The organism is Corallococcus sp. AB018 (assembly GCF_003986945.1).
Lineage (GTDB): Bacteria > Myxococcota > Myxococcia > Myxococcales > Myxococcaceae > Corallococcus > Corallococcus exiguus.
The window spans coordinates 1-57,671 of record NZ_RAWR01000020.1 but is presented as its reverse complement, the minus strand read 5'-3'; the positions used below and the strand labels follow the sequence as shown (position 1 = coordinate 57,671).

Sequence of the window (57,671 nt, the reverse complement as noted above, 5' to 3'; positions counted from 1 at the left end):
CTCCAAGGTCGGTGTGCACATCCTCGACGGGGACCACTTCATCTTCGAGAAGGTGCTGGGCGTCGCGGGGGTGAAGGGCTTCGGGGGCGGCTTCGGCAACGCGACGTTGCAGGCGTTCGGCGAGGGCCAGACGAAGTCCTTCGTGCAGGAGGCCGTCACCGAGTCGCTCAAGCTGGAGGCGGCGCTCAGCCACCTGGACACGCCCAAGAAGGTCGTGATCATGCACTACGCCCCCATCCCGGACACGCTGGAGGGGGAGAACATCGAGATCCGCCCCTTCCTGGGGACGAGCCGTCTGTCGATGCCCATCGACCACTACGGCGCGGCCTACGTCTTCCACGGCCACGCGCACCACGGCGCGCTCGAGGGCAAGACGAAGAGCGGCATCCCGGTGTTCAACGTCGCCATGCCGCTGCTCACCAAGTTCACGCCCGAGCAGCGCTTCGCCTTGATGGAAGTGTAGTGCCGCCTCAGGGCGCGGGAGGTCCGCCGTCCGAAGCTTCGGGCGGCGCCTCCTGGAGGTCCGCGGCGCGCATGGGCAGGTCCGCCACCGCGCTCATGGACACCTCCACCAGGTCCGGACCGGAGCCCCGTGCGTAGAGTCGGTCCTCCGTGTCCGGCACGGCGTCACCCAGCCACAGCCGCGCCAACTCGCGCCCGGCCGCGTCGCGCAGCACGACGCCCCGCGACGTGTCGCTGATGCCGTAGCGATCCCAGTGCTTCACCTTCGCTTCGCCGAACGCCGCGGCCTTCAGCGCCTCCAGCCGGCCCAGCAGCTTCACCACGCGGAAGTGCAGGGCTCGCCCACCGCCGGGACCTTCCACCTGCCACGCGTCGCTGTTGCCCGCGCCGCGCGTCACCACCACGGGGGCGGCCTTGCCTCCGGGGAGGAACTCCATGCGCCGCACGTCGTCGCGTGCGAACGACAGCACACGGCGGTCCTTCAACTCCTGCACGCCCACGTCCAGCGTCGTCAGCGCGCGGGGTTCGACCTCCGCCAGCGTGGACCGCGAACCCTGTTCGCGCAGCGCATGAACGACGGTCGCGCCGTCGCGAGTCACCTGCGCCAGCCTGACGCGGATGGCCTCACCGGAGGCAGGCACGAAGCGCGCGTCCACGACGGGCGTGTCCAGGCCCAGAGCCTTCCGGTTGGCGGCGGTGTCCTGCGGGAAGGACAGGGCCTGATGGGCCTCGAACGCCTTGAGGAGGTCCGTCAGCCGGCTGGCGTTCGCGCGGGTGGGCTCTGGCTTCTCCATCCTCCACGACTTGCCGTCCGCTTCGCGCGTCAGTGTGTACGCGTGGTCCTTCGCTTTGACTTCGATGGACTGGAGCGACGCGAGGTCCAGCGGCCCCAGGAACTCCTTGGCGCGCAGCTCGAACGGGCCCTTGTCCAGCGAGTACCGCACGGCACCATCGGCCGCGTACACGGTCGCGTCACCTTCACGGCGCACGTAGACGGAGCCATCGAAGGGGTTCTCATCTCCACCGGCCAGCGTCACGGTGCGCTGGCGGGACGGATTTTCCGCACCTTCGCCGTTGGCATCCGGGAGGAAGGCCCGCGCCGTCACGGTGAACGCCGGGGACATGAGCCCGTACTTCTTCAGGTCCGCGTCCGTCGGCGACGCGTTCACGGTGGACTTGAACTTCGCCGAGGTGAGCTGCTGCACCAGGGCCTCCACCGCGTACGGATCCGCCTTCGCCTCCACGGGAGACACAAGCCGCCAGCCCTCTGGCGTCCGCTCCAGCTCCGTGGTGGCGCCGCGAGCCTTTACCGTCAGGTGCGTGAAGACGGGCGTCGGGTCCGGAGTCGAGCCACGGGGTAGCTCGGCGGGCTCCGTCGCGAAGAGCTTCGGAGGAGCAGGGGGCTTCTCCGCGTCGCGCGAACAGCCCACGCTCAAAAGCCCCAGCATCAAGACGGTGGAAGTCCTCACCGGTTCCTCCGTGACAACCAGACCGCGAGTCCCACGCCCAGCAGCGACAGGGGCAGCAGGTCGGTGGATACGAAGCGCAGGGTCCGCATCTGGTCCTCGCCCAGCTCAAGCGTGGACGTCTCACGGTCGGGAGGGCGCAGGGTGATCTTCTCCGCCTGATGGGACGCCCATCCCAGGGAGTTCATCACCAGGTTGCGGTTTGCCTCGTAGCCCCAGTTCGGATCCAGCAGCAGCTCCGAGTCTCCCACGGCCACCAGCCGCGCCTCGTCGGAGCGCTTGTGCTCCGCGGTGCGCGTGTCCCGGGACGCGGCGGCCACCAGCGTGAGCTGCCCCATCTTCTCGCCGCTGGACGGGGTGGTGTCCTCCAGGGGCCGCGACTCCACCCACGCATACGGTGAACTCAGCAGCACGGGCTCCACCGTCACGCCGGGCAGCAGGAAGCCCTCGCGGACAAGCGTGAAGCTGCGCGGCGTGGGCAGCTGGATGTTGAAGCCGCGCTCTTGCAACGGGCGCGTGATGGGGTGCTTGCCGTAGAAGTTCGACAAGAGGACGAACGGGTTGCCCGAGTTGAACTGCGGGTCCGCCGCCACGCCCTCGTCCACCTGCACGCCGTAGTCCGCGAGGAACAGGCCCAGCCCGTCGTCCGTGTTCGCGTCGGTGAAGTAGAGCAGCCGGCCGCCTTCGCCCAGATAGGTGCGCAACACCGCCACCTCCGGCGCCGTATACGCCTGCTTCGCGCCTGCGATGATCAACAGGCCCGCGTCGCGAGGCACTTCCTTCCGGCCCAGGAGGTTGAGCGGTTCGGGGCGATAGCCCTCGCGCAGCAGTTGGCGCCGCAGCTCCGTCAGCCCCTCACCGGCCGCCTCCAGCGACCACTCGCCATGTCCTTCGAGGACGTACACCTTCTGCGCGCCCGTCGCGCTCAGCTGGAGCAGGGCGTTGGTCAGCTCCTGCTCGGTGGGGACGGGCAGGGTGGTGTGGGGCGCGGCATCTCCTTCGCCGCGGGAGACGACGACCAGCGTCTGCTTGTCCTTGAGCTGGTACTTCGCGGCCAGGGTCGGCTCGCGGCGCGGATCCACGAAGGCGTAGTCGAAGGCCTCCGGTGCCGCCTCGTGGTAGCGCCGGAACAGCTCCTCCAGCTCGCCATAGGACGGATGCGTGGGCGGGACGAGCGCCAACGCGTGCGCCTTCTCCTTCAACCCCGCCAGCGTCTGCACTGTCTGTGGCGCGAGCGAGAAGATGCGCTCCTGCGTCAAATCCCACCGCTGGTTCTTGCGGAACGCGAGCACGTTGAGCGCCACCAGCACGCCCAGCGCCGCCAGCGTGGTGAGCACGGAGGACGCGAGGAACCGCCCCGTGCGGCGGGTGCCCGCGCGCCCCAGTTCCTGCCGGTGCGTGACGACGTAGGCCGTGAGCATCGCCGCGCCCAGCACCGCCTTGCCCGCGGCGAGCGCCACGCTGCCGGAGGTGAGGAACAGCGTGAAGGGACTGGACGCGAGGATCAGCAGGCCGAAGGCCCCCAGCACCCGGGTGACGTGGGTCGCTCTCATGGTCATGCGTAGCGCTGCGCTTCCACCGCGCGGTGGGTGAGCAGCAGCGAGAACAGGATGACGGACGCGAAGAACACCAGCGCCTGGACCTCCAGGACGCCTTGGATCATCCCCTGCAACTGCGTGTCGAAGGACAGGTAGTTCAGGAACGAGCGCAGCGGCTCCGCGGTGGACTGGGCCACGCCGCGCAGGAGCATCCACGGCAGCAGCACGGTGAAGGTGAGGAACGCCGCCAGCATCTGGCTCTCCGTCAGCGCGGAGATGAACATCCCCACGGCCATGCACGTCGCGCCCCACAGCAGCACCGCGCCGTAGCCCAGCAGCACCGTGGGCCACTCCAGCGCGGAGCCGGACGGGCCCGTGCCCACCACCGACAGCAGCACCGGGAACACCAGCGTCAGCCCCAGCGTGACGAAGATGAGGCCCAGGCCGCCCAGGTACTTGCCCAGCACGATGTCCACCGGCCGCACCGGCGTCGTGAGCAGCAGCGCGAACGTCTTCTGGCGCTTCTCCTCCGCGAACAGCCGCATGGACAAAAAGGGCGCGACGAAGAGCGTGAGGATCAACACCACGCCCCACAGCTGCACCACCACGCCGTCCGTGAGGTTGCGGTAGACGATGGAGTCCGGCGGCAGCTTGCTCCAGCCGTGCTCTCGCGCCAGGGACTGCACCTGCTGGAACTGCTCCAGCAGGCTGACGAAGAAGAACGACGAGAGCGCCGCCATCGCCGTGAACACGGCATAGGCCCACGGGGTGGTGAAGGCGACGGCCAGCTCCTTGCGGGCAATGGCCAGGGCGGTGCGCATGCGCGGTGGGTTCCTGTTCAGGCGGCGGTCAGCTTGATGAAGACTTCTTCCAACGACGCGTGCTCGGCCTGGCCATGCGCCTTCGCCAACTGGTCGATGGCGTCATGGGCCACCACGCGGCCCTGGTGGAGGATGAGGACGTTCTCGCACGTCACCGTGACCTCCGGGAGGATGTGCGTGGACAACAACACCGTGTGCTTCCCCTTGAGGCTCCGGATCAACGCGCGCAGGTCCGCGCGTTGCGCGGGGTCCAGGCCTTCGGTGGGCTCGTCCAGGATGAGCACCGGCGGCGAACCGATGAGCGCCTGCGCGATGCCCACGCGCTGCTGGTAGCCCTTGGACAGGTTCTGGAGCACGCGGCCCATCACGTCGTCGATGCCCGTGAGCCCCGCCACCCGCGCCACCTCCGCCTTCACCGCGCGGCCGGGCACCTGCTTGAGCGCCGCGACGAACGCCAGGTAGCCGTGCACCGTCAGCTCCGGATACAGCGGCGGTGTCTCCGGCAGGTAGCCGATGCGCCGTTTGACCTCCATGGGGTGCGTGGACACGTCGAAGCCCGCCACCTTCGCGCTGCCCTCGGAGGGGGGCAGGAATCCGGTGAGGATCTTCATCGTGGTGGACTTGCCCGCGCCGTTGGGGCCCAGGAAGCCAAGCAGCTCGCCCTCACCGACCGTGAAGGACAGGTCGTCGATGGCCACGCGATCGCGGTAGCGCCGGGTGAGGTTGCGCACCTCGATGATGGGCTTCTCGGTGATTGGCATGCGCGGGGGCGAACTCTACACTGCCCCGGAAGCGAGGCGTGGATGCCAATCGTGGTGCAGAAGTACGGCGGCTCATCGGTCGCTGACGCGGAGAAGCTCGGCAAGGTCGCGCGGCGCGTGAAGCAGAAGCGGGACGCGGGCTATCAGGTCGTCGTCGTCGTGAGCGCCATGGGCGACACCACGGATGACCTGCTGTCGCTGGCCAAGAGCGTGTCCCAGGACCCGCCCCGGCGCGAACTGGACATGCTCCTCACCTGCGGCGAGCGCATCTCCATGGCGCTGTTGTCCATGGCGCTCCAGGAACAGGGCGTCCCGGCCATCAGCTTCACCGGCAGCCAGAGCGGCATCATCACCAACGACGCGCACGCCCAGGCCCGCATCGTGGAGGTGCGGCCCTACCGCATCCAGGACGAGCTGGCGCACGGCAAGGTCGTCATCGTCGCGGGCTACCAGGGCGTCTCCTACAAGAAGGAAGTGACGACTCTGGGACGCGGCGGCTCCGACACCACCGCGGTCGCGCTGGCAGCGGCGCTGGACGCGGAGGCGTGTGAAATCTATTCGGACGTGGACGGCGTCTTCAGCGCGGATCCGCGCGTGGTGCCGGACGCACGCAAGCTGGAGTCGCTGAGCTACGACGAGATGCAGGAGCTGGCGAGCGCCGGCGCCAAGGTGCTCAACGCGCAGGCCGTGGAGTGGGCGAAGGCGCGAGGCATCACCATCCTCGCGCGCACCGCGCACGGCCAGGGCACCGGCACCAGCGTGCAGGAACTCGCCGTGCCCACCGACAGCCGCGTGAAGGGCGTGACGGCGGACGCGGAGATGGCCGTGCTCGTCGCGCACGCCAGCGTGCCCCTCCAGGAGCTGCTGGAGTTCCTGGACGCGCGCGCCGTCCGAGGCCGCACGCTTGCCCACGATGGACTGCCGGGCGCGCCGGGACGCACGTACCTGGCGGTTCCACTCGCGGACATTCACGGCCCGGAGGCGCTCCAGCGTGAGCTGGCCACTCGCTTTGGCGCGGGAGTCGACTGGCAGGACGGCTGGGGCACGGTCACCTGTGTGGGCGTGGGCCTCAACGCGGACTGGGTGCCGCTGCGCAAGGCCCTCTCCGCCGCCGAGGCCCTCTCCGCGCGGGTCCATGCGGTAAGCACCTCGCCCCTGCAGGTGACCCTCCTGGTGGACAAGACGCATCTGAAGACCCTCACGGCCCGGCTGCACCGCGAACTGCTCGGTAGCTGACACGCATCACGCCCGCGCGACCTCCGTTGATCCGAGGGCTTGCGGGTTGTCCCTGGGGACGAGGAGACATCGTCTGTCGAACTTCCTTTCCTATTGGGGGCAGAGCGCTTCCCTCTGAGAAGTCGATGCCTACCCTCCTCCCCGAACACCTTGGAGGGTTGGGCCATGGGTCAGGGGCGTCGCTGGATGGGACTGGGGGTGGTGCTGGCGCTCCTGGTGACGGGGGCCTCGGGCTGCAAGGACTCCGGTCCGGCACCCGGCACGCCTCCCCCTGGCGACCGCCATGATGAGCCGCCGCTGAGCAACGACGACGCGGGCGTCATCGGTCCGGACGGCGGCATCATCGTTCCCGAATACGACGCGGGCACTCCGGACGACGAGCCGGACGCGGGCACGCTGCCCGACGGCGGCAGCGCACTTCCCGAGCGCGACCCGGACGCCGTCTACAAGGAGAACCAGAAGAAGGGCACCACGGGCTGGCGCATCGACAAGAACGCCAACAGCCGTGAGATTGAAGGCTACCCGCTCAAGGCCACGCTGACGCAGGGCGAGTCGCTGCGCGTGGCGGTGTCCCTGTCCGAGGAGCGCAAGTTCAGCTGGTTCGTCTACCGCCTGGGCTACTACGGCGGCGTGGGGGCCCGGGAGGTCGCGCGCGGCGGCCCGGTGCAGGGCACGCGGCAGGCGGACTGTCCGGCGGATCCCTCCACGGGCATCATCGCCTGTTCCTGGTCGCCCACGCTGGAGATCCCCATCGGCGAGAACTGGGTGCGCGGCGTGTACGTGGTGAAGCTCGTGCGCGACGACCGGCCTTCGCGCTACGTGCCCTTCTACGTGCGGGACGCCAACCCTCGCTCGGAGGTCGCGGTGCTCATCCCGACCGCGAACTGGGCGGCGTACAACACCTGGGGTGGCACCAGCCTCTACGATGATCAGAAGGGCGTGATGAAGGCGCACGGCGTCTCGCGTGCCTTCCAGTCCTCCTACGACCGGCCCTACTACCGGGGCCAGGGCTCCGGGCACCTGATGACGGACGACCTGAGTCTGGTGACGTGGCTGGAGTCGCAAGACCTGGACGTGGGCTACTTCACCGACGAGGACATGGACGAAAGCTACGACTTCTTCCGTGGCGCGAAGGTGTTCTTCATGTCCGGCCACGACGAGTACTGGTCCTCCAAGCAGCGCGACCACGCGGACCGCGCGCTGTCTGAAGGGCGCTCCATCATCAACCTGGGCTCGAACAACGCCTACTGGCAGGTGCGCTTCGAGCCCGCCGCCGACGGCCGTCAGCGCCGCGTCGTGACCTGCTACAAGGGCGCGTCCGAGGATCCGTACAAGGACCAGCGCAGGACGGTGAAGTTCCGCGACCTGCCCGCGCCCCGTCCGGAGAACGCGCTGCTGGGCGTGCAGTTCGCCGCGCGCTGGCACCAGTGGCCCTTCCCGACCGTCATCACCAACCCGGAGCACTGGGCCTTCAACGGCACGGGCCTGAAGGCCGGTGACACGCTGTGGATGGCGAACGGCTACGAAGTGGATCAACTGGTGTCCAACGGCCGCCAGCCCTCCGGCGTGGAGGTGCTCGCGGAGTCGCCGTCGCTGTCGCTCCAGGGAGGCTTCGGCTTCGCGCACATGGTGGTGCGCAAGCAGGGGGAGGCGTACGTCTTCTCCTCGGGCGGCATCGACTTCGTGCAGAAGCTGGCCGGGGTAGGGGACCGCGTGGCGGATCCGCGCGCGGGCCGCATCGTGGCCAACGTGCTCTACAAGGCGCTGGGCCGGAAGCTGCCGGGCGACCTGGTGAAGTTCCAGCCTCCAGCGGCACCCGCGCCGATGGGGCCGTTCGCCGCGTCCGTGACGACGGTGGCGGGGCAGCCCGGCAAGCGCTGCCACTCGGGCGCGAAGGTGGGGCCGGACGAACTGGGCGCGCCACTCGCGGTCGCCGTGCTGCCGGATGGGGGCTGGGCGGTGGCGGACTCGCTGGGCAACACCGTGAAGCGCGTGTCGCCGGACGGGAAGATCCGCACGGTGCTCACCGGCCTCTACGGCCCCATGGGCATTGCCTCGGACGCGCTGGGTAACATCTACGTGTCCGACACGGAGAACGCGCTCATCCGCCGCATCACCCCGGACGGAAAGGCGCAGGTCTTCGCGGGCACCTCGTTCGGCTACCAGGACGGCCCCGCGCTGTCGGCGGCCTTCAACCAGCCCGCGGGCCTGTCCTTCACGCCGGACGGCACGGCGCTGCTCGTGGCGGACCTCAACAACAGCGTCATCCGCCGCATCGACATGGTGACGCCCGGCAACCCGGTGACGACGCTCCAGGGCGACTGGCTCTACCGTCCCTCCGCGGTGGCCCAGACGGTGGACGGCACCACCTACGTCGTGGAGAGCGGCATGGCGCGCGTGGTGCGCATGCGCGACGGCGTCACCACCGTGGTGGCGGGCTCCACGCCCGGCTTCCGCGACGGGGACCCCAAGGAGGGACAGCTGCTGCCGTACCTGGGCCTGGCGCTGCTGCCGGACGGCTCGCTCGCCATCTCAGACCCCGGCAACTACCGCGTGCGCCGGCTGACCTTCAACGCGTCGGGTGAACCGGAGAAGCTGACCACTCTCGCGGGCAGTGGCCGCCATGGCGCGGACGACGGCTCGGGCAGGGAGGCCCAGCTGGTGCTGCCCGCCGGGCTCGCGGTGGGGCCGGATGGCACCCTCTACGTGGCGGACGCGGGCAACTCGCTGGTGCGCGCCATCAAGCGCTGATTACCGGCCCGGGTTGCGCATGCCACCCATGGGCGGCGGCGCGTCCATCTCCTGCCGCGTGCGCCGCCGGTCCGGGGTGTCGCGCGGCAGCTCCACGAAGGTGCACATCTCGCAGAGGCGGCTGTAGATGCGCTCGCCCACGCGCTCGCGCAGGAGCTCCGCGTCCTTCATGGCGGAGCGGGCGTCGTCCGTGGTGCGGTAGCCCGAAGGCGCGCTGCTCCGCGCGCCCTTGCGCTCCGGCTCCAGCGAGTAGTTCGTGGCGAAGAGCGTCGTGCGCCCCGCGTTGTAGCGCCGGGCGATCAGCTCATCGAGCGTCTCCATCTCGAAGGGACTGCCGCGCCCCTTGCCCAGCTCGTCGATGGCGAGGACCTCCACCTCCGACAGGGGCCCGATGATCTCTCCGCCGCTCTTGCCGTCCTGGAAGCCGCGCCGGATGGTCGCGTACAGGAGCGAGATTTCGACGTAGCGGGTCTTCACGCCCATCTCCAGCACCAGGTGCCCGAGCGTCGCCGCCATGAGGTGCGTCTTGCCCGTGCCCACCGGCCCGCTCAGCACGAAGCCCTTGTTGGTGGCGCCCTTCACGTACTGATTGGCGAAGTGCATCGCCACGCCGCGGCCGCGGTCCTGCGCCTCGTTGAAGGGCCGGTAGTTGTCGAACGACGCGTGCGCCATGACGCCCGGCATCTGCACGTCGTTGTAGAGCGCCACACGCGTGCGCCGGAGCGTGCACACGCACGGCTCCAGGACCTCATACATCCGGGGGCCCACCTTCGCGCTGAAGGTGCCTTCCTTCTGCACCAGCCTGTGCCCGCGTCCACCGCACATCGGGCAGTCCACCGAGCACGTACACACCCGAGCGGTCGCGAGCTCTCCGCGCCGCTCGATGACGTACGTCCGCCCGCCGCACAGCCCACACGCCTCGCCGTTCGCCTTGGCAGCCATCACGCCCAGCCATAACACCGTCCCCCCTGGCCGTCAGCCTGCTGAACTTTCGTTCAGGCTCTCGGTGGGAGGACAACCCTTCAGGTTTCCTTCATGTCCAGCCGCCGTCTGACGGCCGCCTGGAGCCGGAAGCGCCGGGACACACGCCGCGCGCGGGCGGTCATCAGCTGTTGTTCACCGGTGCGCGCATCTCGCCACACCGTGCGTCGCTCCGAGAAGGGCAGGGCGCGCAGCAGCACCAGCAGCGCCCAGGCCTCCTGCTGATCCATGGCCGCGGGCTCGCGAGGCACGCACGCGAGCACCGTGTCCAGCAGCCGGTGCACCCGCGGCGCCATCGCGGCTTCGCGCTCCGTCAGCGCCCGCAGCGCCGCGCACAACCGCGCGTGCCGCACCTCTTCCCACGAACGGGCAGGGCGCTTCTTCGAGGAGGCCGCAGGCGCCTCTTCTCCCTGGCCCGCGGACAGGTCGCGGTACTTGCGGATCTCCGTCTCCACCTGGCGCCGGCACGCGCGCAGCGAACGCAGCACCGGCTCTCCGGGCCGCGCGTCCCACAGCGCCTTCTCCGCCGAACGCGAGATGCCGCGCGCCACGACCTCGAAGGGCACGCCCTCCCGGGCCCACGCGATGACGAGCTCGGTGTCCAGCGCGGACAACATCAGGCCCGCGCCGCGCACCGCGAGGAAGTAGTCCTGCACCAGCTCTTCGAAGCTGGCGCTCTCCGGCAGAAGACTCATGATCCGACAACCACTCCAGGCAGGGCGACCAGACGAACAGCCGCCAGCCTCCCATACCCGTTGGGGCAGCCGGTGCAACCTTCCTGTCGCTGTCTGGAGCGGTGATCGCGCACAGCGAAATTGAAGTTTTCCCGCTTGCTATCCAACGGACCGGACGTCCCGTCGTCTGGGTTGACCCGCCTTGCGCAAACCGCGCATAGTACGAGTCCCCTCATGGAAATTCCCGAAGATTCCCGGACACTTGCCAAGCAAGCAGGCATCCGTGGACACCGGTCACCCGCTCCTAGGAAGACCATGCGCCGCTCGCTACTCGTTTGCCTCGTTCTCCTGACTTCCATGGCTTCGGCCCAGGAGAAGAAAGCACTGCGCGACGCTGACCTGGGCAAGAAGTCCACCACCACCGTGGACAAGTCCCTCGCAGGCGACATCACGCGCCCGAAGGAAGCCCAGCAGGCCGCTCCCGCGCTTCAATATGATCAGTTCCGCCTGGGCGTGGAAGTGCAGGTCGCTTCCAAGCGCCGCGAACAGATCGAATCGCTGAGGAAGATCATCTCGCTGTCTCCTGATCAGAAGGAGGCCCCCAGCCTGCTGTTCCGCCTGGGCGAGCTCTACTGGGAGGAGTCGAAGTTCTTCTTCTTCGAAGCCAACCGGAAGGACGACGAGCTCATCGTCGCCATGAACCGCAACGACGCCGCGGCCCAGCAGAAGGCCAAGGCGGAGAAGGCGGAGTTGATGGCGAAGGTGAAGGAGAACGGCAAGTACGCCGTCGAGCAGTACACGAAGATCGTCCAGGAGTACCCGAAGTTCGAGCGCACGGACGAAGTGCTCTTCTTCCTCGGCCAGTACCTGATGGAGGACGGCCAGGACAAGAAGGCGCTCGTCGCGTTCAAGCGCCTGATTGAGAAGCACCCCACGTCCAAGTACATCCCGGACGCGTACTTCGCCTTCGGCGAGTACTACTTCAACAACTCCAAGGGCAAGCGCCCGGAGCTGGAGAAGGCGCTCGCCGCGTACAAGAAGGCCGCCGAGTTCCCGGAGAACCAGGTCTACGCCTTCGCCCTCTACAAGCAGGGCTGGTGCTACTTCAACATGGGCGAGTACGAGTCCGCGAAGGACAAGTACAAGACCGTGGTCCTCTACGGTGAGCTGGCTGGCGCCGCCGCCGTGGAGAAGGACGGCAAGTCCAAGGCGAAGGGCTCGCTGGTGCGTGAAGCGCGCGCCGACTACGTGCGCGCCTTCGCCCGCGAGGGTGACGTGACGCAGGCCCGCGCGGACTTCGGCAAGGTCGCCACCAATCCGGAAGACCGCTTCGCGATGATGAAGCAGCTCGCGAACCTGTACTACGGCGACGGCAAGGACCGCGAAGCGGCCATCACCTACAACTCGCTGATCAAGGAGAAGCCGCTGTCTCCGGAGGCCCCTGGCTTCCAGGGCAAGATCGTCGACTGCATCCTGCGCATGGGCAACAAGGAGCGCACCGTGGCCCAGGTGCGCCGGCTCGTGAAGATCATGAAGGACGTCGAGTCCTCCGGCGTCATCAAGGACGACAAGGACAAGAAGGCGCTCGCGGAGGCGAAGGAGCTGTCCGAGCGCACGCTCTCCAACCTCGCCGTCACCTGGCACAACGAGGGCAAGAAGACGCGCAGCGAGGAGACCTTCAAGTACGCGGACGCCGTGTACAGCGACTACCTCACGCTCTTCCCGGAGAACCCCAAGGCGTACGACCTGCGCTTCTTCTGGGCGGAGCTCCTCAACGACAACCTCCAGAACTTCGACAAGGCCGCCGCCAACTACACGCTCGTCGTCCTCCAGGACGCCAAGGTGCTGGAGGCCAAGGACGACAAGGGCAAGCCCAAGCCGGGCAAGCCGGGCAAGTGGCTGACCAACGCATCCTACAACGCGGTGCTCGCCTACGACGAAGTCGTGAAGGCCGCTGAAGCGCGCGGTGAGGCCAAGTCCGAGTCCGCCGGCACGGACATCCAGAAGAAGATCGCCATCCCCACGCTGAAGAAGTCGCTGCTGGACGCGTGCGAGCGCTACCTCAAGTACGTCCCCAAGGGCGACAAGCGCGTGGAGATCGCCTTCAAGGCGGCGAACATCTACTACCGCCACAACCACTTCGACGAAGCGGTGCTGCGCTTCTCCGAAATCGCGCTCGGCTACCCCGAGTACAAGTTCGAGGACGGGCAGCGCGCCGCTGAAATCGCCGCCAACCTCATCCTCGACTCGTACAACCTGCTGGGCGACTTCGCGAAGGTCAACGAGTGGGCCCGCCGCTTCTACTCCAACGACAAGCTGGCCACCGGCAAGTTCCGCGACGACCTGGCGAAGCTCATCGAGCAGTCGTCGTTCAAGCTGGTCAGCCAGCTGGAGGAGAAGAAGGAGTTCTCCAAGGCGGCCGAGGCGTACCTGAACTTCGTCCACGACTTCCCGCAGACGGAGATCGCGGACCTGGCGCTCTACAACGCGTCCGTCGACTACTACAAGGCGAAGAGCCTGGATAAGGCCATCGAGGTCCGCAAGCGCCTGTTCGCGGAGTACCCCCGGTCCAAGTACGTGCCGGACTCCATCTACGCGAACGCGGAGGCGCTGGAGGCCATCGGTGACTTCGAGGAGGCCGCGGGCACCTACGAGCTCTACGTGCGCGGCTACGAGCGCAACCTGAACGAGAAGGGCGGCGCGCCGGCCGCGAAGGCCAAGGCGAAGAGCAAGGCCAAGGGCCGCGCGAAGCAGGCCTCCAACGACGACGGCCCCGCGAAGCCCGCGGTGGTGCAGAAGTGGGACGAGTCCAAGGCGCAGATCGCCCTGTTCAACGCGGCCACCTACCGCGAGGGACTGGGCCAGCTGAAGGCCGCGCTCAAGAACCGCGAGCACTACATCGAGCTGTGGCCCAAGTCGAAGGACGCGGAGGCCGCCTTCCTGTCCGTCGTGGACCTGTACGTGAAGCAGGGCGCGTACATGAAGGCCATCAAGCTCCTGGAGGAGTACGAGCGCGACAACATGCGCAGCCAGAGCAAGTTCCTCATGGCCGAGGGCCGCATCACCGACATCTACGCGAAGATGCGGAAGACGAACGACGTGCGCCGCATGAACAAGCGCATCTTCGAGTACTTCGACCAGCTGCCCCGCCGTCAGCAGACCGCGCTGGAGAAGCCCGCGCTGGCCGCCGCCGCGCAGGCGAACCTGCTGGCCATCGAGCCGGACTGGAACGAGTTCAAGCGCCTGAAGCTGTACTGGGGTGTGCCGCCGTCTCCGGAGCGCTTCAAGGGCTCGCTGGCCGACAAGGGCCGCGCGCTGGAGGTCGTCCAGAAGAAGTACGTGCAGACCGTGGCCCTGGGCGCCCCGGAGCCGGCCATCTGCGCCCTGCAGCGCATTGGCCTCGCGTATGACCACATGGCGGAGCTCGTCGTGAACGCGCCCATGCCGCGCGGCCTGGATGAGGAGTCGCAGCAGGCCCTGCGCGACGAGTTCGCCAACCAGGCCCAGCCGCTCAAGGACAAGGCCACGGAGGCCTTCTCCGGCGCGGTGGCCAAGAGCCGCGAGCTGGGCGTGTTCAACGACTGCGCCGCGGCGAGCCTGAAGATCCTCCGCACCACCTACGCGCCGGACCGCTACCCGGAGGTGCTGGAGGAGAAGCTCGCGCTGAAGAACAAGGAGCTGGTGCTGGGCGGCGACCTGCTGGCCGCCGTGCAGGACATCCCGCCCCCGGTCTCCAAGTCCGAGCCGGAGAAGATGGCCAAGAGCGAGGCGCTCAACGAGGACCTGTCCGCGCTGACGAACGCGCTTCGCCAGCAGACCGAGTCCGAGGTCGCCAAGCCCGCCGCCGCGTCCAAGGACGGCGCCCCCAAGAAGACCGTTGATGATCAGGAGCCGGAGGACTTCCTCTAATGAATCGCCGCATGCACCCGTTCCGCCCCCTCCTGCTGGCCACGCTGGCGCTGACCGCCGTCGGTTGTTCCACCACGCAGACCAACACCCCGGCGGCTGTCGCCAAGCCGGTGGCCGCCCCCACGGGCCCGGTGTCCATCTCCAACCGCGCCATGCTGCTGTTCGATGACGCGGTGAAGTCCTTCGACGCGCAGAAGAAGGCGAAGGCCTTCGACTACCCGTCGCTGGAGCGCAAGTTCAAGGCCGCCCTGGAGGCGGACCAGAACCTGGCGGAGGCCGAGTACAACCTGGGCGTCATCGCCGAGCGCATGGGCAAGGGCGACGAGGCCAAGGCCCGCTACGCGTCCGCGCTCACCAAGAAGCCGTCCCTGCGCCAGGCGTCCGACAACCTGGCCATCATGAAGCAGAACGGCGGCGACGTGGCCGGCGCCGTGGCGCTCTACCAGGACGTGCTCACGCGCTACCCGGATGACGCGGGCTCGCGCGCCCGGCTCGCGGAGATCTACCGGCAGAACAACGACCACGACAAGGCGATGGAGCTGTCTCGCGCCGCGCTCATGCGCGACCCGATGAACACCAACGCCCTCAAGGTCATGATCCGCAGCTACCTGGATCGCAAGCAGCTGGCCATGGCGAAGCTCGTCGCGCTGCGCGCGGTGAAGCTGGACGGCACGGACCCCGAGCTGCACCAGGCCGTGGGCCTCATCCTCCTGAAGGAGGGCGACACCGAGGGCGCGCGCCTGCAGTTCAAGAGCGCCCTGGAGGCGAAGGCGGACTACGTGCCCGCGCACGTGGAGCTGGCCCAACTGGCGCTCAACGCGGAGGACTTCCCCGGCGCGGAGGAGCACCTGCGCCGCATCCTGCAGTCGGACGGCAAGAACGCCGCCGCGCACGTGGACCTGGGCATCGCGCTCAAGGGCCAGGGCCAGTACGACAAGGCCATGCAGGAGTACGACGAGGCGGAGAAGCTCAACCCCGACCTGGGCGCCACGTACCTCAACCGCGGCATCATCCTGCACAAGGTGAAGGACGCCCCCGAGCGCGCGGTGGAGCTCTACAAGAAGTACGTCGCGCTCGCCGGCGGCGAGGTCGCGATCAACGCGGAGGCGCCTGTCTTCGGCCTCATGCGCGAGGCGGAGAGCATCGTGCAGGCCAAGCGCGAGGCGTCCGCCGCGGAGGCCCAGGCCAAGCAGATGGAGGCGCTCCAGGCGCAGCAGCAGGCCGCGATGAAGGCGGAAGAGGCGAAGCAGAAGGGCCAGCCGCCTCCGGGTGGAGCGACGCCCGCGTCCGGCAACGGCACCGCTCCGCAGGCCACGCCGGCCTCGGGCACGGGGGCGCAGCAGCCGGCCGCCACTCCGGCGGGTGGCACGCAGACGGCCCCTGCCCAGAAGAATGCAGCACCGGCGGACTCCGACGAGCCCACCGACGACCTGCTGTGATGTGGGAGACGCCCGCCAGTGGCTTCACGCTGGCGGCGCGGCTCGGGAAGATGCGAACCTTGTGGGCCCCTCGCTTTTCGAGGCGGGGGCCCACCATGCGGAAACACCAGTGGGCCTTGGGAAGGCCCCACGTGGAGGCAGGATGCGGAAGTGGCTGATGCTGTTGGTGACGCTGTCGGTGGCCCCGGCCTTCGCCCAGGACGAGGGCGGCAAGGCGGCGGGTGAGGGTGGCGGCGCCAGGATGCAGAAGACGACCAGCGTCGACTTCGAGGACGACACCATTGAAGGTGACCTCACGAAGCCGGATGGCGAGTACGTCGAGGCGCGCAAGACCGTGAAGCACTCGAACCTCATCCGCATCCGCGAAGACTTCGAGGACAAGGTGATGCAGTCCGTGGGCGAGCTGTAATCCCCCCACCACGGATTGAATCGACGGCGGGAACCTTCCGCCGGCACCGTTGTCCAAGAGCGCCAAAGCCTACCGGGAGCCCTCCATGGCCGTACCCCTGACACTCAAGGTCTTCAAGGGCGACACGTTGGTCGCCTCCAAGGACTACGAGCGCGACATCATCAAGATTGGTCGTCTTTCCTCCGCGCACCTGTGCCTTGAGGACGACAAGGTCAGCCGCATCCACTCCGTCATCGAAGTTGCCGCCGACGGCTCCATGTCCATCATCGACATGGGCAGCGTCGAAGGCACCTACGTCAACGGCAAGCGCGTCAACAAGGGGCAGGTCTCCTTCGGTGACGAGGTCCGCGTGGGTGGCACCACCATCCGCCTGGAGAACCCGGCCGCTGTCGCCGCGGTGAACCTGGCCGCCGCCGTCGCCCAGGCGGACGCGCCCACGGACAAGAACCCCACGGTCGCGCCGGTGGCCCCCGCCGCCGCCATCGCGCAGGCCGTTGCCGGGCCCGCTCCGGTGGTCGCGACGCCCGCGCCCGCCGCGACGCCGGCTCCGGCTCCCGTCGCCGCGCTGGATTCCTCCGTCGCGCCCACGCAGAAGAACGCCGTGGCTCCCGCGCGGGCTCCCAAGGCCCCCAAGGCTCCGGAGTCGGACGACGCGCACGAGGAGCAGGAAGCCGCGCCGCGCGTGCGCACCGTGCGCAAGACGAAGTCCAACGGCCCGCAGGGCGTGTCGCTGCGCCTGCTCTGGGGTGACCAGCGCGTGGGCGAGTTCTTCGTGCCCCCCGGCGCGAAGAAGGCCTTCACGGTCGGCAGCGCCAAGGGCGTGGACTTCGTGATGGGCGACGCCAAGCTGGGCGCCCCCACCTTCGAGGTGCTGCGCACCGACGGCCAGTCCTTCACCGTGCGCTTCGCGCGCAAGATGAAGGGCGAGCTCACCCGCAAGGGCGAGACGCTGGACCTGGAAGCGGTGATGGAGTCCGGCAAGGCCTCCCAGGACGGCGACGCCTACGGCCTCACGCTGGAAGCGGACGACTTCGTCTGGGTGGACCTGGGCGGCCTCACGCTGGAGGCGCAGTTCCAGCCGGTGCCCAAGCGCGTCGCCGTGCCGGTGGGCGAGAACATCGACTACACGGCGCTCAACATCTTCCTGGTGATGTTCTTCATCGGCACCGCGTTCGTCATCCACTCCATGAACCAGAGTGGGGAAGGGGACGAGTACGCGGATGAGCTCGCGGGCAACGACGCGCGCATCGCGAAGCTGATCATCAAGGCTCCGGAGACCCAGAAGAACAAGTTCCTGGAGAAGCTGAACCAGCAGAAGGAGAAGAAGTCGGGCGAGATGGCCCAGAAGCAGCGCAACGACGAAGGTCAGATGGGCAAGAAGGACGCGCCCAAGACCAACAACCGCGCTGCGCCCAAGGGCGACCCGAACAAGAAGGACGAGGCGCGCGCCCTCACCGCGAAGATCTTCGGCGGTGGCAAGGGCGGCATCTCCACCATCTTCGGCAAGTCGGGCCTGGGCGGTGAGCTCAAGAGCGCCATGGGCAACATGTTCGGCGCCAAGGCGGGCGACGCGGGCGGCTTCGGCGGCATGGGTCTGCGCGGCAGCGGCGGCGGTGGCGGCGGCACCGGTGACAGCATCGGCATCGGCGGCATCGGCACCAAGGGCCGTGGCGGCGGCAGCGGCAGCTACGGCACCGGCGTGGGCACGCTCGGCGGCAAGCAGAGCGTGGACGTGGGCATCACCTCGTCGGATCCGGAAGTGATGGGCTCGTTGGACAAGGAGCTCATCCGCCAGGTCATCCAGCGCAACCGCGGGCAGATCCGCTACTGCTACGAGAGCCTGCTCAACCGCTTCCCCAAGCTGGGCGGCAAGGTCTCCGTGAAGTTCGTCATCAGCGCCAACGGCTCGGTGGCCACGTCCAACGTCGCGCAGTCCACGGCGGGCAACTCGGACCTGGAGACCTGCGTGGCTGGCCGCGTGCGCACCTGGAAGTTCCCGGAGCCCAAGGGTGGAGGCTCCGTGATCGTCACCTACCCGTTCATCTTCAAGCAGGCCGGTGACTGACGTAGAATCAACACATCCGTTTCCCGCGCGGGCGGTCCTGTTCTCAGGGCTGCCCGCTTCTTCACTTCAACCTCCCGCCCCCGCGGGAGGACTGCCCCCCACCAGGCCGCCCTCCATGCAGAAAGTCCTTGCTCCTCTTGCCCTGAGCGCCGCGCTCCTCATTCCCGCGATGGCGGGCGCCCAGGACACCCCCAGCGCCGGTTCCGCGATGCAGGACCGGCCCGCGGTGACCTTCAACGAGGTCGAGCGCGGTGTGTACTTCGGCGTGTACGGCGGTCCGTCGTGGATCACCAACCCGCCCGCGGACTCCGGCCCGCGGCCCTTCTCCTCTGGCCAGATGGCCCAGGTGGAGCTGGGCGTGGACCTGGGTGAGCGCCTGTCCCTGGGCGTCTTCTTCATGGGCTCCGCCAACCGCGCGGGCGCCGAATACGTCGGCTATTCGCAGGGCGCCGCGTCCGGTGACTTCACCATGCTGGTTCCTGGCGCCGTGCTGCGCGCCCGCCTGGTGGGCTTCGCCGACAGCCAGGAGGTCAAGCGCACCTGGATCTACGCCCGTGCCGGCGTGGGCTACGCGATGTTCTCTCCCAAGAAGCTCCTCCCGGATTCCGACATTCTTGTGTTTGCCGGGCCCGGAGTGGAGTACTACACGCGGCTGCGCCACTTCTCGGTGGGGCTGGAGGTCGTGGGGAACTACCTCGCCTCCAAGGGCGCCTTCGGGTTCGCGGTGGCGCCCAACATTCGCTACGCGTTCTAGCGGGAGATTCACGTGGCTCAGGAGAATGGAAGCGGTGGATCGCGTCCGGGTGGACGCGGTCCGAACGGGGGCGCGCCGGGCCAGGGGCCCCGTCGTGACGGACCGGGAGGCTTCGGAGGTCGTGGCGGTCCTGGCGGTGGCCGGGGTGAAGGGCGCGGCCGGGGTGAAGGCCGTGGCCGTGATCGCGACGCGGGCCCGGTGGGGCCTGGCCAGCGTGTCATCGCCGAGCTGAGCGTCCTGGAGAAGGCTCTCTCCAAGAACGACTTCACGGCGGAGAAGGGTCCGCTGGAGGCCATTGTCCGCTCGCTGCGGACCATGAACCTCAAGTCGCTGGAGGACCTGGACCTCAACACGCGTGGCCGCCTCATCACCACGCTCCTGCGCGTGCAGCGCCAGTCCAAGCCGGCCCTGCCGGAAGCGGGCGCGGAAGCCGCGTCGCCGGAAGCGGGCGCCACCACCGAAGCAGCGCCCCCGGAGGCTCCGGCCGCCGAGGCTGTTGCTCCGGCCGAGGGTGCCGAGCCGGCCGAGGGGGCCGAGCCGGCCGAAGGGAGCGCGCCCGCCGAGGCCGCCCCGTCGAAGCCGGCCGTGGACCCCGCGAAGGAGAAGTTCGACGGCTGGGTGGACGTGATGTCGCTGGTGGGCCGTGTCTGGCGCGCCGCGGGCGACGCGGACCGTTCCCAGGCGGCCTTCACGCTCAGCGGCCGTGAGCCGACGGCGGAGCCTTCGGCCCCGGCCCGTGAGGAGCGCGCCGAGCGTCCTCCTCGCGGTGACCGTCCGGAGCGCGGCGAGCGCCGGGACCGGGGTGAGCGCGGTGAGCGTCCTCCTCGTGGCGAGCGTCCGGAGCGCGGCGCGGCCGGTGAGCGGCGCGAGCGTCCTCCCCGGGCCGAGCGCCCCGAGCGTGGCGAGCGTCCTCCGCGCGGTGAGCGCCCCGAGCGCGCGCCGATGCCGGAGCTGACGGGCGACTGGAAGGAGCAGGCGACCCAGCTGGAAGGCATGGGCCGCACGCGCGACGCGGCGCGCCTGCACGAGCGCAACAACGGCTTCGCGGATGCCACCCGGCTGTTCGAGGCGGGCGGTGACCTGAAGAGCGCGCTGCGCACGGCGCTGTCCGGGCAGGACAACGACGCGGCCCGCCGCCTCGTGAGCACGCTGCCCGCGGAGCAGATTGGCCCCACGCTGGAGAAGGCTGGCGCGTACGAACTGCTCATGGAGCACTACGTCGCCAAGGCCGACTTCGAGAACGTCGCACGCCTCTACGAGCGCGCGCGGCAGTTCGATCAGGCGGGCCTCGCGTACGAGCGCGCGAACAAGCTGACCCTGGCGCGCAAGGCGTACGAGCGCGCCCGGGACCTGGTCGGCGCCAACCGCATCCGGGGCCTGGAGGTGAAGGCCCTGGTGGAGCGCGGCGACCGTCTGGGCGCGGCGACCCTGCTGGTGGCCGTGGGGCAGCGGCGCGAGGCGGTGGAGGTGCTGAGCCCCCTGCCTCCTCCGAAGGCGTTCCACTTCATGCAGCGGCTCACCCTGGAGGACGAGGCCAAGGAACTCGCGAAGCGCGAGCTGGCCCGCGCCGAACAGGAGCAGAAGCCCGCCGGCCGCGCCCGGTGGCTGGAGCTGCTGGGTGACATCGCCGCCGCCGCGGAGACGTGGACGCAGGCGGGCCGCAAGGACAAGGCGCTGCCCCTCTACGAGAAGCTCGGTGGGGAGCACCTGCCCCGCGCCGCGCAGCTCGCGGAGGAGCTGCAGCAGCGTGACAAGGCCGTCGCCCTGTACACGCAGCTCAACGACAGCGCCGGCGTGGAGCGCGCGAAGGCCCTCCCCGAGGCCCCCGCGACGCCCCCCGCGGGCAGCCAGCCGGAAGCCGGTGACGACGCTGATTCCGCAGCGTCGCCGACGGAAAATGCTTCCTCGGCTGGCGAGCAAGAAAGCCAATAATTCCCGCCGGTTGACGGGTTTTGCATGATTGCCCGGGGGCGCCCGCGGCCGGTACACTCCGGTCGCTGGCGCCCTCGTTTCATTCCCCCTTTGGCCAACGAGCATCATGGAACAGCCTTCCACCCCTGCGCGTCCCACGCTGCGTGTGACCGATGACCGCTCCTTCGTTGAAACCGAAGCGGCCCTGGAGAAGACGGGCCGGGTCGAGGAGCTGATCCGCCTGTACGAGGGGCGCTCGCGGGACGTTCCGACGGAGGAGGCGGCGCGCCTCTTGTGCCGCGCGGCGGAGCTGGCACACGAGCGTCAGCGCAACGCGCCGCGCGCGGAGGATCTGCTCAAGCGCGCGCTGCTGGTCGCGAAGGACCCGATGCCCGCGCTGCGCGGTCTCAAGCGACTGCATGAGATCCGGCAGGATTCGTCGTCGTTGGTGGACGTGTTGGAGCGGCTGGGCGCCGCGACGCAGGGCGAGGAGAGCGCGGGCCACTACCTGAAGGCCGCGGACCTCTACGAGCAGAAGCTCTTCCGGCGCGACCGCGCGGTGCTGTGCCTGCAGCGCGCGGCGCGAGTGAAGCCGGACCGCGCGACATTCCGGCGCGTGCGCCAGCTGCTGCTGTCCGAGGAGCGTTTCCAGCCGGCGTTCGAGGCGCTGCAGCGCGAGCGTGCGGCGCTGGGCGACGCGGGCATGGCGGAGGAGTACGCCGCGCTCGCGGAGCGGCTGGTGGACGACCCCACCGAGCACGCGCTGGCGCAGCAGGTGTTGGACGTGGCGCGTGAGCTGGATCCGCAGAACGCGCGCGCGGACAAGGCCACCCGCGCGATGCAGCGCTTCGAGCAGGTGTGGCGCGACAAGGTCCGCATGCTGCGCGGCATGTCGCTGGAGGAGCGCGACCGCAAGAGCGCAGCGCGCCTGTCGCTGCTCGTGGCGAAGCTGTTCGCCTGGTACGACCCGGGCTCCGCCGCCAAGGTGAAGGAGGCGCTGGACCGCTGCTTCCTGCTGTGGCCGGGCATGCCGGAAGCGCTGACGCTCATCGAGCGGATGGCGGGGCGCGCGGGCGACTACGGACCGGCGCTCGCGCAGCTGGAGGCGATGGCGGGCGAGGCGCGCGACCGCACGGCGCAGGTGGACCTGTGGCTGCGCGTGGGCACGGTGAAGCTGGGCCGGATGAACGACGCGGCCGGAGCGCTGGCCGCCTTCGAGAAGGCCGTGGCGGCGGATGCGTCGCGCGCGGACGCGGCCAGCCTGGCGGCGGAGCTGATGCTGGGCCAGGAGCGCTACGCGGACGCGGTGGCCACGCTGGAGCGCTACCTGGGCACGGTGAAGGACCGCGCGCAGCAGGCCAGCCTGCGCCTGCGCCTGGCGGACCTGTGCATGCAGCAGCTGCAGGACGCGGACGCGGCGCGCGCGCACCTGGAGGCGGCGCTCAAGCTGGAGCCCACCAACGCGCTCGCGGCCTTCCAGTTGTCGCGCCTGCTGGCGGAGGACGAGAAGCTGGACGAGGTGCTGCCGCTCCTGGAGCTGGCCATGCTCGCCCCGCGTCCGCGCGCCGAGCGCGTGGCGTTCTGCGAAGCGCTGGCGTTGATGTTCGAGGAGCAGGAGAACGAGCGAGGCGCCTTCGAGGTGCTGGCGCGCGCGCTGGAGCTGGAGCCGGGGCGGCCGCTGCTGCTCAACACGGTGGTGGAGCACGCGGAGAAGGCCAACGCGCAGCCGGCGCTGGCGCACGCGCTCTTGCGCGCGGCGCAGGGGGCGACGCCTCCGGCCGTGGCGGTGGCGCTGTGGCGGCACCTGGCGCAGCTGCTCCAGGGCCCGCTGGCGGACCCCGTGCGGGCGGAAGCGGCGTGGCGCGAGGTGCTCTCGCGCGTGCCGGGAGACACCGCGGCGAGCGAGGCGGTGAAGTCGCTGCAGGCGGCCGCGGCGCTGGCGGATGATCCGAAGACGCGGCTGGAGACGGACATCGCCCGGCGCGAGGCGGCCGGTGCCTCGCCCGTGGAGTTGGAGCCGATCGTGCGTCAGTGGGTACAGCTGGCGCCCGAGGACACGCAGCCGGTGCAGCGGCTCCAGGCGCTGTGCGTGGCGCTGTCGAAGTTCGAGGAGGCGGCGGCGCTGGCGGGGAAGCTGGCGACGCTCTCCGAGTCGCAGCTGGAGCGCAACGAGTGGACCGCGCGGCAGGCGAAGCTGTACGCGGAGCGGCTGAACCGCCAGGAGGACGCGGCGGACCTGTTCCTCGCGCTGCTGGCGGAGAACGTGTCCACGGGCGTGGTGGTGGGCGGCCTGGAGCGGCTGGCGGCCGGCGGCGTGCGCACGGTCGCGCTGACCGAGGCCCTGGCGAACCACTACGGCCGCACGGGCGACCACCAGCGGCAGGTGGCGGCGCTCCAGCAACAGCTGGACTCCACGACGGACGCGCCCACGCGCAAGCGGCTGCTGACGGTGCTGGCCGGCATCCACGAGAAGCAGCTCGCGGACAGCCGCGCGGCGTTCGACACGCGGCTGCGCATGGTGCGCGAGGAGCCGAAGGACGAGTCGGGACGCGCTGAGACGGCGCGCCTGGCGCGCGACCTGTCCGCGCACGCGGAGCTGGGCCGCGTGCTGCGCACGCTCGCCACCGAGTCCGAGGACCCCGTCCTCGCCGTGCAGCTGCTCTCCGAGGCGTCGGTGCTGGCGGAAGAGGGCGGCATGGCGGCGGAGGCCATCACGGCGCTGGAGGCCGCGCTGGCGCGCTCGCCCGAGGCGCCGCAGGTGCTCCAGCGCCTCGTGCGGCTGTACGGGCGCGCGGGCCGCTCCGCGGACGCGGAGACGCTGCTGCGCAAGCGCATCCACGCCACGCGTGGGCCGGAGCGGTTGGATCTGCTCCTGCGGCTCGTGGACCTGAACGTGGAGCTGGGCCGTCCGCAGCAGGCCGCCGAAGCGCTCCAGTCCGCCATCACGCATGGCGGCGAGGAGGGCCGGCACCTGCCGCGCCTGGCGGAGCTCTACGAGAAGGCCGGCATGCAGCGCGAGCTGGGGGACACCCTGGCGCGGATGATCGGCCTGGCGGAGACGGCCGGTGACGCGGACCACGTGTCGCGGCTGAAGCTGCGCCGCGCGCAGTTGCTGCAGGGCTCGCAGGACGGCGGCGCGGAGGCGGTGCAGAGCTACGCGGATCTGCTGCGGCAGCGTCCGTCGGATCCGGACGCGCTCTCGGCGCTGGAGGCGATGCTGGCCTCGGGCTCTTCGCGTGAGGCGGCGGCGCGCGCGCTGATTCCCGCGTACGAGCGCACGAAGGAGCACCGCAAGCTGGTGGCGACGCTGGACGTGCTCTCGGAGGTGGCTCGCGACGACACCGGGCGGGTGCAGGCGCTGCGTCACGCGGCCCAGGTGCACCTGGCGCACCTGCGGCAGCCGGAGCTGGCGTTCGCGGCGCTCGCGCGGGCGCTGCGCCTGGCGCCGTCGGACGCGGGCCTCCGGGCCGCCGCGCGTCAGGCCGCGGAGGACGCGGACTCGCTCGACAGCTTCGCGGAGATCCTCTCCGAGCTGACAGAGGAGGGCGACGTGGGCCCCGCGCGCGCGGCGCTGCTGCGCGAGCTGGCGGAGGTGCAGGAGAAGAAGCTCGACGACCGGCCCGGCGCGGTGAAGGCGCTTCGGGCGCTGTTGGAGCTGGAGCCGGGCAACCTCGACAGCCTGCGGGCGTTGCAGCGGTTGCACCGCGCGGGCGAGGAGTGGGCGGCGCTGGCGGAGGTGCTGGAGAAGCTGGCGGCGGCCATCCAGGAGCCCGCGGATCAGCTCGTGTGTCTGCGCGAGGCCGCGCTGCTGCACGAGGCGAAGCTCACCGACAAGGAGAGCGCGGCGTCCGCGTGGCGCGCCATCGCGGAGCGCGACCCGGCGCAGCGCGAGGCCGCCACGGCGCTGGACCGCCTCTACACGGACCTCAACCGTCCCAAGGACCTGGCGTGGACGCTCACGCTGCGGCGCAACCAGGAGGGCCAGAGCCCGCAGGGGCGTGAGGTGTCCTTCCGCCTGGCGGAGCTGCTGCGCACGGTGCTGGACGACGCCAACGCGGCGCTGGGCCTCTACAAGCGCATCCTCACCGAGGACCCCGGCCACCCGGGCGCGAGGGCCGCGCTGGAGGCCTGGGTGAAGGCGGCCGTGCCCATGAGCGGCGCGGCGCTGGAGGTGCTGGACAAGGTGCTCGCGCAGGTGGGCGACCATGCCCGCCGCGTGGCGCTGCGCGAGACGCGGATGGAGTCCGCGCTCACGGTGGAGAAGATCATCCTCGCCGGAGAGGTCCGCCGCATCTACGAGCGCGACATGCAGCAGCCGTCGCTCGCGTTCATGGCGTCGGTGAAGGCGTTCGCCAACGACCTGGACCGCGAAGGCGTGCGTCCGGACCTGGAGCGCCTGGCCCGCGATACGGGCAGCCACGAGGTGCTGGCGGAGATCTACGAGACCACCGCGGTGGAGCTCACCGCGGGAGACCCGGCGACGCTGGACCTGCTGCGCCGCGCGGCGGAGCTGCGTGAGAGCCTGGATCAGCCCGAGGAGGCCACGCGCCTCTGGAAGAACCTTCTGGCGGACGCGCCGCAGGACCGTCAGGCGCTGGAGGCGCTGTCCCGGCTCTACGAGAAGGGCCAGAACGCCAAGAGCCTGTCGGAGGTCTACGCCCGTCAGGCGCAGCTCTCCACCGACCCGGAGGCGCGGCTGGGCCTGCTGCTCAAGGCCGGCGAGGCCTACGCGAGCGCGGGCGAGGACGCGAAGGCCATCGAGGTCCTGCGCTCCGCCCTGGCGAACCGCAAGGTGCCCGAGGGGCTGCTGGCGCTCGACAAGCTGTACGCGAAGACACGCCACTTCGTGGAGCAGGCGGACGTGTTGGATCAGCTCGCGGAGCTCGCGCCGGACGAGCCCGGGCGCCGCGCGTACCTGCTGCGCCGCGCGCAGTTGCTGGAGAAGGAAGTCGGTCCCACCGAAGCGCTGCCGGTGTACCGCCGGCTGCTGGAGCTGTCGCCGGGCGACGGCCAGGTGGTGGCGGGCCTGGAACGCCTGCTCGCGCACGACGGGCCCCGCCTGGAGGCGGCGCGGTTGCTGGAGCCCGTCTACCGCGGCCTCAACGACACGCGGAAGCTGGTGGACGTGCTGGAGGTGCTGTTGCCGGGCGTTCCGCCGGAGAAGCGCCTGGAGCGGCTGCAGGAGATCGCCGTCCTGCGCGAGGGCCTGGGCCAGACATCGCTGGCCTTCGTCGCGCGCCTGCGCGCGTTCAACGAGCTGCCCGCTGAAGCCGGTGTGCGCGACGAGCTGGAGCGGCTCGCGGCGGACTCGGGCTCCTTCGAGGAGGTGGCTGCGGCCTACGAGGATCAGCTGGAGCGCGACCCCGCGGAGCCCCTGGCGGGCGACCTGTGGCGGCGCTTGGCGGCCATCTACGACAACCGCCTGAAGCGCTACGACCTGGCGGTGCGCGCCCTGGAGCAGGTGAGCCGGCGCGACCCGATGAACAGGCCGGTGCTGGAGGCCATCGCCCGAGTGCACCGCCGCACGGGGGCGCACCGGGAGCTGGCGCTCGTCATGCGCCGGCAGGTGTCCGCGGAGGTGAATCCGGCCTCGCAGATCAACCTGCTCTTCGAGCTGGCGCACCTGGCCGAGGAGACGCTGGCGGACAAGTCGCTGGCGGCGCAGGCGTACCGCGAAGTCCTGGAGCGCCGTCCGGAGAACGCCAACGCGTTGAAGCTCCTGGGCCGCGTGCTCGCGGACATGGAGCGCTGGGCGGAGCTCGCGCAGCACGTCGAGCGCGAAATCCAGATGGCGGACGCACGCGACGCGCAGGAAGAGGCGTCCGACCTGCGTGTGCGCCTGGGCCGGCTGAAGGTGTCGCGCCTGGATGATCCGCGCGGCGCGCTGGAGCTGTACCAGGCGGTGCTCGCGCGGCGCGCGGGCCACCCGGGCGCGGTGGGTGCGCTGGAGGAGCTGGCGCGTTCGGAGAGCCCGCTGCGTGGCGCGGCGGCGAGCGCCCTGGAGCCCATCTTCGCTTCGGTGGGCAACCACCTGAAGCAGGTGGAGATGCTGGAGTCGCGCGCCTCCGCGGAGCCCGTGCCGCAGGAGCGGGCCGCGCTGCTGCGCCGCATCGCGGAGATCTACGCCAACGCGCTGGAGAACGCGGAGATGGGGTTCCTCTCCGCCACGCGCGCGCTGCGCGAGCTGCCGGAGGATCCGCGTTCGCTGGAGCTGTGCATCCAGCTGGTGGACAAGGCGGAGGCGCCCGAGGAGCTGTGCGCGGTGCTGACCGAGGTGGCCCCCAAGGCCAGCGACGCGGCCCGTGCGGAGCTGTACCGCGCGCTCGCCCGCATGCAGGTGGACCTGGGTGAGCCGGCGGAGGCGCTCCAGTCGTGGAAGCGCGTGCTGGAGCTCAAGCCCACGGACACCGAGGCGCTGGATGGCACCGCGCGGCTGGTGGCTTCGACGGGCCGTCCCTCGGAGCTGCTGGAGGTGTTGCGCCGTCAGCTCGCGCTGTCGGAGGAGCCGGCGCGTCGCGCGGCGGTGCTCCACCAGATTGGCGCGTTGCAGGAGGAGCAGCTCAAGGATCCTCTGGGCGCGCTGGCCACGTTCCGGCGCCTCCTGGAGCTGCAGCCGGACGACGCGGTCGCGCTCGCTCGCATGGACAGCCTCTGCCAGAAGCAGGAGCGCTGGCCGGAGCTCGCGGACGTCCTCGCGCGGCGCATCGCGCTGATGCCGCCGGAGGAGGGCCTGGAGCTGAAGTTCCGCCTGGCGACCGTGCGCGAGTCCAAGCTGCTCGACAAGGCAGGCGCGCTGTCGCTGTACGGCGAGGTGCTGTCCATGCAGCCCAACCACCCGGGCGCGGTGGGCCGCATGGAAGCCATCGTGGCGCGTGAGCCGCAGAACCTGCTCGCGGTGGAGACGCTGCTGCGCGCCTTCCGCGCGAGCGGTGACGTCATGCGGCTGGCGCAGCTGATTGAAACGCGCGTGGGAGTGTCGCCGGATGCCATCGAGCGCAAGCAACTGCTCGGCGAGCTGGCCACGCTGCGCGAGACGCAGGGCGAGAGCGAGCTGGCCTTCCTCGCGCTCTACCGCGGCTTCAAGGAAGACCCGAACGACAGCGAGGTCCGCCGCCGCCTGGAGAACGCCACCGACGTCGCGGGCAGCTACGACGAGCTGGTGGTTCTCTACGAGGAGGCCCTCCCGCGCATCGCCGAAGCCGCCGACGCGGCCCTGGTGTGCCTCAAGCTGGGGCAGGTGCTGGAGACGCGCCTGCGCGACCCGGACCGCGCGGTGTCCTACTTCGAGCGTGCGCGCACGCTGCACACGTCGGTGCAGCAGAGCTCGCTCGTCGCGTTGGACCGCCTCTATCTGCACCTGGAGGCGTGGCCGGAGCTGGCCGGCGTGCTGGAGGCGCTGGCCACCGGCGCGACCCAAGCCGCGGACAAGATCGGCTTCCTCTTCCGCCTGGGGCAGCTCTACCAGGAGCGGATGGACAGCCCGGACCGTGCCGCGGGGGCCTACGAGGCCATCCTCGCGTTGGATCCGTCGCACCTCGCCTCGGCGCGGCTGCTGGAGGGCATCTACGAGGGCGCGGGCGCGTCCGAGAAGCTCTACGCCATCCTGAAGCTCCAGTCGGAGAAGGTCTCCGGCAGCGAGCGGGACCGCGTCCTGGGCAAGATGGCGCAGGTGTCGGCCGAGGGGCTGTCGGACCTGGGCCGCTCCATCGACCTGTACCGCGAGCTGCTGGCGAAGAACCCGCGCAACGAGCAGGTCTTCACCGCGCTGGAGTCGCTGTACGAGCGCGCGGGCCGTCCGCAGGACCTGCGGGAGATGCTCGAGGGCCGCCTGGCCATCACGCTGGATCCGCGTGAGGTGGTGCGCCTCAACGAGCGGCTGGGCCGCGTGGTGTACCGACTGCTCAAGCAGCCGGACGCGGCGGTGCCGTTCTTCAAGGCGGCGCTCGACCGCGACGCGCGCCACCGCGGCGTGCTGGACACGCTGCGCGAGCTGTACGACGAGACGGGCCAGCGCGAGGAGCTGGTGGGCGTGCTTCGCCGCCTCATCCCGCTGCAGGACAGCAGCGACGGCGTGAAGGCGCTCCGCTTGCGGATGGCGGAGGTGCTCGCGGGGATGGGCCGGCGCGAGGAGTCGCTGGACGCGGCCCGCCGCGCGCTGGAGGTGGAGCCGCACACCGTCTCCGACCTGGAGCGCGTGTACGCGCTGTCCGTGTCGCTGCGCGCGTGGAACGACGCCGTGCGCGCCCTGGAGCTCAAGGTCCAGGTGCACCTGGCGACCGAAGAGCGCGACCCGGCCATCGCCGCGTACTTCACGGTCGCGGACCTGTGGGAAGGGCAGGGCGGCAAGCCGGAGCTGTCCGCCGGCGCGCTGGAGAAGGTGCTGGAGCTCGACCCCGCCAACCGCACCGCCTACGAGCGCGTGTGCGCGCTGTACCGCGCGAACAACGACTGGCGCGCGTACGCCACGGTGATGGACCGCTACATGCCCCACCTCGTCACGGGCGAGGAGAAGATGGCGGCGCTGCGGGAGATCGCCCGGGTGCAGGAGGAGCGCCTGGGCCAGAAGGACGTGGCCTTCCTGGCGCTCTGCCGCGCGCTGCAACTGGACGCGGCCGAGGACGCGCTGCGCGAAGAGGTGGAGCGCCTGGCGGACGAGACGGGCAGCCACGAGGAGCTGGCGGCGGTCTACGAGGAGGTCGCGGACGAGCTGCCCCGTGGCCCGCTCGCGGAGCGCATCTACGCCACGCTCGCGCGCATCCACGACTCGCGGCTGGATGATCCGCAGGCGGCGGAGGCCGCGTTCCGCAAGATTCTGGAGTTCGACCCCACCAACTCCACCGCGCTGGACGGGCTGGCTGCGGTGTTCCAGCGGCGCGGCCGCGACCGCGAGTACGTCGTCGCGCTGGAGCAGAAGCTGGAAGCGGCGGGCTCCATCGAGGCGCGCAAGGGCATCCTCAAGGAAATCGCCCGCGTCTGGGACGAGACGCTGGACGACCCCACGGAGGCGGCCAGCTCCTTGTTGCGCGCGCTGGAGCTGGAGCCGGACCTGGAGACGCTCGGCGTCCTCACGAAGCTCTACCGGCGTGGAAATGCGTTCCGCGACGTGGCCACCACGCTGCTTCGGGCCCGCGACCTCGCGGCGTCCAACGAGGAGCGTGCGCGCATCCAGGTGGAGGTCGCGACCGTCTACGAGCGCGACCTCAAGGACGACGAGTCCGCGGTCTCCGCGTTCCGCATGGCGCTGGAGTTCGACCCCGTCAACCGCGAGGCGCTGGAGGCGCTGGAGCGGCTGCACACGCGGTTGGATCAGCCGGCGGACCTGCTCGCCATCTACGAGCGGATGCTGGAGCTGTCCCAGGACTACCGCGAGAAGGTCCGCGTCCTCTTCCGCAGCGCGACCATCTGGGAGGACACGTACCAGAACCCGGCCAACGCCGACGCGTGCGTGGAGGGCGTGCTCTCCATCGACCCGCAGAACGTGTCGGCCATCAAGTCCCTCATCCGGCTGCGCCGCGCGCAGTCCCGGTGGGAGGACCTCCTCCTCGCGTACGAGCGGCAGCTCGCGCTCGCCACCAGCCCGCAGGAGCAGGCGGAGCTGTACGTGGAGATGGGCAACGTCCAGTACCAGAACCTCAAGGCCGTGGACCGCGCGGTGAACAGCTACCACGCGGCGCTCGCCACGGACCCCGAGTCCCGTCAGGCGCTGCACGCCCTGGGCAACCTCTACGAGCGCAGCGGCAACTGGCCCTTCGCGCTGGAGATGCTCCAGAAGGAAGCGCAGGTCGTGGGCAGCGACCCGGTGGCGGTGGAGCTGTGGCACCGCCTGGGGAAGATCAACGAGGACATGCTCTCGGACATGTCGAGCGCGCGGAACGCGTACCAGCAGGCGCTCGCCATCGACCCGGGCCACCTGCCCACCATCCGCGCCCTCAAGGGCATCCAGGAGCAGGAGCAGGACTGGAGCGGCTACGAGCAGACGCTGCTGCAGGAAGCGCAGCAGACGGATGATCCGGCCGCCAAGGGCAAGGCCCTGCTGGACGTCGCGCGCTACCACGCGGAGACGCGCGAGGACCGCGACACGGCCACGCCCTACTGGGAGGAGACGCTCAAGCACGTCCCGGACAGCCTGGATGCGGCGCGCCCGCTGGCGGACGTCTACATCGCGCGCGAGGACTGGGCGTCCGCGGAGCGGATGCTGGACATCGTCACGCGCAAGATGGCGGAGAAGGCCATGGCGGAGAAGGACCCCGCCATCGCGCAGGACCTCTGCCGCCAGCTCTACCGGCTGGGCTACGTGACGGAGAAGCTGGGCCGCCGCGACAAGGCCCTGTCCTCGTACGAGAAGGCCTACGGCCTGGACGCCACGTACCTGCCCTCGCTCGAGGGCTACGGCAACCTGCTGGTGCAGGCGAAGCGGTACGAGGACGCGCTCAAGGTCTTCCAGACCATCCTCATCCACCACCGCGAGGAGCTGACGGACCTGGAGGTCGTGGAGGTCTACTGGCAGCTGGGTGACGTGCACGCCGCGCTCGGCCAGACGGACCGCGCGCAGAACCACTTCGAGAAGGCGCTCACCATCGACCCGCAGCACGAGCAGACGCTGCGTGCGCTGGTGACGTTGATGGACAAGGCGGGCAACTTCGACAAGTCCGCGGAGCTGCGTCAGGAACTCGTCAACGGCCTGGAGGGCGAGGCCAAGGTCAAGGTCTACCTGGAGCTGGGCCGCATCGCGCGCGACGAGCTGCACGACCCGTACATGGCCATCGACGCGTTCACCGGCGCCCTCAAGACGCAGCCGGACTCGCCGGAGGTGATGGACGCGCTCTACCGGCTGCTGCGCGAGACGCGTCAGGGCCAGAAGGCCGCGGACGTGCTGGGCCGCATGCTGGCGCTGCCCGCGCTCGCCCTGGAGCCGCACAAGGCCAAGCGCGTGTGGTTCGCGCTCGGCGAGATCCGCCGCGACGAGCTGAAGGACGTGGAGGGCGCGACGCAGGCCCTCAACGCCGCGCTCGACCTGGACCACCGCTTCGTGGAGGCCTTCAGCGCGCTGGAGGCGATGCTCGGCGGCGCGCGCCAGTGGAAGGTGCTGGAGGAGAACTACACGCGCATGCTCGCGCGTCTGCCCAAGACGCCGGACACGCACCCGGCGCGCATGACGCTGTGGCGCGCGCTGGGCGACCTGTACCTCCAGGTGCTCAAGCATCCGGAGGGCGCGGTGGCCGCCTACGGCGTCGCGGCGAAGGGCCTGCCGGACGACGCCTCCATCCAGGAGACGTTCGCGGAGGTCGCGGGCCAGATGCCGGGCCGCGAGGAAGAGGCCATCGTGGCGCTGCGCCGCGCGCTGCCGAACACGCAGAATCCGCGCAAGGTGGTGGGCCACCTGGTGCGGCTGTCCGCGGTGCGCAAGGACTACGACACCGCATGGCTCGCCGCGCAGGCGGTGTCGGGCCTCTTGGGCGAGGCGGGCGAGGACGAGCAGGAGATCCTCACCAAGCTGGGGCCCTACGCGAAGAAGAAGGAACTGGCGCAGCGTCCGCTGACGGACCGGCTGTGGCAGACCGCGCTCTTCCACCCGAAGGTGCGCGGGCCGCTGTCGGAGCTGTTGGGCCTGCTCTTCGAGAAGGCGGGACACCTGTACGCGGTGCCCTTCCCGCAGTACCAGCTGGTGCCCAAGCGCCACCGCATCGACGTGGCGACGGCGCAGGAGTACCACGTCAACCACTACCGCTACGTCGCGCGGCTCTTCGGCATGGAGGCGGTGGAGCTGTACTCGCCCTTCCTGGTGGCCACGCGCGAGCGGCTGGCGAAGCGCTCCAACGAACCGGCCCCCGAGCCGCTCGTGAACGTGGATCTGCTCCAGACGCATCCCGCGTGTGTGCGTGTGGGCGGCAAGTACTTCGCGGAGCAGGGGCAGAAGGAGGTGTACTACCTCCTCGGTCGTACCCTGGCCCTGGCCCGCGCGGAGCTGGCGTTCAGCCAGCGCGTCGCGCCCGAGCGGCTGGAGGCCGTGGTTCAGGCCGCGCTCAGCCTGGTGGTGGGCAACGTGCGCTACACGGTGGATCCGCGACTGGTGGACGTGGAGCGGCAGCTGCTCCAGAAGAGCCTGAGCGAGCCGGACCGGGCCGCCCTGGCGAAGGTGGCGAGGGCCTACCTGCCCACGGCGACGCCGCAGGATGTGCGCACGTGGCTGGAGGGCGCGGAACTCACCGCGTCGCGCGCGGGCCTCTTCGCCGCGGGCGAACTGGAGCCCGTTCGCCGCATGGTGCAGGGCGAGACGGGGTCTTCCTTCCGCGTCGCCCCGCGCACCAAGCTGCGGGAGTTGCTGGTGTTCGCCACCTCCGAGGACCTGCACGAGCTGCGTGTGGCCGTTGGCACACACGTCGAGGTCCAGGTGCGAAAGTAGGGCCCTCAGACCGCAACGAGGGTTCACGCGTTGAAAGCAGGCGGGCGTTCAAGGCAGGTGTCCTTGATCTCCGCCGGTAGCCACTTCTACGATTCAGACGGGATTTCGCCCGTCATTTCTGAGGCTTACGGGAACGATGCGTTTCGTCTGCGACAGCTGCCGCGCGCAGTACATGATCAGCGACGACAAGATTGGCCCCAAGGGGGTCAAGCTGCGTTGCAAGAAGTGCGGTCACACCATTCTGGTGAGGCCCGCCGGTGCATCGGCGGCGAAGGAGGGCGGAGCGGAGGCCTCCGCGTCCACCGAGACCAAGAGCAGCGCGGATGCGAACGCGCCCCGCATCGTGGAGTCGTCCGGAACGGGGCTGCCCGCCTCGCTGGGCACACCGCCGGAAGGCGGCCTCTTCACGGACGTGGAAGAGGATGAAATCGGCGCGGTCTTCGACCAGGTCCTGAGCACGGGTTCGCAGAAGCTCAAGGCCGCGGAAGCGGAAGCGGAGGCCAAGGCCGCGAAGGCGGAGGCCGTGCGCAAGCTCGCCGAGGCCGAATCCGCCGAGCCGACCGCGGAGGAGAAGGCCGCCGCCGCGACGCACGAGTGGTACGTCGCCATCGACGAGAAGCAGGTGGGCCCCTGGACGGTCGAGAAGGTGAAGGACGCCTGGGACCGTGGCGAGGTGGGCCCGGACAATCTCTGCTGGCGCTCGGGCTTCAGCGACTGGATTCCCCTGTCGGAGACGGCGGAGCTGGCGTCGGTGCTGGCGCCGCGTCCGGCCAAGCCGGTCATCGTCGCGCCCGCGCCGGTGTCCACGTCGTCGCCCACGCTTCCCGCCGGTCCGGTGGAGTCCGCCTTCAGCGCGGGCGCCTCCCGTCCGGGCGCGGGTGGCAACTCGGCCGTCGCCGAGGAGCCGGTGGGCTGGAAGCCTTCGGCCGCGAGCGTGCTGGCCTCGCTGGTGAAGGAGGAGAACGACGCCCTCAGCAAGCCGCCGCCGCGTCCGGCGCCGTCGCTGGAGCGCGAGCCGTTGTCTCAGTCGCGCCTCCTGGACGTGCCCATGCCGCCGCCGGAGCCGGTGTCCTCTCCGGCGATGCCGGGGGCCATGATGGCCGCCGCGCCGGGAATGGCCTCGCCCCAGGCCTACGCGCAGCCGCAGCCGCAGGGCTACGCGCCGCAGCCGCCGGTGCAGCAGCAGTACGCGCCGCAGCCGCAGGGCTATGCGCCGCAGCAGCCCCAGATGCCGTACGGGCAGCAGCCCCAGGGCTATCCGCCTCCCGGCTATCCGGCGGCCTATCCGCCGCCCGCGGCGGCACCTACGGGCGGCAAGGGCCGCACGGGGATGATGGTCGCGGTGACGGCGGGCGTGCTGGTGATGGCGGGCGCCGCTGTCGTCTTCGTCGCGCGCGGCAATTCGTCCGAGCGTCCCACGGAGCAGCCGGTCCAGGTCGCGGCCGCGCCGACTCCCAAGGCGGAGATGCCGCCCATGCCGCCGCCTCCCGCGGCGGTGCAGACGCCTCCTCCGGCGGCGGTGCAGCCCGCGGCGACGCCGACCCCGCCTGCTGAAGGCACCGCGGCGACCGCTGCCGCGGGGACACCTGCTGTCGCTGGCACTCCGCCCGCGGCGGTGGCAACGCCGCCCGCCGCCGTGGCCACGGCTCCGGCCGCCACGCCGACGCCTCCTCCGCCCGCGGCGGAGGTGAAGCCTGCCTCCGCGACGCCCAACATGGGGACGGCGGTGGCGCGCGTGGATTCGCGCAACCATCGCAAGTCGGGCTCCAACGGAAGCCGAGGCTCCTCGCGGCATGACGACGACGACGGCGACGCGATCACCGTGTCGAAGCCTTCCGCGGCGTCTTCTTCTTCGTCGAACTCCGGTGGCGGGGATGACGACTTCGACGAGCTGTTCGGCACGAAGAAGACGACGACGGCGAAGCCCGCGAGCAAGCCGACGGCGACGGCGTACATCCCGCCCGAGCCGGGAGGCGGCACGCTGGATCGCCTGCAGCAGTCGGACATCATGCAGGTGGTGCTGAACAACAAGCCGGCCATCGTGAAGTGCGTGAACGAGCAGAAGCAGAAGGACCCTTCGCTCAGCGGCAAGCTGGTGATGCGCTGGACGGTCCAGACGAGCGGTAAGACGACCGCGGTGTCGTGCCGCACGGACGAGTTCCGCACGAGCTACATGGCCACGTGCATCACGGGCCTCATCAAGAGCTGGTCGTTCCCGAAGCACCAGAAGCAGGGCGAGCCCATCGACTTCCCGTTCACGTTCTGAAATCCAGCAGCGACATCGCCGTCACGTATGACGGCGATGTCGCTGTGACGTGCGTCTGGACTGTGCGCTTTCGTGAACAGTGAATTTCCCAGGGTGGGAGGCGTAGGAAGGTCGGTCGACACTCGTTGACACGTCTGGAGCGAGAGGACTAAAGCCCGCTCGACTTCAAGCCCGGTGTCTGGAGTCAGGTGGCCGGAGACGCCGGGCGACGTAACCCATCCAGGAGGATGTTCCGAATGCAGCTGCGCAAGATGATGGTGATGCTCGCCGCTTTGAGCTCGATGAGCCTGGCCCTGACGGCCTGTGGCGATGACGCGACGACGGTCGAGTCCTGTACGTCGGACACCGACTGCTCCTCCAATTTCTGTAACACGGCCGCTGGCGTGTGCATGGACACCTGCGAGAGCGGCTCGGACTGCGCCGACTCCGAGAAGAACTGCGCCGTGCTGGCCGGTTCGTCGAACACGCAGAAGGTCTGCCAGTGCCAGACCAACCAGCTGTGCAACTCGGGCGACACCACGGACCTGGTCTGCGGCACCGTGTCCAAGCGCTGCGAGGAGCCCGGCTCCACCCCCGAGGGCTGCACCAAGGACGCTGACTGCGGCGCCGGCAACACCTGCAACACCACCACGGGCGTGTGCAGCCCTGCCGCGACGACCTGCACCGGTGAGGGCCAGGCGACCTGCGCGTACGGCTCGGCCTGCTTCGGCGGCACCTGCTCGGCGCCCCCGGCCCCGACCTGCTCCAACCTCCAGGGCAAGCCGGCCGCGAGCTTTGACCCGGCCACGGGAACCGGCAACATCATCTACAGCGTGACGAAGGAGATCTTCGGAACGGCTTGCGGCACGGATACGTCCGCGCAGACCGTGAAGGCCCGTGTGTCCTTCTATTCCAAGAACGCGGACCTGCCCGCGACGAAAGAGGGCCTCAACGGGTTCTTCTACGTCCGCACTACTGGCGGTGAACAGAATGGCGTGCCGCTGAGCAATGGCTACCAGCGGTCGGCGGATGCTCGGAGCGCGTCTCTGTCGGTGAACCTCTGTGTTGACAAGGATCTCTCCCAGACTGTGCTCGGCTTCTACTTCACCAACGGCAACGGCTTCTGCGCGACGCTGACGAAGTAGCCAGTAGTCCGTTGTCGATACTGGGCCCCTGAGCGTGTCCAGAAGGCCCTGTTCCCTAACTAAGGGGCAGGGCCTTCTTAATTGCGGACTCCGTTCAAGGCGGTGCCGAGAGCTTGAATTTATTCGGAGGCCACGCGTTTTACGTGTGGGAGTTCGAGACGCCTCCCAACATCTGGAAAGAAGGAAGACCATGTCCAAAGTTCCGTACCGCGTTCTTGCCCTGTGCTTGGCTGTGAGCGGTCCTGCGATGGCTGCAAACCCGAGCGATATCAAGCTGACCTGCCCAGCGGGCACGAAGCAGTTTGGGGGGCGCGAGACCATGGCGGATCGCGGGGTTTTCTGCGTTAGGAACAAGACCGAGGCCAGCGTCCCTGTCGCGCATGGGCCGTACGTCAGCTTCCACCCGAACGGCCAGAAGAAGGTCGTTGGCCAGCACACGGACGGCGCCCAGTCAGGCCTCTGGACCTTCTTCGATGCGAACGGCGTCAAGACAGAGGAGATCGAGTTCTCCGGCGGGAACTATCACGGACGTCGCACGCACTTCTTCGCCAGTGGTCAGAAGCGGTCCGAGGACCACTGGGCAAAGGGAACGCAGAATGGTGTCGCCGTGGCGTTCGCTGAAAACGGGCAGAAGGTCGCTGAGCGCCAGTACCGCGATGGGCAACTCGTGAGCGAGCAGCAGTACGAGTCGTCGTCCTCGAAGTAGCCCTGTTGTCAAGGGTGGCTTCCTGGTTCATCCAGGAAGCCACCGAGGGGCTTTCCCTGAGCTTCCGGTCCGGTTAGGAACGCAGGTGTGAAGGCCCCCTCTCTTGTTCCAGTCCTCCCTGCTATCCCTGTCCGCCCGGTGTCGCAGATGGGATTGCGTGAGCTTGAGCGTATCCGGCTCATCCTGAGAGGTGGCTCCGTCATCGACTGGCGGCGCATGCACTTCCAGACGCGGGATGAGGTAGACCGATTCCTGCGGCTCTGCCAACTGGACGTATCGCGGCCCTACGACGATGCCTGGGCCCGGACGGTGCTCGCCGATGCGGTGGAGTACCTGCGGAAGACTTTCGACTACCGGGTCGCGGACGCCGTGGCCCAGCCGGAAGAAATCCACGACCTCTTTCTCTTCGCATCGGGGGCCAAGGGGCTTGCCCGCTACCGGCGCATCGCCTGCATCGTGCTGAAGGTCATGCACGTCATCCAGCACATCGAAGGGCGGGACCTGCTCTTCCGCCTGGCCGCCTCCGAAGCCGAGCTCGCGGAGATGGTCACGGAGAAGGTGCTGGGCGTCGCCCGTGAGATGCAGGAGATGGGCTTGCCCATCGTGGAGTTTGCCCACTCTATCAAGACGCGGGACTCCCTGGTCACGAAGCTGATCGCGAAGAAGGAGACCGTTGCGGCGCAGGTGTATGACCGCACGCGGTTTCGCGTCATCACCCGCAAGCGGGAAGACCTGTTGCCGGTCCTCTACTTCCTGACGCAGCGCCTGTTCCCCTTCAACTTCGTTGTCCCGGGGCAGACAGAGAACACGTTGCTGCCGTTCAAGGGACTGCTGGAGGAGAACCCTCACTTCGAGCAGTTCATCCCTCAGCTCCACCTGGACCGGGACTTCGAGGACCGCGAGGACCGGATGGGGAACGCCTTCTCTGGGGATTCCTACCGGGTCCTCAACTTCGTCGTGGACCTTCCACTCCGGATGGACCCCTACCTTCCTCCGCCTGAGAGTGATACCCGCCCCCGGAAGGGGCGGGTCACCTTCGCACTCGTTGAGTTCCAGATCGCGGACGAAGAGACAGCTCGCCGCAACGAACTAGGCGACAATGCTCACGAAAGCTACAAGCGGCGACAAAAACGACGCGTCCTCAATCGCTTGAGCCGTGGATTGGTCGTGCCCAAACGGCAGGGGTAACCATCTAATCCCAAGGGCACTGCAGAGCCGCTGGGTGAAGGCCTCTGCAGTACCCGAACAGATATAAGCTAGGATTTAGCGGTTGATGCGGACCACGTAAATGCTGGCTGCGCTCGCATCCTCCTCAGCCCATGCAATGAAGGGCTGTGCTGTGGAGTTCAGCGCCACTGACGGCGCAGTGGCAGGGGTACCAGCCGCAGACAAGGCGTTGAGGGGGGAACTCATGGTCTGCCATGAATTTGCGATCCATTGGCTTACAAGAATGCTTCGTTCGGAGTCAATGATTCCGCTCCATGCAAGCACATGAGGGCCACCTTTTGCCAGCGCAAGGCTTGGTGTTGCGTTGCCCGTGGACCGCGTGTTGACGGCACCGGGGGATGTCCAAGAACTACCTTCCCAGCGCGCCCAGTGGATTTGACCGTCTGACTGAGGGGCTGCCTCGAACTCCGCCCATGCTACCCAAGGACGGCCGTTACTGTCGGCGTCAATGGAAGGCGTCTCAGAGCCATTGCCCAGTGTCGTGCCGCCGAGGTAGGGATCCTTATTCTTGTATACGACGATGTTACGCGTTGACGTGTGATCGTCGAAGACAGTTGCTGCGACGAAGACGTCCCCACCTGAGGCGACCGAGGATGCATCGCTAGGATTAAATAGATACGGGTCGTCGCGCAGGCTCCATGGCTGCTGCCAACTCGATGCTGGGTTGGAAGACTGGTAGCAGAGGATGGAAAATCTCGCGGTATCATGATGCGAGGTGAAGAGATGGGTGGTGTTGTCAGGCCCAATTACAAGGCTGGGAGCGAAGAGAATATCCAGGTTTGACGGCGGAGTCGGTGATGGCAACGATTCCCACGTCATCCCTGTCCAACGTCGGATGAAAACGGCACGCCCATCGCCACTTCCGGTCGTTTCTTCCCATGCGACTACTGGCGCTCCAGTAACGTCGATGGCCAACGTGGGTGCCGCTGCATTTGTTCCAATGGCAGCAAAGCCGCTCAGGGGCGCGCCTAGCATGAGCCACGCCTCTCCGTTCCAACGAGTAACGTAGATGTTCTTGCTGGATCCGTCCGACTCAGCCCATGCAAGGACTGGGCGGTCATCGTGATCCAACTTTAGGACGACGCTCTCGGTTGAGGTTGCGCCTCCCACCGCATTGACTGCTCCACCCACCGGCAGCCACGTCGGTACGGAGAATGACCATGCCGGTGCGCTCACCACCCCGTTCCCCGCCAGGTCCGTCAGCGCGCTTGTTGCCGCCGTCAGGTCAACCTGGACGGTGCTCGGTGCAGTCAGGGCGCTAAGCGGCGTTACGGTCAGCGTCTTGCCGTCCGCGGAAAGTGCCACAGACTTCGCGATGACAGCCCCGGCCCCCGACTTGAGCCCCACCGCCGCCTCCGTCACCGAGAGCGGATTCATGGGCTCACTGAAGGTGACCTGGATGGCTTCGCGGACCCCCACGGTCGCCGCGTCCTTGGCCGGCAGGTAGGACGCCACGGTGGGCGCGGTCCGGTCGACGATGACCGTGCGTGCCGCACTGGTGAAGACGGCTCCACCCCGGGTCGCGCGAATGGACAGCTGGTACGTCCCCTCTGCCTCCGAGGTGGTATCCCAGGTGAACGAATACGGACTCCCCGTGGGCTTCACGAGCACCGTGGCGTCCTTCAGGATCTCCACCTGCTCCGCGGCGCCTCCTTCCACCGTGAACTGCAGGAGCAGGGGGCCTCGCGTGTACGCCTTCCCGGGCGTGGGCACGACCCAGTTCACCACCAGGTCACCGGGCTTTCCGACCGTCACCGTCAGCGTGGCCTGCTTCGTGACCGTGCCGCTCTTGCCCTGGAGCGTCAGCGTGTAGGCACCGGGCACGGTGCCCGCTCCCACGCGGATGCTCAGGGTCGCACGCGTTTCTCCCTTGGGCAGGGTCGACGACTGCAACTCGATGCCCGCGGGCGGAGACACGAGGCTCCAGGTGACCGCGCCTCCCGCGGATTCGGTCCAGGCGAGCCGGACGTCGCAGTCCAGGGTTCCTCCCGGGAGGACCTGCTCCTGGGCGGATACCGCCGTGAAGGTGAAGTCCGCGTCGGGGTCCGTCCGCGGATCCTCCTGGGGCGGGTCCTCCAGCGGGGGGACGTCGATGCATGCGGGGCTCAGGCCGATGCAACTCAACAGCAACAGGTGTTTCAGGTTGGGCATGGGGGCGCGTTCTGCAAGCTCAGGACCGGTCGGTCCCGAGCGAGAACACTGCCATGCCCGTCCGCGGAACAGGACAGGCGTCCGGCCCCGGAAACACGCCTGCCCGCCACCCCCGGTTTTCGGTGGGGGACGCGCGGGCAGGGGAGGGACTTCAGAAGGCCGCGGACTACTTCTTCTTGCGGTTCTTCTTCTTGTTCTCCTTCTCCTTCTTGCGCCGCTCCTTGATGGCGTCGCGGTCGTCCGGCTTGCTCGCGGCCGGGGGCGCGTAGCCCATCAGGCGGGCCTTGGCCATCGCGGCCTGACCCATGGGCGGCGTGTAGCCCGGGGCGATCTGCGGCAGTTGCATGGGCATGCCCCCCATGCCTCCGCCCATCGCCGACATGGCCTTCTCCAGCGCCTTCGGGTCCTTCCCGAACATGTTGCCCAGGTCCATGTTCTTCATCTGGCCCAGCTGCCCCAGCTGCTTGAAGCCGGGGATGCGGCCCAGGAGGCCCGGGTTCTGGCCGATGGTTCCCATCACCTGCTGCATCATCCCGAACTTCTGCAGCAGCTCGCGCACCTCCTCCGGCTTGCGGCCACTGCCCTTGGAGATGCGGTTGATGCGGCTGCCGTTGATGATGTCCGGACGCAGGCGCTCCTTCTGCGTCATCGAGTCGTACATCGCCTCGATTTTGGTGAGCTCCTTCTCGTCCGGGTTCAGGTGCTCGGTGAGGTCGCCGAAGAGGGGGAACTTCTCCAGCAGGTCCTTCAGCGGGCCCATCTTGCGGACCATGCGGATCTGCTCGACGAAGTCCTTCATCGAGAACTGGCCGGAGAGCAGCTTGCGCGCGTCGTCCTCGGCCTTCTTCTCGTCGACGACCTTCTCGAAGTCCTTCATCAGGCCGACGATGTCGCCGAAGCCCAGGATGCGGCCCGCGAGGCCCTCCGGACGGAACTCCTCCAGCTTGTCCATCGACTCGCCCATGCCGAGGAACTTGATGGGCTTGCCCGTCACTTCCTTGATGGACAGCGCCGCGCCGCCGCGCGCGTCACCGTCCAGCTTCGTCAGGATGAAGCCGTCCAGCGTCAGGCGCCGGTCGAACTCGGCCGCCGTGCGCACCGCGTCCTGGCCAATCATCGCGTCGCACACCAGCAGGATGGTGTCCGGCTGCACGTTGGACTTGATGGACTCCAGCTCCGTCATCAGCGTCTCGTCGATGGCGAGCCGGCCCGCCGTGTCGATGAGCACCACGTCGCACTTCTGCTCGCGCGCGGCCGCGTAGCCCCGCTTGGCCAGCTCGGGCGGCTGCACGCCGGGCTCGTGGTAGACGGGGACCTTCAGCCGCTCGCCCAGGACCTTGAGCTGATCCACGGCGGCCGGGCGGTAGATGTCCGCGGCGACCAGCAGGGGCTTGCGCCCCTCCGCGAGCAGCCGGCTGGCGAGCTTGCCCGTGGTCGTCGTCTTACCGGAGCCCTGGAGGCCCACCATCATGATGCCGGACAGCTGGCCCTTGGGCTTCAGGTGGAGGCTCGTGTCCACCGGGCCCATCAGGGCCTCCAGCTCGTCGTGGCAGATCTTGATGAAGTGGTCCATCGCGCTGACCTTGCGCTTCTGGCCCCCCGCATCCGTGACGGACGTCTGCACCACCTCGCCCACGGCCTTCTCGCGGACGCGGGCGACAAACTTCTTCACCACGTCGAAGGCGACGTCGGCCTCCAGCAGGGAGACGCGGATGTCTCGCAGCGACTCGTCCACCAGCTCGGGGGTGAGTTCGCTCTTGCCGGCGAGGCGGTTCTTGGCGGCCCGGAAGCCCTTGGTGACGGTCTCAAGCATGGGGGGCGCTTTATAACAGCGTCCCGCCGGATGCGACGGTCACGGAAGCCCCGGCCGTCCAGCAGTGGAGGAATCGAGGGGCTTTCCCGACCACCCGGGATGCCACCGCCCCGGGAGCCCCACCCCGGAAGGCCCTTCCGGCCCCCTTTCGGGCTCAGTCCGCCGCCATCCAGGCCCCTCCGGGCTCGGGCAGTCCGTCCGGGCGCCCGAGCGCCGTGCACAGCGCCTTCAGGACCACGCGGGACTTGAGGAGCATCTCGTCCAGCTCGGCCGCCGGATCCGAGAGCGCGACGATGGCCCCTCCCGCGCCGATGCTCACCTCGCCGGGACGGACCACCGCCGTTCGGATGACGACGTTCAGGTCCGCCGCGCCGGTGGCGGAGAAGTACCCGATGGCGCCCGAGTACACCCCCCGGGCCTCCCGCTCCAGCCGGTCGATGAGCTCCATCGTGCGCTCCTTGGGGGCCCCCGTCATGGAGCCTCCGGGGAAGGCGGCGCGCACCGCGTCCACGGCCGTGAGCCCCTCGCGCAGGTGGCCCCGGATGGTGCTCACCAGCTGGTGCACCGTGGCGTACGACTCCACGTGCATGAGCCGGGGGACGTGGACCGAGCCCACCTCGCACACGCGCCCGAGGTCGTTGCGCACGAGGTCCACGATCATCAGGTTCTCCGCCCGGTCCTTCTCCTGGGAGCCCAGTTGTTGGCGCAGCCGTTCGTCCTCGTCCGGAGTGGAGCCGCGGCGCAGGGTGCCCTTGATGGGCTTCGACTCGACCCAGCGGTCGGCGTCCACTCGCAGGAAGCGTTCGGGGGAGGAGCAGGCGATGCCCAGCGCTCCCATGCGGAGGTACGCGGCGTAGGGGGCGGGGTTCAGCCGGCGCAGGCTCCGGTAAAGGTCCAGGGGCTCGACGTGCGCCCGGGCGAGGAGCTTGTTGGTGAGGCAGACCTCGTAGGTCTCGCCTTCGTGGAGCTGTTCCAGGCAGTGCTGGATGTCGGCCAGGTAGGTCTCGCGGTCCCTGGCGAGGCGGACTGGGAAGGGGGCTCCGGAACGGGGCTCGAGGGGCGCCAGCGGGGGCAGGGCGCGCAGGCTGGATTCCGTGGCGTCGAACCAGGACTGGACCTCGGCCGCCTCGTGTTCGGGGGCGAGCGCGACGAGATACACCGTGCGTTCCAGGTGGTCCCATGCCAGCAGGCGGTCCGCCAGGATGAGGCTGGCGTCTGGATCCGGTGAGGCATGCGGGGTGCTCGCGCCGCAGTCGTGCTTCAGCTCGTAGCCGAGGGAGCCCACGAAACCGCCCTGGAAGTCGAAGGGCAGCCCGGACGGGGCCACTCGCAGCCGTGTCAGCTCCTGCTGGAGGAACTCGAACAGCTCGGTGGAGTGCTCCTCTGTTCCCTGACTCCGGCGCACGGTGAGCCGGCGTGGGTTCACCTGGTAGTGGATGACGGCGCTGTGTGGGCCGGTTGCGTCCCCCATGAAGGAGAAGCGTGACAGGCCGGCCTCGACGCGGCTGCTGTCCAACCAGAAGGCGTGGTCCCTGCCTCCGAGGAGCGCGACGAAGGCCTGCTCCGGGTCGGCATCGAGCCGCAGCTTCCGGTGATGGACCCGGAAGATTCCCGGCGGAGGGAGGGGCGCTCTCTCCTCGGTCGCTTCAGGGCGGCGACTGGGACGAGGGGTGTGATGCTCGCGGCTCAGGCGGACGAAGTTGGCGAGGAGCTGGCGGCCGTGGGTGGTGGCGATGGACTCCGGATGGAACTGGACGCCCCAGCGGGGGAGGGAAGCGTGGCGCAGGGCCATGAGGACGCCGTCGGGGGACCAGGCGGTCTCCACCAGGTCCTCGGGCAGTGGCCGGGCGAGGCAGAGCGAGTGGTAGCGCACCACCTGGAAGTCCTGCGGAAGGCCCTGGAAGAGGTCTGTCCCCGTGTGGCGCACCGGACTCAGCCGTCCGTGCATGACTTCCGGTGCGTGCTGGATCCGTGCTCCGTGGACGTGGCCCAGGCCCTGGTGGCCCAGGCATACGCCGAGGATGGGGACGTCCGCTTCGAGGAGCGCGTCGCGGCAGACGCCGAAGTCCGCCGGATGGTCGGGACGCCCGGGGCCCGGGGAGATGACGATGTTGTCGAACGCGAGTTCGCGCAGCTCCCGCCACGGCCGCTCGTCGTTGCGCACGACGAGGGGCTCGGTCCCTCCGACCTCCGCCAGCAGCTGGAAGAGGTTGAACGTGAACGAGTCGTGGTTGTCGATGATGAGCGTCCGCTGCCGCACGGCGCGCACCTTACCGTGGGAGGCGCGACACGGAGACGGGTCGAGCACGGCTGCCGGGCGGCCGTACTTGGCGGTCCAAGGATGACGGTGCCGCGCGCCCTGGCGTGAGCGGATGCCTCGCTCGGGCTGCCGGGTCTGCTATCTTTCCTGCCATCGCACGAGTGGCGGAACTGGCAGACGCAGCGGACTTAAAATCATCAAGTCCCTTCGGGGGTTGGCGTGTCCCCTCGGAGAGGCCCTGGTTAGCGTCCGCTGGCGTCCAGTGGCGTCCACCCGCAGTGGGTACTGAATGGGTACGAAGTTGTCCGGTCCATGGATGTGATGCGGACGACTGGTACGGAGACCAAGATGGAACTTGAAATTGCGCCGGACGCTGTTGCTGCGCACGAAGCTGGGCATGCCATCGTCGCGCTTGCCTGCGGGATTCCAGTTAAGTGGGTTGAAGTGCGTACGACGCGCAATTCTCCTTCCAGCACGCAGTACGGATGGACCGAGGCACTTGAGGATAGTTGGATGGTCTCTGCTCCGCTACCAAAGGAGGCAAAGCTGGTTCGTCGTCTTGCCCTAAAAGCGGGTGGTCTCGCGGGTGAGCTCGCTGCAGACGTTAGCAATTCGGAGAAGTCCATTCGTGGCGCGGAAAGCGATATTCGCCAGATTGGCGCCGCTCTGTGTGAACTTGGGCTGCTTGAAAGAAGTGGGGCCAACACTCCCCCCGCCTTTATCAGGGCTGCTGTAGGTCGGTCTTTGCGAGTTCTTGAGCAGAATTTCAGCGCATTTGACGATTTGCGGAAACGACTTCTTGAGATTGGGCGAGTGGAATCGCCTACTATGCTTCCTACGTGGACAGATATTGATGACCAGGAGTTCATGGAGGAACTTGAAGAGGTCAACGTTCAATTGTCAGGAGTTGGTCGGCTTCCTTAAGACTCGATCCGATCTCGCAGTTGAGTGGGGTCCCCGGTGAAACCAGATCGGTTTCCCATCAGTGGATCCGTACTCAACGATTGCTGCGATTGAACGGCGGGCGTGGATCTGGCAGCAGTCAGTCGCTGCTGCCCGCGCGCAACCATCTGCTCAAGTGAACTTTCCGAGGACCAGTTCTCTTGAGGGGCGTAGACAATTCGCTGAGCGCAAGTTCCTCGATCAACGCGGAGAGATAGCACCTTGATGCGCTCGATCGCGCTTGGCCTCCTGTTGCTTCAAGCGTTTGGCCTGTTCCTTGACTCGCTTGGCCTCAAGTCGACGGCTTTGTGCTTTGGAAATCGTCTCAAAGAATTGCTCGTTTATGAGTAATTCTTGGAAGAATCGGCGTGCGGTCCCCTCCATCAGCGCAATGGCTCGACGGTCCTTTTTCTCCTCAAGGAACCGGTGGCCGTGAACCACGTCGTTCCGTCGCCGGTAGTGTCTCTCGTACGCTCGATTCCGATGCGGTTTGTTCGGGTTCAGGCGGCCTTGTTGGAGGAGGATCGCCTCTGCAAATTGGTCTTGGCCCTTGCCCTGCTCACTCTGAACAACCGTCTCAATTGAACGGCAGAATAGCTCGTATCGATCATCGACCATGTCCTGCTGGCAGGCTCGAAAAAAGGATCGAATCCCGCGCACGAAGAACTCATTCCTCTCCCAGCCCGGGGCGGTTAAGTCGATAAGCCGAGAGGTGATAGCAGGTAGTTTGTGGAAGTCGACGTGTAGGGGCCACCATGATTCTCGTGCGAACCACGGGTGGAGGGTTGAGAGCCCCTGGAGTTGGCGCTGACTGTCAGGCTGAATCAACTCGACCGTGATCACTCGGCGTGCAGTGCCCCAGCTAGGAAGCATCGATAGGGCGATGTCGACGAGTTCGAGTTTTCGTTCGAGTTCTTGGTCCACAGCTCCGATTACTGTGTCACTAACCTCCTGCTCAGCCCATACAACGAGGTTGGGCGCGTCCAAGGGTTCAAGAGCATCCGTGCCGTATGGCGTGGCGAAGATCGTGGGGATTGTGATGGGTGGGAGCGGCCAGTCTGTCGCGAGGTAGACATTCGGGGCTAGCTCCATCCGACCCGGGTTGGGTCTCATGTCTGGGAGACCGTCCACTGCCATCAAGGCACGCTTGATCATCTTTGTTGCCAAGACCCAACCTCCAATTGAGCGTTCCGCTCATTCTTTCGGGGCCCCGCGTCTGGGCGTATCGGCGAGATCAGGAGTGAAGCCCCTTCTTGGGAAGATTCAATAGGACGGAACGAGAAACGGCGGCCTGACCGAAGGGACTCGTCTTGCCTCTAGGGGAAATTATGGCGAAGAACCTGGGCGCGTACCTACGGGAACGTCACGCCGGAGAGCATGATCGTGCGCTGGCCGCCCGCGCCCCACAGCTTGAGCGTGAACGGCCCCTGCGCTGCGTTCGGCGTCGCGTCCGTTTCCACCACGACGCGGTCGAGCGAAGCGCGCGAGATAGAGGCCTTCTGTCAGACGGTCAGGATCTTCAGGGGCGTGCCCGCCTTACTCACCAATGATGCGCCTTCCGCCGTCCAAAGGTTATCGGTGTCCGGGTTTTCAAAGCTCGCTGCTACGTCCACGCGCACACGCACCTCCTTCTCACCGTGTGATTCGAAGGTGGTGCGCGTGTGCGATTTGTCTCCATCCGAAAGTGTTCCAACGGATGCGTCCAAGATCGTCCCTGTGTTGAACGACCGTTGCTGTTGCCGCTCGACCTTCTGACCGGCCTCTTCCTTCACCAGCTTGAATTTCATCGGGCCCTCTTGCACTGAGCTGCTGCTTCAGACTTCCTTTTGTCAGCGACGATTCCGTTCGAGAATCGCGTGCGCACGTCGAGGATCCGACGGGCGCATTTCCTGCGAGAGCAGCACTGCCTCAAGCCTGCGGGCCATCTTCTCTTCAAGAGGGAACGGGCCGTGCTCAAGCCTCGCCGTGTACTCGGCAAACGTGTACTGGGGGAATACCGCCGCCACGAGATCCTTAAGGCGTGGACATTTCGTCACTGGGGGAGCCGCTACGACCTCGCAGGGCCAGCCAACAGGCCACCGGTTCGTGCCGTCGAAGTCCAAGAAGTTGTAATTTTGCGGCTCTCGGCCCGCAGGAAGCGGCAGCAAGCGCACGGCCCCAACCACTCGACCTATAAACTCGGGTGAGCAGTAGACCGGACGTGTGGATTCTGGGACGTAGATCGCCAGCAACTGGTCGGCGCGCCCCTGAATCTGTCTTGCTACGCGGAGGAACTGCCCCTCTGTTCCTTTTGGCGTCGATACGTGCCCTTCTGAAGGATCCAGACCAAACATCGCTTTGAGGTGAGTGATTTTCATGGTCATCGAACAGCTGGTGGGTGGGCGTCTACTTAGTGGACTCCTCGAACCGAACGGGCGCCACAATCCCTGGCCAAGTGAGGACCAATCGCGCTGCCCAGCGACCGTCCACATGCTCCACGAAGTTCTGGTCGTCCGTCATTTGCCGACGCAGGTATGGACCAAGGTTCTTGCTGCGCGTTTTCGCCCCCTCCGCACGGATGCGCCGCTCAAGCTCGTGCAAGTCCAGGGGCTCCTGAGCCTTCATCAGGATGCGGTACGCGTGCTCCTTGAGCGTCAACCGGTGTGGGTTGGGTTTTAGGTCACGCGCGATCAGCAGCTCGGCCTCCTCCCTCTCCTTCTTCTTGTCCTCCAGCTCCGCGAAGAACTCGGAGATATGTGGCAGCACCTGCTCCCCGAGCGCCGCAACAGCCTCTTGGAGCTTCTCGCGGGATTTGGGGTGGGCCACGCCGAGGACCGCAGCTACTGCGAGCACGGCCTGGAGGGCTGGCGGGGCACGTCGTACGAGATCGAAGACGCCCTTGGCTGCCGCGACCGTTAAGCCAGCACTAGCGATGAGAAAATGCGTGCGTCCGATCTCCTCGCTGGCTGCTCGCGCGTAGGTGCGCAGCGTCTTAACGATGTCGTGATCCTTGGCTCTCCAGACTGGGTAGTCGGTGACTTTCCAGTGTTTGTCCAGAGACAGGATCGTATCCAGCTTGCGGTACTCGAAGGCTTGCGCGTACGGCACATCCTTGGGGTCCACCGCACGAAGCGCTTCGATGTTGCGGGAGGAGAGGTCGGGCGGATCGACGAGTTCGACGCGGGGGAGGAGGAGCTTCCTCGCCTCCTGGAGGCGATTGAGGGATCGTGAAGGCTTTACGAACCGACCAAGATGCTCGTCGTCAACTTCTTGGAGGAGGAATCTGGGCGCGAATGCCCGGATCATCCCTGCATCCACAGCTTCTTCCAGCGTCGTGCGGGTCTCAATACTCCGGTAATCCGCCTTCGCGCAGATCGTGGTCAGCACGCGGTTGGCGTCCACCAGCAATAGGACCGGATCGAGAACACGATGGCTCATCCCAGTGAAGGGAACGTTCGTTTTCCTCAGACGCGGAAGCTGATCGGAGGTGAATGGGCGGGCCGGATCGACGCGTTCCCCGAAGCTCTCCTTCGTTGTGGGCGATGGCGTCCTCGTGTTGTTGGGCATTGGCGGCAGGCTCCAGACGAAGAGATCCAGCACACAAGCGAGGGGCTGCGGTCTGTCCTCCGATGAGGATCGACCTTTGTAGAGTGAATATGCGTGCCAAACAAGCAAGCGAACAGATGGGTGGCGGCCATCGCGTTTGACGGGCGTGAATCGATGCTTCAGGGCTCACTGGGCACCTACGGGAACGTCACGCCGGAGAGCGTGATCGTGCGCAGCCCGCTCGGCCCCCACAGCTTGAGCGTGAACGGCCCCTGCGCTGCGTTCGGCGTCGCGTCCGTTTCCACCACAATGTGGCCGAACTGATCGCGAGAGATGGGGGCCTTCTGCCAGAGCGTCAGAATCTTCAGGGGTGCGCCCGCTCTGCTCACCAGCGATGCACCTTCCGCCGTCCAGGGGTGCTCGGCGTCCGGGTTCTCAAGCTCCACCGCTACGGCCACACGGGTAGGGGCGCGATAGCTCCAAGCCCGCAGTGTCCGGAGGGCATTGCCGGGATGCTGACGGACCTCCGTGTTGACGAGGAGGCGCTTCGCATTGACGCCCTCCTCATCCTCAATGACACCGTTGGCCAGAAGGCCCGCGATGCCGCCCGGTCCCTTCTGCTCCGCCCGCAGCCGTGCGTTCTCGTCCTGGCACTGCTGGGCCTTCGCTCGGGCCTCCTTCGCCTCCTGCTGGTAGGACTCCGCCGTGCGCGGTTGGCGCCACACCTCAATGACGCGCTCGGTGCGCGCGGGGTGGGCGACGAGAACGAAGGCTGCCCCGAGGGGAACCGAACCGTCCTGGAACCGTACCGTCAGCCGCAGGCGCTCGCCGGGCAGGATCTGCTCCGAGGGCACCAGCCGGAGCGTGCTTTGCCCGAGGTCCACGAGCGAGAAGCGCTCTTCTCCTTCGAGCACGACCTTCGCCGGGTCGAGGGCTGAGTCGAACTCGAACGTGGTGGACATGCGCGGGCTTATCTGGACCTCGGGCGTCGGCGTCGCCTCGGTGCTCTCGGTCGGGATCTCGATGTGACGCACCCCGAGACCTGAGGCCATGGGATGGCGTTGGGCGGTCGCGGCTCCAGACACGAGCAAGACCACCACGAGAAATGCGATGGGCGACGCGGGCACGTCCGGTCCTCACTCGAAGCGGCGCACGGCCTTCAAATCCAGGGTGGAGTAGACGAAGGCAGCGCCGGAATCACTGGTGGGCTCCATCTTCAGGAGTCCGATACGGCCGCCCTCGCCAACGAACTGCACGCAGACGGGGATGCGCTCATTCTTGGGAGTACGAGCCTCGGTGAGCCGTCCGTAGACCCGCTCCGGGCCGACGAGGAGCTGCCCGGAGAACAGGGTCTGCGGCGGCATGCGTCCCCACGGGGTCCCCATGCGAACCGTGGTCGTGCCCTCGCGGACCTTGATGTTTCTGGCGTCGTGGGGGCTCAGGTCGAAGGTGGCTGTAGGCTTCTCTCGGGTGAAAAGGCCAAGTTCTTCCATGGCCTCAACGGCCCCAGGAGGACACTCCTCGGGCGGAGGCGTTGGGCGCACCTGAGAGCCGGTGCAGGCCAGCTCCATGCAGGCTGCGATCCCCAGGCCGAGCGCCTTGCCAACGGCTCCTCCCCGGGGGCGCTGCGGCTCGGACTCGGGGGACACGCCGGTGTTCTTCTTCATCTTCACGGAAGCCTTCTCCTGGGAGAACGTCGCGGTGATGGCGACGGCCGCAAGGGTGGGCGCGCCATCGAGCGCGGCTGCGGCTGGGTCAGCTTCCGGTGGCATCCAGGGGGCCGCCACTTCCTGGCCGGGAGCCCAGAACGCGAGCGCGAACGCGGAAGATGCGGGTGGTGAGTTCGTGGCCACAATGGGATGGGGCTCCAGTCCGTGACGTACGGCAGGAGCGGGGGAGAGCATCAGGTTGCGCGCAAGCACCAGCACGCCCACGCTCAAGCCCACCAGCAGACCCATCCCGATCGCCACGCGCAGGGCATTGAAGTGACGGACTTGTATCGGAGACGGCGCAGGCGTGGGGCCGGGGCGTGCATGAGCTGGAGGCGGCAGCTCGGGCTGGATGGCCACCGCGTTTGAGTCCGGATCGTGCGCCCCCTCGGCGTGTGACGGACGCGGCCCCCGACGAGGCCGGGCCTTGCGCTTCTTCAGCCACTGCACCAACTCGTCTTCGCCCGCGTGCGGCACCGCCGCGAGCGTGGTGGCGGTGTCCGGGCCATAGGCGTCGCAGAGTTTCACGTCCCACGACTCGTCCGCCTGGGCCAGCAGGGCCTCCAGCTCTGCGCACAGCGCGTCGGCATCCGGGTGGCGCTCCTCGGGCTCCTTGGCCAGCAGGCGCATGCACACGGCACTCAGGGCCTCGGGGACGCGCGGGTTGAGTACGTGGGGTGGTTTGGGAGCGCGGTTGAGCACGGCCTCCACCCCTGCGGCCTCGTCCGGGAGGAAGGGCTGTCTGCCCGTCAGGAGCCAATAGAGAACGACGCCCAGCGAGTACAGGTCATCCGAGGGGCTGGGTTGGTAGGAGCGGCCACGCTCGTCGCCGTGCTCCTGCTGGAAGCGCCATGCCTCGGGCGCGCGGTACTCCGGGGTGCCCGGTGGAAGCACTCCACCGGTGATGCTCGGGGCGCTCTCGTACCCGCCCGCGCCGAAGTCCACCACCACCGCCTCGCCGTCCGAGGCGCGCTCGATAATGTTGCTCTCCTTCAGATCTCGGTGCACCACCTTCGCCCGGTGCGCGGCGCCCAGCCCGCGAGCCACGCCGAGCACCTTGAGCACGACCTCTCGGGCCGAGGGGTTCTCCTCCTTGGCCCATACGTCCAGCCTGCGTCCCTCCACGTAGTCCATGACGATGAAGAAGGATTGGGGCGCCTCGTCCGGCCACTGTCCGTGCCCACGGATGCGTACCAGATTGGAGTGTTTGAGCCGCAGGAGGATGGCCACTTCGCGCTCGGCCCACTCGGCCAGCCCCCAGAGCGGGATGAGCTTGAGCGCGTAGTGCCGCCCTCCACGCCGGGCGCGGTACACGGCACCGAAGCCCCCGGCTCCCAACTTCTCCTCCACCAGGTACCCGCCGATGTCCGTGCCCGGGGGGACGATGGGATGCAGACGCGGGCTCAAGTGTCCTCTCCTTCGGCGGGGCGTGTGGGGGCGGCGTTCCTGAACATGCTCTCAACCAGCAGTGGAACTCGTACGAGTTCCTCCCGCGAAGTGCGCGGGAGAAGGGTAAACCCTGCACGGATACTATCGTTGAACCTGATGGGCGGTATGCTCGGAGTGCCGCCCGCGCGGCATTCTCCTCTTTTCCCAGGTCTCCTCATGTCCGCGAAGCTCTCCCAGCAGATCGGAACCAATGTCCGCGCCGCCCGGCATCGCGCGGGCCTGTCGCAGGCCCAGGTGGCCGATGCCATCCACGTGCCGACGCTGGTGTTCAGTCGCCTGGAGCGCGGCAGGTTGCTGCCCAGCGTCCCCACGCTGGTGGGCCTGTGCGGTGTCCTCCATGTCTCGGTGGACTTCATCCTGTGCGGCAAAGCCCTGGAGGCCCCTGCTCTCGATGGCTCCGGCACATAGGGGGATGCGCCGCCACGTGACGGGGTGCGGATCGCGCATCGACATGATCGCCAAGATGCGGCAGGAAGGGGCGTCCCCGAGGCGCGAGCCCCCTGCCCGCGCCAGACCTGGTTCTCGGTGTTCCTGGTACCCCGACGCATGAACGAAGAACTGGCGACCCGTATTGGAAGTGCCGCCCGTGAGGCCCGGACGCAGCTCGGCCTCACGCAGGCGGAGGTGGCCGAGAAGCTGGGCCTTGCGCACATGGTCTACAGCCGCCTGGAGCGCGGGAAGATGCTGCCCAGCGTCCAGACGCTGCTGCGGATGTGCTCGGTGCTGCGCATCTCCTCGGATGAGCTGCTGGGGATCGCGGACGCGGAGGAGGGGGCGAAGTCCGGCAAGAAGGAGCGAGGGCAGGGCGGGGCGCCCAAGCTGCGTCAGCTCACCGGCCTCGCGCGCAAGATGGACGAGGACCAGCTCGATGCCCTCGTGACGGTGGCCCAGGTGTTGTTGCGCTGAAACGATGCGGGCCCACACCTGGGGCCCGCTTGCTTCCAGCAATGTTCGGCCGCCCGTTCTCACTCTTCGTTCGGTGCGGGCGTCGCCTCGTCGGCGTCCAGGCCCTCGGGGAAGATGCCTTCTTCGTCCAGCTCCACCCGGTCGCGCAGGACGGACGCCTCCGACAGCAGCCGCGCCAGCTCCTCGCTCGCCTCCTTCCTCCCGAAGGGCTGTGACTCCGCCGCGAGCGCCGCCCGCAGCGCATCGTGCATCTCGGCGGCCGTGGCGTAGCGCTCGGAGAGCTTGCGCTGGAGGGCCTTGTGGACAATGGCCTTGAGCACGTCCGGCAGGCCCGCCATCGCGTTCTCCACGTCCTCGGGGCGGTAGCGGCTGACGAGCGCGATCATCTGCGTGAGGGGCACCGAGGGCGTCTCCTCCGTCTTCACGTCCACGGTGGCGTTGGCGGCCTTTTCGTCCTCCACGTCGAAGAGGTGCTTGCACGTCAGCATCTCCAGGAGGACGAGGCCCAGTGAGAAGATATCGGACCGGCCATCCATGGGCTTGCGGTGCAGGTACTCGGGCGAGGCGTACGCCACGTCGCCCTTGAGCAGCAGGCCCGGCGTCTCCTCCCGGCCCACCATGAGCGAGTAGGTGGCGCCGAAGTCCGTCACCTTCACCTCGCCGCTGCGGGCCACGCGGATGTTCCGGGGCGCCACGTCGCGGTGGATGATGCCCAGCGGCCGGTTCTCCGAATCTCGCAGCGTGTGCGCGTGGTGCAGGGCATCAGCCACCTCGGCAGCGATGTAGAGGGCGAAGGGCGCGGAGAGCGGCTTCTCGCGCATGGTGGCGAGGCTGATGATGGTGTCCAACGTGGGGCCGTCCACGTACTCCGCGATGACGTGTGGCCGGTCGGCGTGGATCTTCAGGTGATGGACCTGGGAGATGGCTGGGTGGTGGAGGCGGAAGGCAAGCTGGACCTCCTCGATAAGCCGTTGGCAGCGCTCGAAAGTGACGGGATTGCGCAGGCGCTTGATGGCGACGTGCCCGGCGAGTCCATGGGGGAGGTGACGCTCGGCCAGGAGCACCACCTCGCCGTTACCCCGCCGCTCCAGCGTGCGGCTGGCCTCGTACGTGGTGGTCTCGATGGTGAACCGGAGCCGGGGGCGGGCACTCTCCAGGTCGGAACTGATCTCCGGCGTCGCGTCCTCGATCAGCGTTTCGTCGGTCGGCGTGCTGTCATCCGTCATGTGCGGCCTCCAGGTGGGAAAGGACGCGCGGCGGGCGCTGGCTCGGGCGTCCCCGCTCCCTGGTGGAGCCTCGGCTGCGGGGAAACGGGGCCGTCGGCTCTCGCGATCCAAGGTCTACTATTCATAAACCCAAAGGGTATTACAAGCGATCGCAGTGCTCGACCGAGCGCGTGCGGCGGTTCGTCTGCCCGCTGCTCGCGTTCTGCCGCTGCTCCATGCCCTGCGTCCCACCTCTAAGCACTGGCCGTAGGGAGCTTGAGCAGGACCGTGCGGTCCAGGAGCCGGATGAGGTCGCGCTCGTCCGCGTTTGCCATCATCCAGTCCGCGATCATGGCCTCGGGTGTGTCGCAGCGGTTCTTGCCGCAGGAGACGATCTCGCGCGTCAAGTGGTTCAGGTACAGGACCTCGATCTCACCGGTGCTCAACCGCCTGATGGACCACTCTGCCATTTGTCCTCCCGTGGGGCAGCGGTAGCGCGCTACTGCCGGTTGGGCTCGAAGTAGTACGATGGCTTGTTCCGCACGTCCTCCGTGTACACCTCCCAGGTCTCCTCTAGGCCGCGCGTGGTCTTGATCCGCTTCGTGACCATCTTCTTCAGCACGCAAAGCTGGAACTCGCCCGGGGACGAGAAGACGGTCTTTCTCGTGCGGACGAGGCCATGGTGCGGGAGCTGTTCCCCTGTGAGGGAGTCCCGCGCACCGGCGTACGCGAACTCGTACAGGCCGCGTTCCACCTGCGCGATGATGGTGCCCTGAAGGATTCGCTCCTGACCCCCAGAGCCACGCACGATGTAGGTCAATCGGTCCTTGAGTTCTTTGGCTTCCTGCTCACGTCGCCGGGCCTCTCGCGTCTTGGCTTCCGCGCGTCGCCGGGCTTCGCGTTTCTCCTCGCGGGCGCGGCGGCGAGCCGTGGGTGTGGCCGCGATCGCGTCCGCGAGTGAGTCATCCAGAGCGCCCAGCGCTGCAGCTTGGCTTCTTTCGTCCTCGGCCTCGTCCGGCTTGTTCGCACGTACAAACTACCAGGCGGCGGCGAGGTGGCGCTTGCCCTGCTCAACGCGAGCCTCCGCCACCCGGACCTTCAGATCCGTCACGTTGGAGCCGAGCCCTTCAGCGCGGGTGACGGCGGCCCATGCCTCGTCCACGTTCCCTGCGTCGAACATGCGTTGGGCAAGTTCAGCGGCCTATGGGCCCGCCTGTTCCTGTGCCCGAGCCTCCTGCTGGCGCTTGGCCTCGGCTTCCTGCGCGGCATGCTCGGCCGCCGCTCGGGTCTATGCGGTTCTGGCCGACTCCAGCAGGCTGTTGACCGTGGTGGACGGTGTTGTTGGGAGGGCCATGCGCCTCCAAAGCCACTCGATCCGCTCGTCCGTGGCCGTAGGCAACGGCTCAGGGGTTCCTAGTGGAGTGTCCACGAATGTCTTGGACATAATCGGGCAAAGTGCACTTCCACCTGCTCAGTGACTATTTCCACGTACTTCGTGGACAGTCCTCCAGCCAGTCGGATCGAGGGCGACTCGCCGTCGGCGAGCAAACGGACTGGAGTGACCTGCCCGTCGCGTGGTGAGAGACCAGCGTCATCACGTCAACGCGGTGGTTAGGTGCTGCTTCATTCGCTTGAGCAGAGATTCGCCCGTGACATTCGAGCCCTTATCACGGCCACTCTTGACGTACTTGGGTTCCGTCGCGATGGTCACGGCGACTGCGTTGCGCACCAAGCGGTAGAAGGTAGTCGGGTCGTCCGGCTCGATTGCTCTTTCCGAATGGAAGTAGTCGAGGTCGATGTCCAGGACGTAGGGTTCGGCCTCGACCCTCGGCACGCCGTCCTGCGCCGCCATGGCGTCGAGCGCTTTAAGTTTCTGGTCGAGGTAGACGGATTCAAGCACCTGCGCTGAGCGGCGCGACGTGCATTCGTCATCATGCGACGTCTTCATGCAGTCAATTGTGCAGTACGAACTCGTCTCGTAGATAACGCTGGGTTCGCTGTAGTTCTCGTAAGAGAGGTTTATCACAAAGCCGCGAGACAAGATCCGGGCCATGATCGCTGTCCGAACATGCTCGTCGTTGTGGAGCATGTCGATGGCGTGCATCACCGACGCCTCATCGTCATAGCGCAGATTGGCGATCATCCCGGGTAACATCGCCTCCATGGCCGCTACATTAGGAGGCTGGGGGAATTTACACGTGGCGTCCAATCGGTGCCGGTAAAACGGTTCATACGTGTCGGTGTGGTGGTCGAGCGTAAGCAGCACTGGTGCGGCGGTGAGGGACCGACGGATCTCCGCCCATGACTGCAGGACGTGGTGGTGCGACTCGACGACGTAGACGTCTTTATCTCCGATGGTGGTCTTCTCGTGGGGCATGATGGGATGCTCGCTTGCGGGAGAAGCAGGATGCAACGCCAGTGCGACTCCCCCTCCGGGGAGCGGGGTGGTCGCCCGGGGCTCGGCTACAGTGTGCTGAGTTCAGGCGAGACCGGGCACGTGCGCGCCGATCGACCTGACGTTCCAGCTTTGCGAGAACGGCGGCCACCCCGATGCGCACGAACGCCGACGGCGGCGCTTAGCGGCCGCATCACGGCCGCGTAGGCCGATGCACTGGCCAGCGGTCAGCGCGCCTTCAGCTACGGCGTACTCGATCGCACCGCCAATACTCCTGCGCGCATGCGTAACCGTCCGGCCAGTGACGTGCCGGGACGCTTGAAGACAGGCCCCGACCGTGCTCGGCGAGCGCCGCGAGGAGTGAGCTGTTCAGGGACTGGGCTGGAGGGGTGACTCGGGCGGGTCGGCGGTGC

The 57,671-nt window shown here is 68.1% G+C and carries 38 protein-coding genes (1 of these 38 running past the window's edge); 18 read left to right on the top strand and 20 right to left on the bottom strand.

Annotated elements, in window-relative coordinates; genetic code table 11:
• On the top strand, positions 1–463 hold the 3' portion of the coding sequence (locus tag D7Y11_RS07065; protein ID WP_126933312.1) for a metallophosphoesterase. 242 nt of this gene lie to the left of the window's left edge; the window shows 463 of its 705 coding nt (coding positions 243–705); its start codon lies beyond the left edge, outside the window; the stop codon is at positions 461–463.
• Positions 464–470: 7 nt separating this feature from the next.
• Here D7Y11_RS07065 and D7Y11_RS07060 read toward each other — a convergent pair whose 3' ends face one another.
• The 4 genes from D7Y11_RS07060 to D7Y11_RS07045 are packed head-to-tail and all read right to left on the bottom strand — an operon-like array spanning position 471 to position 5,048.
• Positions 471–1,931, bottom strand: a complete 1,461-nt coding sequence (locus D7Y11_RS07060) for a DUF4340 domain-containing protein (protein ID WP_126933306.1) — start codon at positions 1,929–1,931, stop codon at positions 471–473.
• Positions 1,928–3,481: a GldG family protein gene (locus D7Y11_RS07055; RefSeq protein WP_121752412.1), complete on the bottom strand. Its 1,554-nt coding sequence runs from the start codon at positions 3,479–3,481 to the stop codon at positions 1,928–1,930. The genes D7Y11_RS07060 and D7Y11_RS07055 overlap by 4 nt, the downstream gene beginning before the upstream one ends.
• Before the next feature lie 2 nt (positions 3,482–3,483).
• Positions 3,484–4,287: an ABC transporter permease gene (locus D7Y11_RS07050; protein ID WP_120576009.1), complete on the bottom strand. Its 804-nt coding sequence runs from the start codon at positions 4,285–4,287 to the stop codon at positions 3,484–3,486.
• A gap of 17 nt (positions 4,288–4,304) precedes the next feature.
• Positions 4,305–5,048 (bottom strand): ABC transporter ATP-binding protein, encoded by a 744-nt coding sequence (locus D7Y11_RS07045; RefSeq protein ID WP_167548189.1) that lies wholly within the window; start codon positions 5,046–5,048, stop codon positions 4,305–4,307.
• A gap of 42 nt (positions 5,049–5,090) precedes the next feature.
• Here D7Y11_RS07045 and D7Y11_RS07040 point away from each other — a divergent pair, with 42 nt between their 5' ends.
• Positions 5,091–6,284: an aspartate kinase gene (locus tag D7Y11_RS07040; RefSeq protein ID WP_120564132.1), complete on the top strand. Its 1,194-nt coding sequence runs from the start codon at positions 5,091–5,093 to the stop codon at positions 6,282–6,284.
• A gap of 165 nt (positions 6,285–6,449) precedes the next feature.
• A complete protein-coding gene (locus tag D7Y11_RS07035; protein WP_126933305.1) occupies positions 6,450–9,035 on the top strand; it encodes a N,N-dimethylformamidase beta subunit family domain-containing protein in 2,586 nt (861 codons plus the stop codon).
• On the opposite strand, the gene D7Y11_RS07030 is transcribed toward D7Y11_RS07035, so the two are convergent.
• Both D7Y11_RS07030 and D7Y11_RS07025 read right to left on the bottom strand, forming a co-directional pair.
• A complete protein-coding gene (locus tag D7Y11_RS07030; RefSeq protein ID WP_126933304.1) occupies positions 9,036–9,977 on the bottom strand; it encodes an ATP-binding protein in 942 nt (313 codons plus the stop codon). It abuts the gene before it with no gap.
• An 80-nt stretch (positions 9,978–10,057) separates the two neighbouring features.
• Positions 10,058–10,711, bottom strand: coding sequence for a hypothetical protein (locus D7Y11_RS07025; RefSeq protein WP_120576005.1), 654 nt, complete (start codon positions 10,709–10,711; stop codon positions 10,058–10,060).
• Between the two features lie 294 nt (positions 10,712–11,005).
• On the opposite strand from D7Y11_RS07025, the gene D7Y11_RS07020 reads away from it, so the two are divergent.
• The 12 genes from D7Y11_RS07020 to D7Y11_RS06970 all read left to right on the top strand — a co-directional run bounded on the left by D7Y11_RS07020 (position 11,006) and on the right by D7Y11_RS06970 (position 38,864).
• The gene (locus D7Y11_RS07020; protein ID WP_169820127.1) at positions 11,006–14,599 is read left to right on the top strand and encodes a tetratricopeptide repeat protein; all 3,594 of its coding nucleotides are present in this window, start codon (positions 11,006–11,008) and stop codon (positions 14,597–14,599) included.
• On the top strand, positions 14,599–16,038 hold the full coding sequence (gltE, locus tag D7Y11_RS07015) for an adventurous gliding motility TPR repeat lipoprotein GltE (RefSeq protein WP_126933303.1): 1,440 nt from the start codon (positions 14,599–14,601) through the stop codon (positions 16,036–16,038). Before D7Y11_RS07020 ends, gltE begins: the two co-directional genes overlap by 1 nt.
• A gap of 142 nt (positions 16,039–16,180) precedes the next feature.
• A complete protein-coding gene (gene cglF / locus D7Y11_RS07010; protein ID WP_120576002.1) occupies positions 16,181–16,447 on the top strand; it encodes an adventurous gliding motility protein CglF in 267 nt (88 codons plus the stop codon).
• Positions 16,448–16,532: 85 nt separating this feature from the next.
• Entirely contained in the window at positions 16,533–18,512 is a 1,980-nt protein-coding gene (gene gltG, locus D7Y11_RS07005; protein ID WP_120576029.1) for an adventurous gliding motility protein GltG, read from the top strand.
• Positions 18,513–18,627: 115 nt separating this feature from the next.
• Positions 18,628–19,266: an adventurous gliding motility protein CglE gene (gene cglE / locus D7Y11_RS07000; protein ID WP_120581664.1), complete on the top strand. Its 639-nt coding sequence runs from the start codon at positions 18,628–18,630 to the stop codon at positions 19,264–19,266.
• A 34-nt stretch (positions 19,267–19,300) separates the two neighbouring features.
• Positions 19,301–19,498, top strand: a complete 198-nt coding sequence (locus D7Y11_RS43755; RefSeq protein WP_167548190.1) for a hypothetical protein — start codon at positions 19,301–19,303, stop codon at positions 19,496–19,498.
• On the top strand, positions 19,465–21,198 hold the full coding sequence (locus D7Y11_RS06995) for a DEAD/DEAH box helicase (RefSeq protein WP_199753697.1): 1,734 nt from the start codon (positions 19,465–19,467) through the stop codon (positions 21,196–21,198). The genes D7Y11_RS43755 and D7Y11_RS06995 overlap by 34 nt, the downstream gene beginning before the upstream one ends.
• 106 nt (positions 21,199–21,304) lie before the next feature.
• Entirely contained in the window at positions 21,305–33,580 is a 12,276-nt protein-coding gene (locus tag D7Y11_RS06990) for a tetratricopeptide repeat protein (RefSeq protein WP_120579080.1), read from the top strand.
• 136 nt (positions 33,581–33,716) lie between these two features.
• On the top strand, positions 33,717–35,846 hold the full coding sequence (gene gltJ / locus D7Y11_RS06985; RefSeq protein WP_126933301.1) for an adventurous gliding motility protein GltJ: 2,130 nt from the start codon (positions 33,717–33,719) through the stop codon (positions 35,844–35,846).
• Between the two features lie 236 nt (positions 35,847–36,082).
• Positions 36,083–36,970: a hypothetical protein gene (locus D7Y11_RS06980; RefSeq protein WP_126933300.1), complete on the top strand. Its 888-nt coding sequence runs from the start codon at positions 36,083–36,085 to the stop codon at positions 36,968–36,970.
• 190 nt (positions 36,971–37,160) lie between these two features.
• Positions 37,161–37,676 carry a toxin-antitoxin system YwqK family antitoxin gene (locus tag D7Y11_RS06975; RefSeq protein WP_120594277.1) on the top strand — a complete coding sequence of 172 codons (516 nt, stop codon included), beginning with the start codon at positions 37,161–37,163 and terminating at the stop codon, positions 37,674–37,676.
• An 87-nt stretch (positions 37,677–37,763) separates the two neighbouring features.
• On the top strand, positions 37,764–38,864 hold the full coding sequence (locus tag D7Y11_RS06970) for a TIGR04552 family protein (protein ID WP_120594276.1): 1,101 nt from the start codon (positions 37,764–37,766) through the stop codon (positions 38,862–38,864).
• A gap of 75 nt (positions 38,865–38,939) precedes the next feature.
• Here the strand turns inward: D7Y11_RS06970 and D7Y11_RS06965 are convergent, their stop codons facing one another.
• From D7Y11_RS06965 to pabB, 3 genes are all read right to left on the bottom strand, one after another.
• Entirely contained in the window at positions 38,940–41,054 is a 2,115-nt protein-coding gene (locus tag D7Y11_RS06965; protein ID WP_126933299.1) for an Ig-like domain-containing protein, read from the bottom strand.
• A 166-nt stretch (positions 41,055–41,220) separates the two neighbouring features.
• Positions 41,221–42,867, bottom strand: a complete 1,647-nt coding sequence (gene ffh, locus D7Y11_RS06960) for a signal recognition particle protein (RefSeq protein WP_126933298.1) — start codon at positions 42,865–42,867, stop codon at positions 41,221–41,223.
• Positions 42,868–43,021: 154 nt separating this feature from the next.
• Positions 43,022–45,127 carry an aminodeoxychorismate synthase component I gene (pabB, locus tag D7Y11_RS06955; protein ID WP_233607216.1) on the bottom strand — a complete coding sequence of 702 codons (2,106 nt, stop codon included), beginning with the start codon at positions 45,125–45,127 and terminating at the stop codon, positions 43,022–43,024.
• 348 nt (positions 45,128–45,475) lie between these two features.
• Between pabB and D7Y11_RS06950 the strand changes: the two genes are divergently transcribed.
• Positions 45,476–46,051 carry a hypothetical protein gene (locus D7Y11_RS06950; protein ID WP_126933296.1) on the top strand — a complete coding sequence of 192 codons (576 nt, stop codon included), beginning with the start codon at positions 45,476–45,478 and terminating at the stop codon, positions 46,049–46,051.
• Positions 46,052–46,270: 219 nt separating this feature from the next.
• Here D7Y11_RS06950 and D7Y11_RS06945 read toward each other — a convergent pair whose 3' ends face one another.
• From D7Y11_RS06945 to D7Y11_RS06920, 6 genes are all read right to left on the bottom strand, one after another.
• Positions 46,271–47,236 (bottom strand): hypothetical protein, encoded by a 966-nt coding sequence (locus D7Y11_RS06945; RefSeq protein ID WP_126933295.1) that lies wholly within the window; start codon positions 47,234–47,236, stop codon positions 46,271–46,273.
• Positions 47,237–47,571: 335 nt separating this feature from the next.
• Positions 47,572–47,856 (bottom strand): hypothetical protein, encoded by a 285-nt coding sequence (locus D7Y11_RS06940; protein WP_233607215.1) that lies wholly within the window; start codon positions 47,854–47,856, stop codon positions 47,572–47,574.
• A gap of 42 nt (positions 47,857–47,898) precedes the next feature.
• The gene (locus D7Y11_RS06935; protein ID WP_126933294.1) at positions 47,899–48,432 is read right to left on the bottom strand and encodes a hypothetical protein; all 534 of its coding nucleotides are present in this window, start codon (positions 48,430–48,432) and stop codon (positions 47,899–47,901) included.
• A gap of 22 nt (positions 48,433–48,454) precedes the next feature.
• Positions 48,455–49,615 carry a hypothetical protein gene (locus D7Y11_RS06930; protein WP_126933293.1) on the bottom strand — a complete coding sequence of 387 codons (1,161 nt, stop codon included), beginning with the start codon at positions 49,613–49,615 and terminating at the stop codon, positions 48,455–48,457.
• Positions 49,616–49,791: 176 nt separating this feature from the next.
• Positions 49,792–50,721 (bottom strand): DUF2381 family protein, encoded by a 930-nt coding sequence (locus D7Y11_RS06925; RefSeq protein WP_126933292.1) that lies wholly within the window; start codon positions 50,719–50,721, stop codon positions 49,792–49,794.
• A gap of 9 nt (positions 50,722–50,730) precedes the next feature.
• Complete coding sequence (locus D7Y11_RS06920; protein ID WP_126933291.1) at positions 50,731–52,710, bottom strand: serine/threonine-protein kinase; 1,980 nt, start codon at positions 52,708–52,710, stop codon at positions 50,731–50,733.
• Positions 52,711–52,908: 198 nt separating this feature from the next.
• Here D7Y11_RS06920 and D7Y11_RS06915 point away from each other — a divergent pair, with 198 nt between their 5' ends.
• A complete protein-coding gene (locus D7Y11_RS06915) occupies positions 52,909–53,160 on the top strand; it encodes a helix-turn-helix domain-containing protein (RefSeq protein ID WP_233607214.1) in 252 nt (83 codons plus the stop codon).
• Positions 53,161–53,298: 138 nt separating this feature from the next.
• A complete protein-coding gene (locus tag D7Y11_RS06910) occupies positions 53,299–53,658 on the top strand; it encodes a helix-turn-helix domain-containing protein (RefSeq protein WP_120531744.1) in 360 nt (119 codons plus the stop codon).
• Positions 53,659–53,717: 59 nt separating this feature from the next.
• On the opposite strand, the gene D7Y11_RS06905 is transcribed toward D7Y11_RS06910, so the two are convergent.
• From D7Y11_RS06905 to D7Y11_RS06890, 5 genes are all read right to left on the bottom strand, one after another.
• Complete coding sequence (locus D7Y11_RS06905) at positions 53,718–54,884, bottom strand: serine/threonine-protein kinase (RefSeq protein WP_126933290.1); 1,167 nt, start codon at positions 54,882–54,884, stop codon at positions 53,718–53,720.
• 233 nt (positions 54,885–55,117) lie between these two features.
• Positions 55,118–55,333 carry a hypothetical protein gene (locus D7Y11_RS06900; protein ID WP_126933289.1) on the bottom strand — a complete coding sequence of 72 codons (216 nt, stop codon included), beginning with the start codon at positions 55,331–55,333 and terminating at the stop codon, positions 55,118–55,120.
• 29 nt (positions 55,334–55,362) lie between these two features.
• Entirely contained in the window at positions 55,363–55,671 is a 309-nt protein-coding gene (locus D7Y11_RS06895) for a hypothetical protein (protein ID WP_126933288.1), read from the bottom strand.
• 228 nt (positions 55,672–55,899) lie between these two features.
• The gene (locus D7Y11_RS43185; RefSeq protein WP_158641894.1) at positions 55,900–56,043 is read right to left on the bottom strand and encodes a hypothetical protein; all 144 of its coding nucleotides are present in this window, start codon (positions 56,041–56,043) and stop codon (positions 55,900–55,902) included.
• A gap of 414 nt (positions 56,044–56,457) precedes the next feature.
• The gene (locus D7Y11_RS06890) at positions 56,458–57,240 is read right to left on the bottom strand and encodes a UPF0489 family protein (protein ID WP_126933287.1); all 783 of its coding nucleotides are present in this window, start codon (positions 57,238–57,240) and stop codon (positions 56,458–56,460) included.
• Between the last annotated feature and the right edge of the window lie 431 nt (positions 57,241–57,671).

What these genes read in the sequence shown, in the direction of transcription:
- D7Y11_RS06890 (WP_126933287.1), bottom strand. Translation starts at nt 57,240, where the DNA reads ATGCCCCACGAGAAGACCACCATCGGAGATAAAGACGTCTACGTCGTC.
- D7Y11_RS07020 (WP_169820127.1), top strand. Translation starts at nt 11,006, where the DNA reads ATGCGCCGCTCGCTACTCGTTTGCCTCGTTCTCCTGACTTCCATGGCT.
- D7Y11_RS07055 (WP_121752412.1), bottom strand. Translation starts at nt 3,481, where the DNA reads ATGAGAGCGACCCACGTCACCCGGGTGCTGGGGGCCTTCGGCCTGCTG.
- D7Y11_RS07030 (WP_126933304.1), bottom strand. Translation starts at nt 9,977, where the DNA reads ATGGCTGCCAAGGCGAACGGCGAGGCGTGTGGGCTGTGCGGCGGGCGG.
- D7Y11_RS07035 (WP_126933305.1), top strand. Translation starts at nt 6,450, where the DNA reads ATGGGTCAGGGGCGTCGCTGGATGGGACTGGGGGTGGTGCTGGCGCTC.
- D7Y11_RS06905 (WP_126933290.1), bottom strand. Translation starts at nt 54,884, where the DNA reads ATGACGGATGACAGCACGCCGACCGACGAAACGCTGATCGAGGACGCG.
- D7Y11_RS06930 (WP_126933293.1), bottom strand. Translation starts at nt 49,615, where the DNA reads ATGCCCAACAACACGAGGACGCCATCGCCCACAACGAAGGAGAGCTTC.
- D7Y11_RS06950 (WP_126933296.1), top strand. Translation starts at nt 45,476, where the DNA reads ATGGAACTTGAAATTGCGCCGGACGCTGTTGCTGCGCACGAAGCTGGG.
- D7Y11_RS06900 (WP_126933289.1), bottom strand. Translation starts at nt 55,333, where the DNA reads ATGGCAGAGTGGTCCATCAGGCGGTTGAGCACCGGTGAGATCGAGGTC.
- D7Y11_RS43185 (WP_158641894.1), bottom strand. Translation starts at nt 56,043, where the DNA reads ATGTTCGACGCAGGGAACGTGGACGAGGCATGGGCCGCCGTCACCCGC.
- D7Y11_RS07045 (WP_167548189.1), bottom strand. Translation starts at nt 5,048, where the DNA reads ATGCCAATCACCGAGAAGCCCATCATCGAGGTGCGCAACCTCACCCGG.
- D7Y11_RS06935 (WP_126933294.1), bottom strand. Translation starts at nt 48,432, where the DNA reads ATGACCATGAAAATCACTCACCTCAAAGCGATGTTTGGTCTGGATCCT.
- cglF (WP_120576002.1), top strand. Translation starts at nt 16,181, where the DNA reads ATGCGGAAGTGGCTGATGCTGTTGGTGACGCTGTCGGTGGCCCCGGCC.
- gltE (WP_126933303.1), top strand. Translation starts at nt 14,599, where the DNA reads ATGAATCGCCGCATGCACCCGTTCCGCCCCCTCCTGCTGGCCACGCTG.
- D7Y11_RS06965 (WP_126933299.1), bottom strand. Translation starts at nt 41,054, where the DNA reads ATGCCCAACCTGAAACACCTGTTGCTGTTGAGTTGCATCGGCCTGAGC.
- ffh (WP_126933298.1), bottom strand. Translation starts at nt 42,867, where the DNA reads ATGCTTGAGACCGTCACCAAGGGCTTCCGGGCCGCCAAGAACCGCCTC.
- D7Y11_RS06940 (WP_233607215.1), bottom strand. Translation starts at nt 47,856, where the DNA reads ATGAAATTCAAGCTGGTGAAGGAAGAGGCCGGTCAGAAGGTCGAGCGG.
- D7Y11_RS07025 (WP_120576005.1), bottom strand. Translation starts at nt 10,711, where the DNA reads ATGAGTCTTCTGCCGGAGAGCGCCAGCTTCGAAGAGCTGGTGCAGGAC.
- gltJ (WP_126933301.1), top strand. Translation starts at nt 33,717, where the DNA reads ATGCGTTTCGTCTGCGACAGCTGCCGCGCGCAGTACATGATCAGCGAC.
- gltG (WP_120576029.1), top strand. Translation starts at nt 16,533, where the DNA reads ATGGCCGTACCCCTGACACTCAAGGTCTTCAAGGGCGACACGTTGGTC.
- cglE (WP_120581664.1), top strand. Translation starts at nt 18,628, where the DNA reads ATGCAGAAAGTCCTTGCTCCTCTTGCCCTGAGCGCCGCGCTCCTCATT.
- D7Y11_RS07040 (WP_120564132.1), top strand. Translation starts at nt 5,091, where the DNA reads ATGCCAATCGTGGTGCAGAAGTACGGCGGCTCATCGGTCGCTGACGCG.
- D7Y11_RS07050 (WP_120576009.1), bottom strand. Translation starts at nt 4,287, where the DNA reads ATGCGCACCGCCCTGGCCATTGCCCGCAAGGAGCTGGCCGTCGCCTTC.
- D7Y11_RS06990 (WP_120579080.1), top strand. Translation starts at nt 21,305, where the DNA reads ATGGAACAGCCTTCCACCCCTGCGCGTCCCACGCTGCGTGTGACCGAT.
- D7Y11_RS06980 (WP_126933300.1), top strand. Translation starts at nt 36,083, where the DNA reads ATGCAGCTGCGCAAGATGATGGTGATGCTCGCCGCTTTGAGCTCGATG.
- D7Y11_RS06915 (WP_233607214.1), top strand. Translation starts at nt 52,909, where the DNA reads ATGTCCGCGAAGCTCTCCCAGCAGATCGGAACCAATGTCCGCGCCGCC.
- D7Y11_RS06910 (WP_120531744.1), top strand. Translation starts at nt 53,299, where the DNA reads ATGAACGAAGAACTGGCGACCCGTATTGGAAGTGCCGCCCGTGAGGCC.
- D7Y11_RS06975 (WP_120594277.1), top strand. Translation starts at nt 37,161, where the DNA reads ATGTCCAAAGTTCCGTACCGCGTTCTTGCCCTGTGCTTGGCTGTGAGC.